Origin of the sequence: Saccharopolyspora spinosa NRRL 18395 (assembly GCF_000194155.1) — a bacterium.
Classification (GTDB): Bacteria; Actinomycetota; Actinomycetes; order Mycobacteriales; family Pseudonocardiaceae; genus Saccharopolyspora; species Saccharopolyspora spinosa.
In genome coordinates this window covers 54,572-111,948 of the sequence record NZ_GL877883.1, presented here as the reverse complement: position 1 = coordinate 111,948, position 57,377 = coordinate 54,572, and the positions used below count along the sequence as shown (strand labels likewise).

51 protein-coding genes, 4 tRNA genes and 1 pseudogene (1 of these 56 cut by a window edge) are annotated in these 57,377 nt (G+C 68.5%); 40 read left to right on the top strand and 16 right to left on the bottom strand.

Going from position 1 to position 57,377, the window contains the following annotated elements:
* From SSPN_RS0138535 to SSPN_RS0138520, 4 genes are all read left to right on the top strand, one after another.
* A protein-coding gene (locus tag SSPN_RS0138535) for an NADH-quinone oxidoreductase subunit M (RefSeq protein WP_010315545.1) crosses the window boundary here: on the top strand, positions 1-474 show its end. The gene continues 1,104 nt to the left of window position 1, outside the view; the window shows 474 of its 1,578 coding nt (coding positions 1,105-1,578); its start codon lies off the left edge, out of view; its stop codon occupies positions 472-474.
* Between the two features lie 32 nt (positions 475-506).
* Positions 507-2,057, top strand: a complete 1,551-nt coding sequence (gene nuoN, locus SSPN_RS0138530) for an NADH-quinone oxidoreductase subunit NuoN (protein WP_010315544.1) — start codon at positions 507-509, stop codon at positions 2,055-2,057.
* A gap of 46 nt (positions 2,058-2,103) precedes the next feature.
* On the top strand, positions 2,104-3,132 hold the full coding sequence (locus SSPN_RS0138525) for a polyprenyl synthetase family protein (RefSeq protein WP_010315543.1): 1,029 nt from the start codon (positions 2,104-2,106) through the stop codon (positions 3,130-3,132).
* A 431-nt stretch (positions 3,133-3,563) separates the two neighbouring features.
* Positions 3,564-4,823 carry a sunset domain-containing protein gene (locus SSPN_RS0138520; protein WP_010315542.1) on the top strand — a complete coding sequence of 420 codons (1,260 nt, stop codon included), beginning with the start codon at positions 3,564-3,566 and terminating at the stop codon, positions 4,821-4,823.
* Between the two features lie 43 nt (positions 4,824-4,866).
* Here SSPN_RS0138520 and SSPN_RS0138515 read toward each other — a convergent pair whose 3' ends face one another.
* A complete protein-coding gene (locus SSPN_RS0138515) occupies positions 4,867-5,310 on the bottom strand; it encodes an Lrp/AsnC family transcriptional regulator (protein WP_010315541.1) in 444 nt (147 codons plus the stop codon).
* A gap of 104 nt (positions 5,311-5,414) precedes the next feature.
* On the opposite strand from SSPN_RS0138515, the gene ddaH reads away from it, so the two are divergent.
* Both ddaH and htpX read left to right on the top strand, forming a co-directional pair.
* Positions 5,415-6,239 carry a dimethylargininase gene (ddaH, locus tag SSPN_RS0138510; RefSeq protein WP_010315539.1) on the top strand — a complete coding sequence of 275 codons (825 nt, stop codon included), beginning with the start codon at positions 5,415-5,417 and terminating at the stop codon, positions 6,237-6,239.
* Between the two features lie 345 nt (positions 6,240-6,584).
* Complete coding sequence (gene htpX / locus SSPN_RS0138505) at positions 6,585-7,460, top strand: zinc metalloprotease HtpX (protein ID WP_029536147.1); 876 nt, start codon at positions 6,585-6,587, stop codon at positions 7,458-7,460.
* Between the two features lie 78 nt (positions 7,461-7,538).
* Here htpX and rfbA read toward each other — a convergent pair whose 3' ends face one another.
* From rfbA to SSPN_RS0138485, 4 genes are all read right to left on the bottom strand, one after another.
* Complete coding sequence (rfbA, locus tag SSPN_RS0138500) at positions 7,539-8,420, bottom strand: glucose-1-phosphate thymidylyltransferase RfbA (RefSeq protein WP_010315535.1); 882 nt, start codon at positions 8,418-8,420, stop codon at positions 7,539-7,541.
* Positions 8,421-8,441: 21 nt separating this feature from the next.
* Positions 8,442-8,933 (bottom strand): YajQ family cyclic di-GMP-binding protein, encoded by a 492-nt coding sequence (locus SSPN_RS0138495; protein ID WP_010315534.1) that lies wholly within the window; start codon positions 8,931-8,933, stop codon positions 8,442-8,444.
* A 166-nt stretch (positions 8,934-9,099) separates the two neighbouring features.
* Positions 9,100-9,181 (bottom strand) — tRNA-Tyr (locus SSPN_RS0138490).
* A 76-nt stretch (positions 9,182-9,257) separates the two neighbouring features.
* Positions 9,258-9,566, bottom strand: a complete 309-nt coding sequence (locus SSPN_RS0138485) for a hypothetical protein (protein ID WP_101376288.1) — start codon at positions 9,564-9,566, stop codon at positions 9,258-9,260.
* Positions 9,567-9,680: 114 nt separating this feature from the next.
* On the opposite strand from SSPN_RS0138485, the gene SSPN_RS0138480 reads away from it, so the two are divergent.
* Positions 9,681-9,938: a hypothetical protein gene (locus SSPN_RS0138480; RefSeq protein WP_010315530.1), complete on the top strand. Its 258-nt coding sequence runs from the start codon at positions 9,681-9,683 to the stop codon at positions 9,936-9,938.
* A gap of 200 nt (positions 9,939-10,138) precedes the next feature.
* Here the strand turns inward: SSPN_RS0138480 and SSPN_RS0138475 are convergent, their stop codons facing one another.
* Positions 10,139-10,558 (bottom strand): TIGR03668 family PPOX class F420-dependent oxidoreductase, encoded by a 420-nt coding sequence (locus SSPN_RS0138475; protein ID WP_010315529.1) that lies wholly within the window; start codon positions 10,556-10,558, stop codon positions 10,139-10,141.
* A 28-nt stretch (positions 10,559-10,586) separates the two neighbouring features.
* Between SSPN_RS0138475 and SSPN_RS0138470 the strand changes: the two genes are divergently transcribed.
* From SSPN_RS0138470 to SSPN_RS0138440, 7 genes are all read left to right on the top strand, one after another.
* A complete protein-coding gene (locus SSPN_RS0138470) occupies positions 10,587-11,567 on the top strand; it encodes an alpha/beta hydrolase (RefSeq protein WP_044577148.1) in 981 nt (326 codons plus the stop codon).
* 310 nt (positions 11,568-11,877) lie between these two features.
* Positions 11,878-14,511: a putative bifunctional diguanylate cyclase/phosphodiesterase gene (locus SSPN_RS0138465; protein WP_010315523.1), complete on the top strand. Its 2,634-nt coding sequence runs from the start codon at positions 11,878-11,880 to the stop codon at positions 14,509-14,511.
* 132 nt (positions 14,512-14,643) lie between these two features.
* A tRNA-Thr gene (locus SSPN_RS0138460) sits at positions 14,644-14,716 on the top strand.
* Positions 14,717-14,821: 105 nt separating this feature from the next.
* Positions 14,822-14,897 (top strand) — tRNA-Met (locus tag SSPN_RS0138455).
* A gap of 66 nt (positions 14,898-14,963) precedes the next feature.
* Positions 14,964-15,128, top strand: coding sequence for a 50S ribosomal protein L33 (gene rpmG, locus SSPN_RS0138450; protein WP_010315521.1), 165 nt, complete (start codon positions 14,964-14,966; stop codon positions 15,126-15,128).
* A gap of 317 nt (positions 15,129-15,445) precedes the next feature.
* Positions 15,446-15,910 carry a MaoC family dehydratase N-terminal domain-containing protein gene (locus SSPN_RS0138445; protein ID WP_010315519.1) on the top strand — a complete coding sequence of 155 codons (465 nt, stop codon included), beginning with the start codon at positions 15,446-15,448 and terminating at the stop codon, positions 15,908-15,910.
* 136 nt (positions 15,911-16,046) lie between these two features.
* On the top strand, positions 16,047-16,472 hold the full coding sequence (locus tag SSPN_RS0138440; RefSeq protein ID WP_010315516.1) for a MaoC family dehydratase: 426 nt from the start codon (positions 16,047-16,049) through the stop codon (positions 16,470-16,472).
* Between the two features lie 125 nt (positions 16,473-16,597).
* Here SSPN_RS0138440 and SSPN_RS0138435 read toward each other — a convergent pair whose 3' ends face one another.
* Positions 16,598-17,827, bottom strand: a complete 1,230-nt coding sequence (locus SSPN_RS0138435; protein ID WP_010315513.1) for a pyridoxal phosphate-dependent aminotransferase — start codon at positions 17,825-17,827, stop codon at positions 16,598-16,600.
* Positions 17,828-18,033: 206 nt separating this feature from the next.
* Between SSPN_RS0138435 and SSPN_RS0138430 the strand changes: the two genes are divergently transcribed.
* From SSPN_RS0138430 to rplA, 5 genes are all read left to right on the top strand, one after another.
* Positions 18,034-18,106 (top strand) — tRNA-Trp (locus tag SSPN_RS0138430).
* A gap of 30 nt (positions 18,107-18,136) precedes the next feature.
* Positions 18,137-18,547, top strand: coding sequence for a preprotein translocase subunit SecE (gene secE, locus SSPN_RS0138425; RefSeq protein ID WP_010315511.1), 411 nt, complete (start codon positions 18,137-18,139; stop codon positions 18,545-18,547).
* 82 nt (positions 18,548-18,629) lie between these two features.
* The gene (nusG, locus tag SSPN_RS0138420; protein WP_010315508.1) at positions 18,630-19,466 is read left to right on the top strand and encodes a transcription termination/antitermination protein NusG; all 837 of its coding nucleotides are present in this window, start codon (positions 18,630-18,632) and stop codon (positions 19,464-19,466) included.
* A 156-nt stretch (positions 19,467-19,622) separates the two neighbouring features.
* Positions 19,623-20,057, top strand: coding sequence for a 50S ribosomal protein L11 (rplK, locus tag SSPN_RS0138415; RefSeq protein ID WP_010315507.1), 435 nt, complete (start codon positions 19,623-19,625; stop codon positions 20,055-20,057).
* An 80-nt stretch (positions 20,058-20,137) separates the two neighbouring features.
* Positions 20,138-20,848: a 50S ribosomal protein L1 gene (gene rplA / locus SSPN_RS0138410; protein ID WP_010315505.1), complete on the top strand. Its 711-nt coding sequence runs from the start codon at positions 20,138-20,140 to the stop codon at positions 20,846-20,848.
* Between the two features lie 181 nt (positions 20,849-21,029).
* Here the strand turns inward: rplA and SSPN_RS0138405 are convergent, their stop codons facing one another.
* Positions 21,030-21,920, bottom strand: coding sequence for a hypothetical protein (locus SSPN_RS0138405; protein WP_010315503.1), 891 nt, complete (start codon positions 21,918-21,920; stop codon positions 21,030-21,032).
* 337 nt (positions 21,921-22,257) lie between these two features.
* Between SSPN_RS0138405 and rplJ the strand changes: the two genes are divergently transcribed.
* From rplJ to SSPN_RS49745, 13 genes and pseudogenes are all read left to right on the top strand, one after another.
* Positions 22,258-22,773 carry a 50S ribosomal protein L10 gene (gene rplJ / locus SSPN_RS0138400; protein WP_010315501.1) on the top strand — a complete coding sequence of 172 codons (516 nt, stop codon included), beginning with the start codon at positions 22,258-22,260 and terminating at the stop codon, positions 22,771-22,773.
* An 87-nt stretch (positions 22,774-22,860) separates the two neighbouring features.
* The gene (gene rplL / locus SSPN_RS0138395) at positions 22,861-23,244 is read left to right on the top strand and encodes a 50S ribosomal protein L7/L12 (RefSeq protein ID WP_010315498.1); all 384 of its coding nucleotides are present in this window, start codon (positions 22,861-22,863) and stop codon (positions 23,242-23,244) included.
* Positions 23,245-23,501: 257 nt separating this feature from the next.
* Positions 23,502-24,713, top strand: a complete 1,212-nt coding sequence (locus SSPN_RS0138390; protein ID WP_010315496.1) for an ABC transporter ATP-binding protein — start codon at positions 23,502-23,504, stop codon at positions 24,711-24,713.
* A complete protein-coding gene (locus tag SSPN_RS0138385) occupies positions 24,710-25,501 on the top strand; it encodes an MlaE family ABC transporter permease (RefSeq protein WP_010315494.1) in 792 nt (263 codons plus the stop codon). The genes SSPN_RS0138390 and SSPN_RS0138385 overlap by 4 nt, the downstream gene beginning before the upstream one ends.
* Before the next feature lie 246 nt (positions 25,502-25,747).
* Entirely contained in the window at positions 25,748-26,587 is an 840-nt protein-coding gene (locus tag SSPN_RS0138380) for an MlaE family ABC transporter permease (RefSeq protein ID WP_010315492.1), read from the top strand.
* Positions 26,588-26,621: 34 nt separating this feature from the next.
* Positions 26,622-28,007, top strand: coding sequence for an MCE family protein (locus tag SSPN_RS0138375; RefSeq protein WP_010315490.1), 1,386 nt, complete (start codon positions 26,622-26,624; stop codon positions 28,005-28,007).
* Positions 28,004-29,029 (top strand): MCE family protein, encoded by a 1,026-nt coding sequence (locus SSPN_RS0138370; protein ID WP_010315489.1) that lies wholly within the window; start codon positions 28,004-28,006, stop codon positions 29,027-29,029. Before SSPN_RS0138375 ends, SSPN_RS0138370 begins: the two co-directional genes overlap by 4 nt.
* A pseudogene (locus SSPN_RS48015) lies at positions 29,026-30,001 on the top strand (MCE family protein). Before SSPN_RS0138370 ends, SSPN_RS48015 begins: the two are co-directional and overlap by 4 nt.
* Positions 29,998-31,188, top strand: coding sequence for an MCE family protein (locus tag SSPN_RS0138360; protein ID WP_010315485.1), 1,191 nt, complete (start codon positions 29,998-30,000; stop codon positions 31,186-31,188). Before SSPN_RS48015 ends, SSPN_RS0138360 begins: the two are co-directional and overlap by 4 nt.
* Before the next feature lie 131 nt (positions 31,189-31,319).
* Positions 31,320-32,450, top strand: coding sequence for an MCE family protein (locus SSPN_RS0138355; protein WP_010315484.1), 1,131 nt, complete (start codon positions 31,320-31,322; stop codon positions 32,448-32,450).
* Entirely contained in the window at positions 32,450-33,577 is a 1,128-nt protein-coding gene (locus tag SSPN_RS0138350) for an MlaD family protein (protein ID WP_029536144.1), read from the top strand. Before SSPN_RS0138355 ends, SSPN_RS0138350 begins: the two co-directional genes overlap by 1 nt.
* Positions 33,567-34,082: a hypothetical protein gene (locus SSPN_RS0138345; RefSeq protein ID WP_010315482.1), complete on the top strand. Its 516-nt coding sequence runs from the start codon at positions 33,567-33,569 to the stop codon at positions 34,080-34,082. Before SSPN_RS0138350 ends, SSPN_RS0138345 begins: the two co-directional genes overlap by 11 nt.
* Before the next feature lie 37 nt (positions 34,083-34,119).
* Positions 34,120-35,289, top strand: a complete 1,170-nt coding sequence (locus SSPN_RS49745; protein ID WP_010315481.1) for a hypothetical protein — start codon at positions 34,120-34,122, stop codon at positions 35,287-35,289.
* 103 nt (positions 35,290-35,392) lie between these two features.
* On the opposite strand, the gene SSPN_RS0138335 is transcribed toward SSPN_RS49745, so the two are convergent.
* Positions 35,393-38,530, bottom strand: coding sequence for a CHAT domain-containing protein (locus SSPN_RS0138335; protein ID WP_010315480.1), 3,138 nt, complete (start codon positions 38,528-38,530; stop codon positions 35,393-35,395).
* A gap of 1,045 nt (positions 38,531-39,575) precedes the next feature.
* On the opposite strand from SSPN_RS0138335, the gene rpoB reads away from it, so the two are divergent.
* Both rpoB and SSPN_RS0138320 read left to right on the top strand, forming a co-directional pair.
* Positions 39,576-43,070 (top strand): DNA-directed RNA polymerase subunit beta, encoded by a 3,495-nt coding sequence (gene rpoB, locus SSPN_RS0138325; protein WP_010315476.1) that lies wholly within the window; start codon positions 39,576-39,578, stop codon positions 43,068-43,070.
* A gap of 110 nt (positions 43,071-43,180) precedes the next feature.
* The gene (locus tag SSPN_RS0138320; protein ID WP_010315473.1) at positions 43,181-47,092 is read left to right on the top strand and encodes a DNA-directed RNA polymerase subunit beta'; all 3,912 of its coding nucleotides are present in this window, start codon (positions 43,181-43,183) and stop codon (positions 47,090-47,092) included.
* A 123-nt stretch (positions 47,093-47,215) separates the two neighbouring features.
* Here SSPN_RS0138320 and SSPN_RS0138315 read toward each other — a convergent pair whose 3' ends face one another.
* Entirely contained in the window at positions 47,216-47,416 is a 201-nt protein-coding gene (locus SSPN_RS0138315; protein WP_010315471.1) for a DUF397 domain-containing protein, read from the bottom strand.
* A gap of 24 nt (positions 47,417-47,440) precedes the next feature.
* Positions 47,441-48,325 (bottom strand): Scr1 family TA system antitoxin-like transcriptional regulator, encoded by an 885-nt coding sequence (locus tag SSPN_RS0138310; protein ID WP_010315470.1) that lies wholly within the window; start codon positions 48,323-48,325, stop codon positions 47,441-47,443.
* A 349-nt stretch (positions 48,326-48,674) separates the two neighbouring features.
* Between SSPN_RS0138310 and SSPN_RS53200 the strand changes: the two genes are divergently transcribed.
* From SSPN_RS53200 to SSPN_RS0138295, 3 genes are all read left to right on the top strand, one after another.
* Positions 48,675-48,893: an HC3 family zinc finger protein gene (locus SSPN_RS53200; protein WP_029536141.1), complete on the top strand. Its 219-nt coding sequence runs from the start codon at positions 48,675-48,677 to the stop codon at positions 48,891-48,893.
* A 31-nt stretch (positions 48,894-48,924) separates the two neighbouring features.
* A complete protein-coding gene (locus SSPN_RS0138300) occupies positions 48,925-49,266 on the top strand; it encodes a hypothetical protein (RefSeq protein ID WP_010315468.1) in 342 nt (113 codons plus the stop codon).
* Between the two features lie 244 nt (positions 49,267-49,510).
* A complete protein-coding gene (locus SSPN_RS0138295) occupies positions 49,511-50,326 on the top strand; it encodes a hypothetical protein (protein ID WP_148272119.1) in 816 nt (271 codons plus the stop codon).
* Positions 50,327-50,382: 56 nt separating this feature from the next.
* Here the strand turns inward: SSPN_RS0138295 and SSPN_RS0138290 are convergent, their stop codons facing one another.
* From SSPN_RS0138290 to pdxR, 5 genes are all read right to left on the bottom strand, one after another.
* Positions 50,383-51,612, bottom strand: coding sequence for a WXG100 family type VII secretion target (locus SSPN_RS0138290; protein WP_010315464.1), 1,230 nt, complete (start codon positions 51,610-51,612; stop codon positions 50,383-50,385).
* Positions 51,609-51,962 (bottom strand): WXG100 family type VII secretion target, encoded by a 354-nt coding sequence (locus tag SSPN_RS0138285; protein ID WP_044577140.1) that lies wholly within the window; start codon positions 51,960-51,962, stop codon positions 51,609-51,611. The genes SSPN_RS0138290 and SSPN_RS0138285 overlap by 4 nt, the downstream gene beginning before the upstream one ends.
* A 2-nt stretch (positions 51,963-51,964) precedes the next feature.
* Positions 51,965-52,405 (bottom strand): YbaB/EbfC family nucleoid-associated protein, encoded by a 441-nt coding sequence (locus SSPN_RS48005; RefSeq protein WP_010315461.1) that lies wholly within the window; start codon positions 52,403-52,405, stop codon positions 51,965-51,967.
* 425 nt (positions 52,406-52,830) lie between these two features.
* Positions 52,831-53,289 (bottom strand): DUF6319 family protein, encoded by a 459-nt coding sequence (locus SSPN_RS0138275; protein WP_010315459.1) that lies wholly within the window; start codon positions 53,287-53,289, stop codon positions 52,831-52,833.
* A 103-nt stretch (positions 53,290-53,392) separates the two neighbouring features.
* Positions 53,393-54,784 carry a MocR-like pyridoxine biosynthesis transcription factor PdxR gene (gene pdxR, locus SSPN_RS0138270; protein WP_010315456.1) on the bottom strand — a complete coding sequence of 464 codons (1,392 nt, stop codon included), beginning with the start codon at positions 54,782-54,784 and terminating at the stop codon, positions 53,393-53,395.
* A 344-nt stretch (positions 54,785-55,128) separates the two neighbouring features.
* Between pdxR and SSPN_RS0138265 the strand changes: the two genes are divergently transcribed.
* The 3 genes from SSPN_RS0138265 to SSPN_RS57330 form a co-directional block, all read left to right on the top strand.
* Positions 55,129-55,734, top strand: coding sequence for a YbaB/EbfC family nucleoid-associated protein (locus tag SSPN_RS0138265; protein WP_010315454.1), 606 nt, complete (start codon positions 55,129-55,131; stop codon positions 55,732-55,734).
* A 33-nt stretch (positions 55,735-55,767) separates the two neighbouring features.
* Entirely contained in the window at positions 55,768-56,076 is a 309-nt protein-coding gene (locus tag SSPN_RS0138260; protein WP_010315452.1) for an ESX-1 secretion-associated protein, read from the top strand.
* On the top strand, positions 56,073-57,377 hold a 1,305-nt coding region (locus SSPN_RS57330; RefSeq protein WP_010315450.1), incomplete at its 3' end, for a WXG100 family type VII secretion target. The genes SSPN_RS0138260 and SSPN_RS57330, both read left to right, overlap by 4 nt.

Sequence of the window (57,377 nt, the reverse complement as noted above, 5' to 3'; positions counted from 1 at the left end):
GGCGGCATGGCGAAGGTCGCGCCGCTGCTGGCCGGCACGCTGCTGATCGCCGGGTTGAGCACCCTGTCGCTGCCCGGCACGAACTCGTTCATCAGCGAGTTCCTGGTACTGGTCGGTGCTTTCCAGACCCAGCCGGTGTACACGGTGTTCGCCACCATCGGCATGGTGCTGGCCGCCGTCTACGTGCTCTGGCTGTACCAGCGGACGATGCAGGGCCCGGTGCGCGGTGACGCGCTGCTGGGCACCGCGGGCGGGCCGGGCACGGTGACCGACCCGAACAAGCCGGGCGCGCACCGGCTGCGGGTTGGCGACCTCGGCGCCCGCGAGATCGCGGTGCTGACCCCGCTGATCGTGCTGGTGCTCGCGTTGGGCTTCTACCCGAAGCCGGTGTTGGACGTGATCAACCCGTCGGTCGCGGCAACCATGAGCGAGGTCGGCGTCACCGACCCCGTGACCTCGCAGGGAGGTAACTGACAGTGGGCGTCTTGACGAATGGGGCGGGCGCGATGACGCAGCTCCCGGACGTGCAGATCCCGCCGATCGACTACGCGGCCATCGCCCCGATCCTGGTGATCCTCGGCGCGGCCTGCCTGGCGATCCTCGTCGAGGCGTTCCTGCCGCGGCACCAGCGCTGGTCGGTGCAGGTGGGCTTGAGCCTGGCGGCGATCGTGATCGCCGGGGTGGCGTTGGCGGTGTACGCCCGCGGCGGCGGTACCGGCGTGACCACGCTGTCCGACAGCCTCGCGGTCGACCCGCCCACGCTGTTCCTGTGGGGCACCCTGCTCGCGCTCGGCCTGGCGGCGATCCTGATGATCGCGGACCGCTCGGTGGAGCCGGGCGGCGCCTTCGTCGCCGAGTCGCGGGCCACCGACGGGCCGGGCGCGATGACCCGCGCGGCCGCCGGGGTCGCGGGGATGCGCACCGAGGTCTTCCCGCTCGCCCTGTTCTCCCTCGGCGGGATGATGGTGTTCTGCGCGGCGAACGACCTGCTGACCATGTTCATCGCGCTCGAGGTGCTGAGCCTGCCGCTGTACCTGATGTGCGGGCTGGCCAAACGGCGTCGCTTGCTGTCGCAGGAGGCGGCGGTCAAGTACTTCCTCCTCGGCGCGTTCGCCTCTGCGTTCTTCCTTTACGGCCTGGCCCTGCTCTACGGCTACGCCGGTTCGGTGAAGCTCCAGGCCATCGCGGACGCCACCGCCGGAACGGAGCGCTCGGACACGCTGCTGTTCGCCGGGCTCGGGCTGCTGCTGGTGGGCCTGCTGTTCAAGGCCTCGGTCGGCCCGTTCCACACCTGGACCCCGGACGTCTACCAGGGCGCCCCGACCGCGGTCACCGGCTTCATGGCGGCCTGCACCAAGGTCGCCGCGTTCGGCGGGATCCTGCGGGTGCTGCAGGTCGCGTTCCAGGCGTCCAGCTGGGAGTGGCGCGGTGTGCTGTGGGCCGTGGCGATCGCGTCGATGGTCATCGGCGTGGTGCTCGGCCTGACGCAGCGCGACATCAAGCGGATGATCGCCTACTCGTCCGTCGCGCACGCCGGGTTCATGCTGATCGGTGCGATCGCACTGACCGAGCGCGGGCTGGCCGGCACGCTGTTCTACCTGCTGACCTACGGGTTCACCACGATCGCCGTGTTCGGTGTGATCAGCCTCGTGCGCAGGGCCGATGGTGAGGCAACTCACCTTTCGGACTGGGCCGGGTTGGCGAAGCGTTCACCGCTGGTCGCCGGGGTGTTCACCTTCCTGCTGTTCGCCCTCGCTGGCATCCCGCTGACGAGCGGTTTCGTCGGGAAGTTCGTGGTCTTCGAGGCGGCACTGGCGGATGGCATGGCCCCGCTGGTGGTGGTGGCCCTGGTGGCCAGTGCGGTTGCCGCCTTCTTCTACCTTCGTGTCATCGTGCTGATGTACTTCAGCGAACCGGCCGCGGACGGCCCCACCGTCAGCGTGCCGGGTGCGTTCACGACAGCGGCGATCACGCTCGGTGTGGTCGTGACGCTGCTGCTGGGCGTGCTGCCGACCTTGGCTCTGGACTGGGCGAACGTCGGTGGCTTCGTGTCGTAGAGTGCTCGCCCGTAGGGCGATCCGGGGGAGCGAAGGCGACGGTGACGTGAGCAGGCCAGCGGGTGACCCGATCAGTGAGCTGACCACGGGCGGATCGGGCGGGTTCGACATCGCCGATGAGGCGTTGGCCGACTCGGTGCGGGAGGGCTTGGCGCGGGTGGAGCAGCTGCTGCGCGAATCGGTGCGCAGCGACTTCGAGTTCGCCACTCGCACCTCGCTGCACCTGGTGGATGCGGGAGGCAAGCGGTTCCGGCCGCTGTTCACGCTGCTCGCCGCGCAGTTCGGCGACCCCGATGCGGAAGCGGTGATCAAGTCCGCGGCGGTGGTCGAGATGATCCACCTCGCCACGCTCTACCACGACGACGTGATGGACGAAGCGACCATGCGGCGCGGCGCGACCAGCGCCAACGCCCGCTGGGACAACTCGGTCGCGATCCTGACCGGCGACTTCCTGTTCGCCCGGGCGTCCCGGCTGATCGCCGACCTCGGCAGCGAAGCGGTCCGGCAGATGGCGCGCACCTTCGAGGCGCTGGTCACCGGCCAGATGCGGGAGACGGTCGGGTTCGGTCGGAACGAGGAGGCCGTCGAGTTCTACCTCACGGTGATCTACGAGAAGACCGGTTCGCTGATCGCCACCGCCGGGCGGTTCGGCGCCTGGTTCTCCGGTGTGGACGAGGCGACGATCGACTCGCTGGAACGGGTCGGCCGGATCCTGGGCACCGGTTTCCAGATCTCCGACGACATCATCGACATCGCCTCGCCGGCCGACGAGTCCGGCAAGACCCCGGGCACCGACCTCCGCGAGGGGGTGCGGACGCTGCCGATGCTGTACGCGCTGGCCGACGAGGACACCTCCCCGAGACTGCGCGAACTGCTCGCCGGGCCGCTGACCGTGGACGCCGAGGTCGACGAGGCACTGGAGCTGCTGCGCGCGTCCAACGGGCTCGCGCGGACCCGCGCCACCCTGGACGAATTCGCCGACGACGCCCGCAAGGAGCTCGCCTCGCTGCCGGACGTCCCGGCCCGCGAAGCGTTGTGGATGCTGGTCGACTACGTGGTGGCGCGAACTCGCTGAGGCGGACCCGCGGCGATCATGGGCTTCCGCCGGTCCCACTGGCCGTGCGTCCTTTGCGCGGCTGTAGAGGCTGTTTCGAAAACCGTTCTGCGTAGTGGTGCGGGTAGCGGAAACGTCAGACGACGTCTGAGAATCCGCAGCGGTGCGAGCTGCGTAGGTGGGCTAAGCGGCTGGCGCCGGTTCAAAGACAAAAGCCCGGCCTGCCACATCCCGGACGACCACTTCCAAAACAGCCTCTGTGGCACCCGAAAAGACTCATAGTCGGCAGGAAAACCGATAGAGCCACAGCGTTCGCGTGCCCGGAAAGTTGTGCGAGGGCAACCCGAGCGTGTCACGAGCCGGTCAAGCTGGCCCTCGGCAGAGGTGTCCCGTGGTAGGTATCCCTCGGAGAACTGGCGACGCTGCTGGAGCCCTGAGGAGGGACATCGCTCGTGATCACCTGGCTGTTCACCCAGGTGTGGTTGTGGAGCCTCGCCGCGTTCGCGCTGGGGGCGCTGATCACCTGGCTGCTCTTCGTCCGCCCGCTGCGACGCCGCCTGGCGGAATTCACCGCACCCTACCCGGAGGACGAGTACGCGTACGACCAGCCGGGCGGCTACGAGGGCTACGACGCGGACGAGCGGACCGCCGGTGATGCCCCGTTCGACCTGCTGCGTTCGACGCCACAACGCCGGGAGCCGGACGAGCCGGAGGTCGGCGACTGGGGGCGAGCCCCGCGGCCCTGGGTGGCCCCGGAGCAGGTGAAGCCCGCGCGCAACGACAACGACAGCGAGTGGTTCCGCGAGTGGGACGAGCGCGTGAACGCGGTCGGAGCGAACCGCGACGACGCCGCGGTGACTGCGGTGCAGCCGCGCGGCCCGGTGACGCCGCCCGGGCCCGGGGAGCGCGCCGGGGCGCAGCCGCCGAGAGCTGAGGAGCCCGCCGGGACGGCGAAGCCGGAGTCGGCCGGTGGCGCGGCTACGCCGCAGGCCTCGGCGGAATCAGCTGGGACGGCACGGAAGCCTGACAAGACGCCGATATCGGCGGAATCCGTTGCGGCCACACGGAAACCTGCCTCGCGGCAGGCGTCGGCCGAGCCCGACACGGTCGTCGAACCGGTGGTGGAACCGCAGGTCGTCGGGGAGTGGGCCGAGACCCTGCGGACGCCCGCCAGGGAGCAGCCTGCAGAACCCGCGACGGTGTGGCCGGACGCGGAGCCCGAGACGACGGAGTCGTCGGCGAGATCTCCCGAGGAAGTGATCGCGGCGATCGCCGCGGAAGCCGCCGCGGAGCTCGTCGCCGGGACGCCTGCGAAGCAGGCGGAGCCCCCGGAGACCGGGAACGCGGAGCGCGGAGCGGACGACGCGACGGAGTCGCGGTTGTCCGGGCAGCTGCGGTCGCTGTTCGAGTCGGTGCGGCCGCGAAGCGGCGGGGCGTCGGAGACGCCGTACGTGCCGCCGGTCGGAGCGGATGCGACGCAGGTGATCCCGAAGGTCCCGCCGCCGCTGCCGCGGCGCACGCCCGGTGCCGGGCCGCGGCCCGGTCGGGCGGGCGGCTCGGGGCCGATGATCAAGGGACACTTCGCGTCCCGGCAGTACCACAGCCCCGAATCGCCGGCTTACGGCAAGATCGTCGCCGACGTTTGGTTCCGCACCCCGGCCGACGCCGAGATTGCCGGCTTCGAACCCTGGTACGGCCAACGCGCCACCTGAGGCCCGCTAACCGAAACGAGGTCGGCGAAGGGTTCGGGGGGCTTCACTCCGGCTGGGGTTGGCGCTCCAGGAGCCGGGAGAGGACCACTGTGGACACCGTCCGGCTCACGAACTCCACCGAGCGCAGGCGCTCCATCGCCTCTTCGAGGTGGTGTATGTTCGCCGCCCGCAGGTGCACGATCGCGTCGGCCTCCCCAGACACCGTGTAGGCCGCGACCACCTCCGGCAGCGGTTCGAGCCCGACGCGGATCCGGTGCGCCGGGACGTTGCCCTCGCAGTGCACCTCCACGAACGCCTCGGTTCCCCAGCCCAGCGCCTCCGGGTCCACGACTGCGGTGAACCCCTGCAGCACGCCCAGGTCCAGCAGCTTGTCCACCCGCCGCTTCACTGCGGGCGCGGACAGGCCCACCTCCGCGCCGATCTCCGCGTAGCTCGCCCGGGCATCGGCGACCAGTTGCGAAATGATTCGTTGGTCCAAAGCGTCCATACGCAACATTCTGCCGCAAAAAACGAACGGAGCGTTGTTGATAGCTCGTCAGGCCAACACTTAGATTTCGATTCATGACGGTCACTGCCGCTCAGGCTGTAGAAATGCTCGCGCCGCTGCAGGCCACCACGCGGCACTACGTGATGTGCACGCCCAAGTACTTCACCGTCGCGTATTCGATCAACCCGTGGATGGATCCCGGTACGCCGGTGGACGCCGACCTGGCGATGGCCCAGTGGGAGGCGCTGAAGCGCACGTACGAGCGGCTCGGGCACGTCGTCGAGGTGGTCGAACCGCAGCCCGGCCTGCCCGACATGGTGTTCGCCGCCAACTCGGCGACCGTGATCGACGACCGGGTGCTGGGCGCCCGGTTCCGGGCTCCGCAGCGGGCCGCCGAGGCCGAGCACTTCCGGCGCTGGTTCGTCACCCGCGGCTACCGGAACCTGGTGATGCCGTCCCGGATCAACGAGGCCGAGGGCGACTTCGCCTGGACCGGCCGGGTGCTGCTGGCCGGCAGCGGGTTCCGCACCGACCCCGAGGCGCACGCCGAGGCCCAGGAGGTGCTCGGAGTGCCCGTGGTGTCGCTGCGGCTGGTCGACCCGCGCTACTACCACCTGGACACCGCGCTGTTCGTGCTGGAACGCGGCGAGCGGGCGCAGATCGCATACTTCCCGGAGGCGTTCTCGGCCGGGTCGCGCCGCGTGCTGGAGCGGATGTTCCCGGACGCCGTGATCGCCGAGCAGGCCGACGCCGCCTGCCTCGGCCTGAACGGGGTCTCCGACGGTCGTCACGTGGTGCTGCCGCTGGAGGCGACCGGGCTCGCCGCGCAGCTGGCCGGCTGCGGCTACGAGCCGATTCTGCTGGACGTCTCCGAACTCCGGAAGTCCGGCGGCGGACCGAAGTGCTGCACGATGGAACTGCACGCCTGATGGGACGCACGCCTTGAGGGGGACGCGAAGGGCGTCATCGACCTGCGGCGACGCCCTTCGTCCTGCCTAGGCTACTGCTCCAGGACCCCCCGAGCTCGATGCTGATGGGGTCGAACCGGTACCGGCCCGGATTCAGCTAAAGATCGATTATGTCAAGGCGTCTCACGGGCGACCGGCACGCCGATCACCTCCGAAGACGTTGGCTTCAGCACACCCGCCCAGCGGAACTACGACCTGCGCCTGCTCGTTTTCTGGGTGACCTTCGGAATACGTGGAAGGGTGTCACGAGAGGCAATCCGGCGATCCCACGATCACCGGATGAGCCCTTGGGCGGAGGCAGGCACGGTGCACAGTCACGTCAACGGTTTGAAGACCGCGCTGCTGCTCGGCGGCATGAGCGCGCTGGTGCTGCTGGTCGGGTCGATCTTCGGCCGGGCCGGCCTGGTCATTGCGTTCTTCGTGGCGCTGGGCATGAACGGCTACGCGTACTTCAACTCGGCCAACCTGGCCCTGCGCGCGATGCGCGCCCGGCCGGTGTCGGAGGCCGAACAGCCCGCCATGTACCGGATCGTGCGGGAGCTGGCGACCTCGGCGAGACAGCCGATGCCCGCGCTCTACATCAGTCCGACGCGGGCGCCCAATGCCTTCGCCACCGGCCGGAACCCGCGCAACGCCGCAGTGTGCTGCACGGCCGGGATTCTCGAACTGCTCAACGAGCGCGAGCTGCGCGCCGTCCTCGGTCACGAGCTCTCGCACGTCTACAACCGCGACATCCTGATCTCCAGCATCGCCGGGGCGTTGGCCAGCGTGGTCACGTTCCTGGCCAACTTCGGGCTGCTCTTCGGCATGTTCGGCGGCCAGGACGAGGACCGGCCCAACCCGTTCGCGATGCTGCTGGTGGCGCTGCTGGGCCCGATCGCGGCGGCCGTGGTGCAGATGGCCGTCAGCCGGTCCCGCGAGTACCAGGCCGACGCGTCCGGGGCGCAGCTGACCGGAGATCCGCTCGCGCTGGCATCCGCGCTGCGCAAGCTGGAGCGCGGAACCCAGCAGGCGCCGCTGTCACCGGAGCCGCAGCTGGTGTCGCAGTCGCACCTGATGATCGCCAACCCGTTCCGCCCCGGCGAGCGGCTGGCCCGGCTGTTCTCCACGCACCCGCCGATGGCCGACCGCATTCGCCGCCTGGAGGGCATGGCCGGCCACCAACTACCCCCGGCCTGGTGACGCCGCCCGGAATATCGGCGCACCGGACTACGACACGCCGACGGTCCGCGATTTCAATGGAAATCGGACGAGCTCGGGTCAGCCCCGCGCGCCGGAGTTGCGGGCGACGTCCATGACGTACTCGCCGTAGCCCGACTTGGCCAGCTTCACGCCCAGCGCGAAACAGTCGTCGGCCGAGATGTAGCCCATGCGCAGGGCGATCTCCTCCAGGCAGGCGATCCGCACGCCCTGCCGGTGCTCCAGCACCTGCACGAACTGCGAGGCCTCCACTAGCGAGTCGTGGGTCCCGGTGTCCAGCCAGGCGAACCCGCGGCCGAGCTTGGTCAGGTGCGCCCGGCCCTCCTGCAGGTAGGCCAGGTTGACGTCGGTGATCTCCAGCTCGCCGCGGGCCGACGGCGTGAGCCCCTTGGCGATGCGCACCACGTCGTTGTCGTAGAAGTACAGGCCGGTGATGGCCATGTTGGACTTCGGCCGCTCCGGCTTCTCCACGATGGACAACAGCCGACCGTCGTCGTCCACCTCACCGACGCCGTAGCGCTGCGGGTCGCGGACCGGGTAGCCGAACAGCGTGCAGCCGTCGAGCTCCCGGACGCACTGCTGGAGGATCCCGGAAAAGCCCTGCCCGTAAAAGATGTTGTCGCCGAGCACCAACGCCACCGAGTCGTCGCCGACGAAGTCGGCACCGATCACGAACGCCTCGGCTAGCCCGTTGGGCTGGGACTGCTCGGCGTACTCGATCCGAATGCCGAACTGCGACCCGTTCCCGAGCAGCCGCTGGAACAACGGCATGTCGGCCGGGGTCGAGATCAGCAGCACGTCCCGGATGCCGGCCAGCATCAGCACCGACAGCGGGTAGTAGATCATCGGCTTGTCGTACACCGGAAGTAGCTGTTTGGACACGGCCTGCGTCAGCGGATGCAGCCGGGTCCCGTTGCCACCCGCCAGCACGATCCCCTTCACCCGGATACCTCCAGCGGTGGATTACCGGAAATTCTCGAACTGGAGCGCGACGTCGAAGTCGCTCGACTTCAGCAACTGGATCACGGCCTGCAGGTCGTCCTTCTTCTTGCCGGACACCCGCAGCTGCTCGCCCTGGATCTGGGCCTGAACGCCCTTCGGGCCCTCGTCGCGGATCTTCTTGGAGATCTTCTTCGCGACGTCCTGCGAGATGCCCTGCACGACCTTGCCGGTGGCCTTGTAGATCTGGCCGGAGCTGGCGGGCTCGCCCATGTCCAGCGCCTTCAGCGAGATGCCGCGCTTGATTAACTTCTCCTTGAAGACCTCGATGGCGGCCTTGCAGCGCTCCTCGGTCTCCGACTCCAGCACCACGGCTTCCTCGCCGGACCACTGGATCTTGGCGCCGGTGCCGCGGAAGTCGAACCGGTTGGCGAGCTCCTTGGCCGCCTGGTTCAGCGCGTTGTCCACCTCTTGGTGGTCCACCTTGCTCACCACGTCGAAGGACGGGTTTGCCAACTGTCTACCTCCCGTTGGGCCGCAGCAGCGGATCTGCGAATCATCTGCGGATACACGCTACCGGGCGGCGCTGTGGGCTTGGTCCCAATCGCGGTGCCCGGCGTGCCCGATGCGCAAAAAACGACCCCGCGACCAGTTCGTCTGGCCACGGGGTCGGTTTTGCGGGTGCCAGGTGGAGGATTCGAACCTCCGAAGGCAATGCCGGCTGATTTACAGTCAGCTCCCTTTGGCCGCTCGGGCAACCTGGCATGCGCGCCAGCATTGCTGGCTTGCGAAGAAAAGAATACATACCGCCTGCCACCAGTTTCACTGGGGGTTGCCCGCTCAATCCTCCTCGGGACGGAAGACCAGCGCGTCAGCCTGCGCCAGGCCCACGTCGAGCGCCGTGCGGGCCACCTCGGGCAGCCCGTCGCGGAAACCGGGGCCGGCTGCTTTGACCAGCACCATCAGCCGCTTGGCGAGGCCGCGGGCCTGGGTGAGGCGGATCTCGTCGGCCGCCAGGACCTGGCGGGAGTCGGCGATCAGCTTGCGGTAGCGGTGGTTGAGCTCGGCGTGGCCGTCGATGACGTCCAGCGCGCTCGCCAGATCCGCGAGTTCCGCCGTGCTGACCAGGACAAAGTACGGATCGGGCACGGAATCGCAGCCTAGTTGACCCACCTCCGGCGGTCGTCGGTCCGGCCGGGCAGGCGGTTGGCGCATCGTCGGCAGCGCCGGTCAGCAGCGCAGATGCCGGACTAGCCTGGATGCATGGCCATTGATCGAGCCGGTCGTGCGAAGCGGCGGCGGGAGCAGCGCGCTGCTGAGCAGCACCCCGGCGAGCGATCTGCGGAGCAGCGCCGGACGGCCTCCGCCGCGCTGGGCGTCGAGGGCCTGTTCAGCGCGGGGGCCAAGCACCAGCTCGAACAGCTCGCCTGGGTGGAGGTCGTGAAGGAGGATGACCGCGAGGCCGGCGGCCCGCTCGACCTCGACTCGGATGTCGTCCACCTGGAGCGAAAGCGCCCGTGAGCGTTTTCGGGCGCGGTAGAGGCTGTTTCCGGACTCGTCCTGCGTGGCGGCGCGGGTAGCGGAACCTCAGACGCCGCCTGGACGGGAGCTGCGAGGGTGGGCTGCACCGTTCCAAAGACAAGAGCCCGCCTACCGCAACTGGGACGATCACTCACGAAACAGCCTCTACGACCCCCGAAAGCGTTCATGGCCGCTGGCGCTCACCGCTCTGCGAAGGCCCAGCCGCTCCAGCGCGTGACCCGGACCAGGATCAACGTGCCGGTCGGCGGGTTCTCCCGGTACTGCGGGTACTTCGCCACGAGTTCGGCGAGCAAGTCCGGGTGCGCGGCGCTTTCGGCCAACTCGGCCTCGCCGTCGGCGCGGACCCACCACAGGCGGGACCAGTCGTCCTCGTAGTGGTCCACGAGCAGCGCCACCCGCGGATTCGCCGCGATGTTGCGCAGCCGCTTGAGGTTCGCGGTCCGCTTCGGCTTCCGGTCCACCGCGGTGACGATCACATCCCCGCGCGTCACGAAGACGACCGGCACCAGGTGCGGTCGTCCCAGCTCATCGACGCTGGCCAGGTGTGCCACCCGAGCCTGCGCGAACCAGTTGCGTGCCTGCTCGTGGATGATGCGCATCGTCCGGTCCGGTCCGTATGTTCGAAGTGTGCCTTCGGCTCCATCCACCCCAGGGTCCGCCACCGTCGTCGGCCCCGGCTACCGCGATCAGCAGTACTGGCGCCGCTACCAGGACTTCTTCCCCGGTGCGCTACGGATCACCGAGGAGAACGCGCCTGCCGAGCAGTGGTTGCCGTGGCGCGGCACCGTGGTGCACCTCGACCGCGTCGCCCGCCCGCACGCTCCGGCCAAGCTGATCGCGCTGCACGGAGTTGGCACCTACGGCCGCATGCTAGCCCCGTACGGGCGGCTGCCGTCGCTGGTGGACCTCGAATTCATCGCCCCCGACCTGCCCGGCTTCGGCCTGACCGCCACGCCCCGGCGGGGCATCACCTACCAGGACTGGGTGTCCTGCGTGCTGGACCTGGTCGAGCACGAGCGGTCCCGCGACGAACGGCCGATCGTGCTGCTCGGCATCAGCACCGGCGGCCGGCTCGCCTACGACGTCGCCGCCAAGGCCAGCGGCGCGGTGGCCGGTGTCATCGCCACCTGCCTCGCCGACCCGCAGCGCGACGACGTCCGGCGGCGGCTCGCGGCCCGGCCGGAAATGGCCCAGTGGGCCGGGCTGCTGGCGCTGATCCCGAAGCCGTTCTCGATGGCGCGCGTCCCGGTGCACTGGCTGTCGAACATCGCCGCGGCGTCCAACCACGGCCAGTACGCCAACCTGGTGTGGGCCGACACCATCGGCGGCGGCAGCTGGCTGACGCTCGGCTTCGCCCGCAGCTGCCTGGCCGCGCCGCCGGCCGTGGCGCCGGAGGACTACGCCGGGCCGCCGCTGCTGCTGGCGCACCCCGATGAAGACCGGTGGACGCCGCCATTGCTGTCCCGGCAGTTCTTCGACCGGATCGCCGCCCCCACCCGCTTCGCGTCGCTCAAGGGCGCCGGCCACCTCCCGGTGGAGGAATCGGGGCTGGCCGATCTGGACCGCGCGATCCGGGATTTCCTGGACGAGTTCGGGCTGCAGCAGTAACGGTCCGCTTCCGCCGATCGCGTACGGTGTTCGGGCCGGTCGGTTGCTGCGGGGATCATCACAAAGTGCTGCGCTTCGATTCGCGGAGCCCCACGAATCGTGGTGCTTGTTGAAAGTTGTCATATCTTTGCAGGTCAACTCGCGGTGCTGGGCGATCATGCCATCGCCGACCACGTGGATCAACGCCGGTGCCTGCGTTCGGCACATGCGACGGGAGCCGTTGGCCCCTGGTCATCCGTGCGGTAGTGCGTCACGATCGGCGACGGCAATCATGTGGGTGCGCCCGTGCCACCGGGTGGGAGGAGCGTGGATGATCGAGCGTCACCGCTCCCTCGGTCCGCAATCCAACCTGGAGGCTGCCCGTCCGCCGGTGCGCGCCGAGGTGGATCCGGTCCGGCGCCGGATGTTCACCGGCTTCTCCTTCCTGGTGCTAGTCGTCGGCGTGCTCGCCTCCGCGGCGACCTCTGCTTGGTTGCCCTTCCATTACCGCCCCGACCTGCTTTTCATCGGGCCGCTGCTGGCGATGGGCTTCCTGCTGGCCGAGCAGCTGACCATCGACGTCGACGTGAAGCGGGTCGGCTGGACCATCTCGTTCACCGAGATCCCGCTGATCCTCGGGCTGCTGACGGTGCCGTTCGAGGTGGTGCTCGCGGCGAACCTGCTGGCCGGGCTCGGCGCGCAGGTCGGGCGTCGCGCGGCCACCCACGTGGTCTACAACGCGGGCGTGCTGTGCCTGGAGATCGCGGTTCCGTTCGCGGTGGCCAATGCGGTCAACCTGGCGCTGACCGGGGTGGCCCCGGCCTGGTTCGGCCCGGTCCTCGGAACCCTGACCTCGCCGCTGATCAGCTGCGCTTTCGCGCTCGCCGCGCTGCACGTGCTGGGCGGCGCGATGCGGGTGTCCGCGGGGGTGCGGCTCGCGGTGAACACGCTGGCCGTGGGCCTGCTCAACACGTCGGTCGGCCTGGTCGGCTACGAGGTCTCGATCAGCACCCCGTGGGGTTGGCTGCTGGTGGCGCTGGTCGCGGTGGCCGTTATCGGCCTGTACCGCGCCTACTCCAGCCTGCTGCGCGAGCAGCGCGACCTGGAGGCGCTCAGCGACGTCAGCCTCAGCGTGGCCCGCTCCGGGCAGACCGCCCCGCACGGCCCGTCCGACTCCGTCGCCGGCGAGCCGGCGGTGTCGGTCAGCGAGTGGGAGCCGGTCGCGGAGCGGATCCGGGAGCAGCTCAACGCGACCCGCGTGGTGCTGCGGCTGCGGCTGAACCCCAGCGGGGAGGTCAGCACGCTGGTCGCGGGCGAACCGCTGCCCGAGCTGGCGGAACAGGCCGCGCACTCGGCGCTGCGCGACGACCCGCTGCTCCAGCTGCCGGGCAGCCACGTGCGTTCCTTCCGGACGCTGGAGGCGCCCGAAGAGGTGCGGCGGGCGCTGCGGCAACGCGGCGCGTACGAGGCGCTAGTCGTGCCGCTGCGCGGCGCGAGCCAGCTGCTCGGTGCCGTCGAGGTGCACGACCGGGTCAGCCGGTGGCGCGGCTTCGGCCGGGCCGACGTGCGGCTGCTGCACACCCTGGCGAGCCACCTCGCGACCGCGATGGACAACCGGCGGCTGCTGGCAAGGCTGCGCCACGACGCCTACCACGATCCGCTGACCGGACTGCTCAACCGCACCGGATTCCGCGAACTGGCGGCCGAGGAACTGCACAACGGGCGCACTGCGGTCGTGCTGCGGGTGGACCTCGACGTGCTCACCACGGTCAGCGAGGCCCTCGGCTACACCTGGGGCGACCGGATGATCGTCGCTGCCGGGCGCCGGATGCGGGAGGCGCTGGGCGAGGCGCCCCTGGCCAGGCTCGAAGCGAACTCCTTCGCGGTGCTCCTGCTGGACCACAGCGAGGCCCAGGCGCACGAGTTCGCCCAGCACCTGCGCGAGGTGATCGCCGAGCCGTACCCGCTGGACCGCATCGTGGTGGAGGCCGCAGGCGTCGCCGGGTACGCCTCGTCCGCGCCTGCGGACGGCGAGTGCGAGACCGACATCGACACCCTCCTGCAGCGCTCAGACGTCGCGGTCCGGGCGGCCCGCAACGGCGAGGACGGCGTGCGCGGCTACGCACCCGCGATGGGCCAGGTCTTCCTGCGCCGCTTCCAGCTGGTCACCCAGTTCCGGCAGGCGCTGGACACCGGCCAGGTCGAGGTGCACTACCAGCCGAAGGTCGCGCTGCCCGCCCGCCAGGTGGTGGGCGCCGAGGCGCTGGTGCGCTGGTCGCACCCCGAGTACGGGCGGCTGGACCCGGACGAGTTCGTGCCGCTGGTGGAGGCGACCGGGCTGGTCGACGCGCTCACCTCGTTCGTCATGGAGTGTGCGCTGGTCAAGATCCGGCAGTGGATGGACCGCGGGCTGCGGATGTCGGTGGCGGTGAACCTGTCGGTGCGCAACCTCGCCGACGAGACCTTCCCGGACCGGGTCGGCGAGGCGCTGCTGCGCCACGACATCCCGCCGGAACTGCTCACCTTCGAGCTGACCGAGTCCGGCGTGATGGCCGACCCGGAGCGCTCGCTGCCGTTACTGCGCCGGTTGCACGCGATGGGCGTGGTGCTGGCGGTGGACGACTTCGGCACCGGGTACTCGTCGCTGGCCTACCTGCGGCAGCTGCCGGTGGACGAGGTGAAGATCGACAAGAGCTTCGTGCTCGGCATGGGCACCGACCTCGGCGACATGGCCGTGGTCCGCTCCATCGTCGAGCTCGGGCATTCGCTGGACCTGGCGGTGGTCGCCGAGGGCGTGGAGGACGACGCCGCGCGCGACCAACTGGTGGAGATGGGCTGCGACGTCGCCCAGGGCTACCTGATCTCGCGACCGCTGTCCGAGGAGCGGTTCGAGGCGTGGCTGCAGGCCCGCACCAAGCGCGACCGCGGTGCCCGATCAGAGACCGTCCTCACACTCCTGCACTGAGGCCGGTTTTCGGTGGTCCCTGCCGCTCCTGGCGCGAAAACCGCGCTGTGACCAGTGTTTTCATGTGAGCGGACCCCCTGTTTCGAGGGGGTGCGGGTGGTGTGTAAAGTTCTAGACGTTCCGCAAGGAAACGCCCCAATAGCTCAGTCGGCAGAGCGTCTCCATGGTAAGGAGAAGGTCTACGGTTCGATTCCGTATTGGGGCTCGAAAGGCAGCTGCGGTGCTCGGTAAACTGGGTGCTGTGGCTGTTTTGCGTGGGGTATCCTGCGTCGGCTGAGACGCCAGGTGCGTGCACCTAGGTTCCCAGCATGGCGGTGTAGCTCAGTCGGTAGAGCAAGCGGCTCATAATCGCTGTGTCGCCGGTTCAAGTCCGGCCACCGCTACCAGTCACGGGTTCGCTCGGGCCTCCAGCGAACCGTTCCGGAGTACCACCGAGACAGAAAGGCACCCCCGTGGCCGCCACCGACGTTCGACCCAAGATCACGCTGGCGTGCGAGGAGTGCAAGCACCGCAACTACATCACCAACAAGAACCGGCGCAACGACCCGGACCGCTTGGAGATGAAGAAGTTCTGCCCGAACTGCGGTACGCACAAGCTGCACAAGGAAACCCGCTGACCGATCGGGTTGACCCTGCTCGTGCTTCGCGCTTCGCCGGGGCACGGTCAGGGTGTTAGTTGGGGGCCAAGCCCCCACGGTGCGGTGGTCGGCTCCTCGCGCGGGGTGCCGTCCCCGGCCTGATCTTCGATCAGCTCTTGGTCGAAGCTTCGAGCCCGTCCCCAGCAGGGGGCGGGCTTCTTGCATTCCGGCACCTGATGATCGGAATGAGCGAAGGCGCCACGTGGATCGCCGCCTGATTTGGGTTTGGTGAGGAGCACCCGTGCTCCGGTTGCTTGGGCGCGGGTGCCCCTCACCTGGTCGGGTAGCCTTCGGGCGTGCCGCTTGACCAGTCATTCATCGGACGTGAGTACCCGCCCACCGCACCCTACGAGGTGGGTCGGGAGAAGATCCGCGAGTTCGCCGCGGCGATCAAGGACGACTCCCCGCTGTACCGCGACGCCGACGCCGCCAAGGCCGCCGGATACCCGGACGTGATCGCGCCGCCGACCTTCGCGGTGATCCTCTCGATGGCCGCGCACGACGCGATCGTCGAGGACCCGCAACTCGGCCTGGACTACAGCCGCGTGGTGCACGGCCAGCAGGAGTTCACCCACCACCGGTCGATCCGGGCCGGTGACCGGCTCGTCACGGTGGTGCACGTGGACAACATCAAGACCCGCGCGGGCAACGACTTCCTCACGGTGCGGGCCGAGATCGGCAGCGTCGACGGCGAGCCGGTGTGCACCGCGAAGTCGATGCTCGTGGCCCGCGGCACCACCGAAGAGGGGGAGGGTGCATGAGTAGCCCTGTGTCAACCCGAGTCCTCCTCAACCGCACCTCAGGGGAACGTGACGCAAACCAGCCACAAGAAACCGCGAAATGCGAGATTGAGCCTGACGTAACCACAACTGTGAAACGCGGAGAGGCGGAACTGGCATGAGCGCGCGGATGTCCGAGGTCGCCGTCGGTGACCAGCTGCCGGAGCTGAGCGTGTCGCTCACCCGGGCCGACCTGGTCCGCTACGCGGGCGCCTCCGGCGACTTCAACCCGATCCACTGGAACGAGCGGTTCGCCACCGAGGTCGGCCTGCCGGACGTGATCGCCCACGGGATGCTCACGATGGCCGTCGCCGGTCGCCTGGTCAGCGGGTGGACCGGCGACCCGGGCGCGATCGTGCACTACGGAGTGCGGTTCACCCGGCCCGTCGTGGTCCCCGACGACGACGCCGGCGCGCTCGTCGAAGTGTCGGGCAAGATCGCGAAGAAGAACGAGGACGGCACGGTCAAGGTCAACATCACAGCCCGCAGCGCGGACCAGGGAGTCCTCGGCGGCGCCACGGCCACCGTCCGCCTCCCCGAGTGACCGAATGACCGGGGTGCGAGCGCGCCCACTTGACCCATGAACGGGTGGCGCGCTCGATCGAGTTAAAAGTGAAGGGCACCTCCGACCGGCGACGCTGGCTGGAGGCGCCCTCATCCGTTGAACGACTACTTGGCTTCGCCCAGGAGTTCCGCCATCCGGTTCACACCGGTGACGAGGTCCTCGTCACCGAGGGCATAGGAGAGGCGGAAGTAGCCCGGCGTGCCGAAAGCCTCGCCCGGCACCACCGCGACCTCGGCCTGCTCCAGGACCAGGCTCGCCAGCTCCACGCTCGTCTGCGGGCGGACGCCGCGGATCTCCCTGCCCAGCAGGCCCTTCACTGACGGGTACGCGTAGAACGCGCCCTGCGGCTCCGGGCAGCTGACGCCGGGGATCGCCGAGAGCAGCTCGACGATCTTGCGGCGGCGGCGGTCGAACGCCGAGCGCATCTCCAGCACCGCGTCCAGCGATCCGCTGACGGCCTCCAGCGCGGCCCGCTGCGAGACGTTGGCGACGTTCGACGACAGGTGCGACTGCAGGTTCGTGGCGGCCTTGATGACGTCCGACGGGCCGATCATCCAGCCCACCCGCCAGCCGGTCATCGCATAGGTCTTGGCTACCCCGTTGAGCACCACGCAGGTGTCGGCGAGCTCCGGCACCACGGCGGGCATCGACACGTGCCGCGCGTCGCCGTAGACCAGGTGCTCGTAGATCTCGTCGGTGACCACCCAGATGCCGTGCTCGACGGCCCAGCGGCCGATCGCCTCGACCTGATCCGGCGGGTAGATCGCGCCGGTCGGGTTGGACGGCGAGTTGAACAGCAGCACCTTGGTGCGCGGGGTCCGCGCGGCCTCCAGTTGCTCGACGGACACCAGGTAGCCGGTCGACTCGTCGGCGGGCACCACCACCGGAACACCACCCGGCAGGGTGATCGCCTCCGGGTAGGTGGTCCAGTACGGCGCTGGCAGCAGGACTTCGTCGCCCGGGTCGAGCAGCGTCTGGAACGCCTGGTAGACGGCCTGCTTGCCGCCGTTGGTCACCAACACCTGGCTGGCCTGCACGGTGTAGGCGGAGTCGCGCAGCGTCTTCGCGGCGATGGCCTCGCGCAGCTCCGGCAGGCCGGCTGCCGGGCTGTAGCGGTGGTTCTTCGGATCGGAGCAGGCGGCGATCGCGGCGTCGACGATCGGTTGCGGCGTCGGGAAGTCCGGCTCACCGGCGCCGAAGCCGATCACCGGCCGGCCGGCGGCCTTGAGCGCCTTCGCCTTGGCGTCCACGGCCAGCGTGGCGGACTCGCTGATCCCGCCGATCCGCGCGGACACCCGCGCCTTGGTCCCTTGGTCTGTCTGAGGTGCGGCCATGACAGCATCCTGACAGACCCGGCGTGTCGTCGGACACGCTCCCCACCAGCGGCGAAGTTGTTCATGGAACCGTACTGGGGGTGCCGTTGGAGCAAGGTCGTCGGCGTGCCGTACACTTTCGTACCTGGGATGCCTGAACACCCTGGAACCCCTGTTCCAGGGCCGGTGGCGGGCGTCCCGAATACGGTCGAGCTCCAGGGCCGTAAAGGGGTGTAGCTCAATTGGCAGAGCAGCGGTCTCCAAAACCGCAGGTTGCAGGTTCAAGTCCTGTCACCCCTGCGTCGATGCGACGGTGAGCGGAGGATGGGCGTGAGCGAGGACCGCGAGCAGGAGCAGGACGGAGCGCGCGAGAACGCCGCCCGCCCATCCAGCGCCGCGGCGCGGCGTGAGCGCCGCGCTTCCGCCCGCCCGGCCGGCCGCAAGGGCCGGTCCGGCGAGTCGGGTTCGGCTGAAGCGAACTCGACCCGCACAACTGAGTCGAAGGGTCGGCCAACCCCATCGCGGGATGGTCGGCAAGGTCGGGTTTCGCTGTTCCGGAAGATCGGACGCTTCCTGCGCGAGGTCGTCGCCGAACTGCGCAAGGTCATCTGGCCGACGCGCAAGGCGCTGGCGACCTACACCCTCGTGGTGCTGGTCTTCGTCAGCATCATGGTGGCGTTCGTGGCCGGCGTGGACGTGCTCTTCGCCAAGGGTGTGGGCTGGCTGTTCGGCTCCGGCTGAGCAACTCCGGCCCCACGCTAGGTGGTGCCGGCGGCGGAACGACGACCCGGCACGCAACGCACGAGAGGAAGCGAGACCGACTGTGACCTCCCACGAGGGCCAGGAATCCACCGGCCTCACCGACGAGCAGGTGCAGCCCGAGGCCGAGCAGGCCGAGGCGACTGCGGACTCGGTCGACGCAGTCGATTCCGCCGACGGCGCCGACTCCGGCGAGGACACCGGTTCGGCCGACGAGACCGAGGCGCCAGCCGAGGCCGAGGAGGCCCCGGACGCTGACGAGACCGGCGAAGCCGGCGAGGAAGCGCCCGCGGAGCCCGACCCGGTCGAGGAGCTGCGCGCAGCGCTGCGACGCGCACCCGGCGACTGGTATGTCGTGCACTCCTACGCGGGCTACGAGAACAAGGTCAAGACCAACCTCGAAACGCGAGCCCAGACGCTCGACGTCGAGGACTTCATCTTCCAGGTCGAGGTGCCGACCGAAGAGGTCACCGAGATCAAGAACGGCCAGCGCAAGCTGGTGCAGCGCAAGGTGCTGCCCGGCTACATCCTGGTTCGGATGGAGCTCAACGACGCGTCCTGGAGCGCGGTGCGCAACACGCCGGGTGTCACCGGCTTCGTCGGCGCCACCTCCAAGCCGTCGCCGCTGACCATCGACGAGGTGCTGAAGTTCCTCGCGCCGCAGGTCGAGGAGAAGAAGGCCGAGCCGGGCAAGAAGGGCGCCGCGCAGGCCGCCAAGCCCGCGGTCGAGGTCGACTTCGAGGTCGGCGAGTCCGTGACCGTCATGGACGGGCCGTTCGCGACGCTGCCCGCGACGATCAACGAGGTCAACCCGGACGCCCAGAAGCTCAAGGTGCTGGTGTCGATCTTCGGCCGCGAAACCCCGGTTGAGCTGTCGTTCAACCAGGTCTCCAAGATCTGACCGCCTCCCGCGGTGCGGGAGCGCGGCGGCTGCGCGCGGATCTGGCAGGACCCGCGCGCAGAACCGGGCGAAGCCACCGTTTCGTGGTCTCGCCAGATTCGGCCCCGCCACTAGGTGGGGCCGGGCAACCGGATAGCGAAGACACAGGAAGCAAACATGCCGCCCAAGAAGAAGAAGCTCGCAGCGATCATCAAGCTGCAGATCCAGGCCGGCCAGGCCAACCCGGCCCCGCCCGTCGGCCCGGCGCTGGGTCAGCACGGCGTCAACATCATGGAGTTCTGCAAGGCCTACAACGCCGCCACGGAGAACCAGCGTGGCAACGTCGTGCCGGTCGAGATCTCCGTGTTCGAAGACCGCTCCTTCAGCTTCGCGCTGAAGACCCCGCCGGCGGCCAAGCTGCTGCTCAAGGCGGCGGGCGTGGCCAAGGGTAGCGGCGAGCCGCACAAGACCAAGGTCGGCAAGGTCTCGATGGACCAGGTCCGCGAGATCGCGCAGACCAAGATGGCGGACCTCAACGCCAACGACATCGACCAGGCCGCCAAGATCATCGCCGGCACCGCCCGGTCGATGGGCCTGACGGTCGAGGGCTGACCTAAGCCGGAAACGGCGTGTGGGAGGGCTCCAGCGCAGCCCGACCAACCACAACTGATCCACCTGGGATAGGGACAGAAATGGCAAAGCGCAGCAAGGCATATCAGCAGGCGGCCGAGCTGATCGATCGCGCGCGGCTGTACGCGCCGACGGAAGCGGCCGACCTGGCGAAGAAGACCGCCAAGGTCAAGTACGACGCCACCGTCGAGGTGGCGCTGCGGCTGGGCGTCGACCCCCGCAAGGCAGACCAGATGGTCCGCGGCACCGTGAACCTGCCGCACGGCACTGGTAAGACTGCCCGCGTCATCGTGTTCGCCGTCGGGGACAAGGCCGCCGAGGCCGAGGCCGCCGGGGCGGACGCGGTTGGTTCCGAGGACCTGATCGAGCGCATTCAGGGCGGCTGGCTCGATTTCGACGCGGCGATCGCCACTCCGGACCAGATGGCCAAGGTCGGCAAGATCGCTCGGGTGCTCGGCCCGCGCGGCCTGATGCCGAACCCGAAGACCGGCACCGTCACCCCGAACGTCACCAAGGCGGTCGCGGACATCAAGGGCGGTAAGATCAACTTCCGCGTCGACAAGCAGGCCAACCTGCACTTCATCATCGGCAAGGTGTCCTTCGACACCGAGAAGCTGGTGGAGAACTACGCGGCGGCGCTGGACGAGATCCTGCGCGCCAAGCCGTCGGCGTCGAAGGGCCGGTACCTGAAGAAGGTCACCTTCACCACCACGATGGGCCCGGGCATCCCGGTCGACCCGAACGCGACTCGCGGCATCACGGCCTCGGCCTGATACCCGAAGTTCCGCCGAGAAGGGCGGGCCGCTCCCCGGAGCGGCCCGCCCTTCTCGCTTTCCGGGCGCTGGTCGCACTGGCTGCGACTTCCCCCCGGATTAGCTCCAACAGCCTTGACCGCCAGCGAAAACGCCGTATCGCAGGGGACGATTTCGCGCGATACTGCGCGATCCTCGTCGATCAGCCGCCGCAACTGGAGGTTTGGAGCGTGTAGGCGCTGATCGCCCAGCCGCCGTCGGGCTGCTGGGTGAGCTTGAAGCTGCCGAGCCGGGGACCGCCGTTGACCTGCATCCGGCAGCCGAGGACCTGGGCCTCCGGGCCGACGATCGTCACCGCGTTGTGGTCGAACTTCGGGTTGGCGTAGGCGTTCGGGTCGGTGATCTGGCCGTGCAGCTGGCGCGCCGCGGTGGCGCAGTCCGGGGCCTGGTGGGCGGTGGCGAAGCCGGACTTGCCGGTGGCGTCGAACAGGCTGCAGGTCCGGTCCGGGTTCGGCCCGCGCAGCCAGTTGTAGACGCCGCGCACCGCCTGCTGCGGGTTGTCCGACTTCACCGGCACCGAGTCGATCGGCACGCCGTCGCTGCCGGTGCCGGTGTTGTCGCCACCGGAGCCGCCGAAGAAGGAGGTGGTCAGGCTGTTGTACAGGTAGTTGAGCAGCAGCAGGGCCAGCAGCAAGTAGATGAGGCGGCGGACCAGCTTGTAGCGCAGCAGCCCCAGCGCTCGCTTCCACCAGGGCTTCTTCGGCGTCGCGGCCGGGGGCGCGGCGGCAGGTGGGGGAGCGACGTCGCCGCCTTGCGACTGCTGCCATTCGCGGAACTTCTGGAATTCCAGGAACTGGTGGTACTGGCGGAATTCCTCGTCGTCGGCGGGCTGCTGCGGGCGGGCAGATGCAGCGGGCGCGGGGGCATCGGCTGCCACGACGTTGCTTTCGACGACCGCGCTCTCCACGACTTCGGCGTCGACGACCTCCGCCGAGTGCGGTTTCGCCGGCAGGTTGGTGCCGGGCTCGGGGCGGTGCGACTCGTTCTGATCAGCCACGTCCCACATGATGCCCGCCCGTGGCGCCGAGGTCACCGGTGATCCGGTATCTCGCGGGCGCGCGCCGCGAACTGCGAACTTCATCGGGATGGTCTTGCGCCCGCCGGAACCGGGGTGCCTGGCGGGGGTGGAATCGGGTCGCGTATCCTGGTCAAGGTTCCACCCAAGACCGCTGGTCTTCTCCGTGCTCCGTAAGGGGTGGGGAGAACTAAGGTCCCGTGAGATGCGGGCGGCCCGCGCAGGAGGGACGAGGCTATCGTTGCGTGCTCAGCGCGCCCATGATCTTGACGCCCCGTGCTTGCTGCGCCGGGGCGTTTTGTCGTCTCAGGACCGGCTGGATGCGGATCACAGTCGGAAATAGAGAGGAGGCGACATGGCGAAGCCCGACAAGGTTGATGCGGTCGAGCGGTTCAACACCGCGACCGCTGCAGTCGTGACCGAGTACCGCGGGCTGTCCATGGCGCAGCTGTCTGAGCTGCGCCGTGCCCTCGGTGCGGGCGCGACGTACCGTGTCGCGAAGAACACGCTGGTCAAGCGTGCCGCCGAGCAGTCCGGCGTCGAGGGTCTCGACGACCTGTTCGTCGGCCCGACCGCGATCGCCTTCGTTGAGGGCGAGCCGGTCGACGCGGCCAAGGCTCTGCGTGAATTCGCCAAGGACAACAAGGCCCTGGTGATCAAGGGCGGTTACATGGACGGCCGCGCGCTGTCCGTGAACGAGGTCGAGAGCATTGCCGACCTCGACTCCCGCGAGGTCACCCTGTCCAAGTTGGCCGGTGCCATGAAGGCCAAGATGGGCCAGGCCGCCGCGCTGTTCGCCGCGCCGGCGTCCCAGGTTGCCCGGTTGGCCGCCGCCCTGCAGGAGAAGAAGGGCGGCGAAGCCGACGCCTGAGTCCTCAGTGGACTCGGTCGTCGATCGCTGGAACTCCCCACCCGGACACTTCCGGTGCCCGGGCCCTGAACCGAAAGGAACGCCGACATGGCGAAGCTGAGCAACGAAGAGCTGTTGGACGTCTTCAAGGAGATGACCCTCCTGGAGCTGTCGGGGTTCGTGAAGCAGTTCGAGGAGACCTTCGACGTCACCGCCGCCGCCCCGGCCGCGGTCGTGGCCGGCCCGGCCGCCGGTGTTGCCCCGGCCGCTGAGGAGCAGGACGAGTTCGACGTCGTCCTCGAGGGTGCCGGCGACAAGAAGATCCAGGTCATCAAGGTCGTCCGCGAGATCGTCTCGGGCCTGGGCCTGAAGGAGGCCAAGGAGCTCGTCGAGGGCGCCCCGAAGCCGATCCTGGAGAAGGTCGACAAGGAGAAGGCCAACGAGGCCAAGGACAAGCTGGAAGGGGCCGGCGCTTCGGTCTCCCTCAAGTGAGCATCTGACTCGCTGCAAGAAGGCGGGCACTCGCTGTTGCGGGTGCCCGCCTTCTTTTGCTTCGTGGAATTGCGGAATTACGTCTACCGGACAAATCTTGGGTCCGTTCGAATCCAGGTGAACTCGCGAGTAACCCGTTCGCGTCGGGCTCGTTGCACAGGTGTGACGCCGACGACCTTCGTTAAGTGCGTCACATGTGCCAGGCTGCCTTTCCGGGAACGACCGGTGGGGTGAAACCGAGGGACGCGGAGGTTCGGATGGGCGTCGAGGTGGTTGTCGACGGACTGTCGAAGTCCTTCGGCGCGCAGACCATCTGGCGGGATGTCACGCTGACGCTTCCTCCCGGTGAGATAAGCGTCCTGCTGGGTCCTTCCGGAACCGGGAAGTCGGTTTTCCTGAAATCCCTGGTTGGTCTGCTGAAGCCGGAGCACGGCAAGGTGGTCATCAACGGGGTGGACATCTGCGCGTGTCCGGAACACGACCTGTACGAGATCCGGAAGCTCTTCGGCGTGCTGTTCCAGGACGGCGCGCTGTTCGGTTCGATGAACCTGTACGACAACATCGCTTTCCCGCTTCGCGAGCACACCCGCAAGAGCGAATCCGAGATCCGCGAGGTGGCGCTCGAGAAGATGGAGATGGTCGGTCTCATCGGCGCTGAGGAGAAGCTGCCCGGCGAGATCTCCGGCGGTATGCGCAAGCGGGCCGGGCTGGCCCGGGCGCTGGTGCTGGATCCCGAGATTATCCTCGTCGACGAGCCCGACTCCGGTCTCGACCCGGTTGTGCTGCTGAACCAGCTGATCGTCGACCTGAACGCGCAGATCGACGCCACGATCCTGATCGTCACCCACGACATCAACACCGCCCGGACGGTGCCGGACAACATCGGCATGCTTTACCGCCGGAACCTGGTGATGTTCGGCCCGCGCGAGGTGCTGCTGACCTCGGCGGAGCCGGCGGTGGTGCAGTTCCTCAACGGTCGCCCGGACGGTCCGATCGGGATGAGCGAGGAGAAGGACGTCGGGGAGAGCGAACTCGCGCGGCTGAGCGAGGTCAGCGTCCCGCCGATGATGCCGCAGCTGGACGTCTCGCCCGGACTGCCGGCACGGTCCGCGGTGCGCCGCCGCAAGGACCGCGTGCTGCGCCAGCTGCGGACGCTGTCCCCGTCGGCGCAGCAGGAGATCCTGAAGACCCTCACCCCGGACGAGCTGGCGCTTCACGGCTTCTCGGTGCCCGCGACGGGATCGTGGCCGCAGCGCACCGAGCCGGTGCAGGCCCAGCCGGACCGGTTGCCGCAGGCGCAGGTCGCGGGCGTGCCGCAGCAGTCGCGTCCCACGCCGTACCCACGGCAGCCGCAGCCCGAGCCGGAACCGGAGTCGGAGGTGCCGCCGTGGGCCGCCGGGCCCCGGCCGGCGGAACCGGCCGGGACGCCGCGGCGCCGCTGGTTCGGCCGCAAGCGGGGTGAGCAGTGAGCACGCCGTTCCAGGTGCGGTTCCCGGGCGCGGGCGGACTGCGGGAGACCGGCCGGTTGTTCGCGCTCGCGCTGGACGTGGTCCGGGCGATGCCCCGCCGGCCGTTCCAGATCCGCGAGTTCATCCAGCAGTGCTGGTTCATCGCCAGCGTGACGATCCTGCCGACCGCGCTGGTGTCCATCCCGTTCGGTGCCGTGATCGCGCTCCAGCTCGGCTCTCTGACCAGGCAGATCGGTGCGCAGTCGTTCACCGGCGCGGCGAGCGTGCTGGCGATCATCCAGCAGGCCAGCCCGATCGTGACCGCGCTGCTGATCGCCGGGGCCGGTGGTTCGGCGATCTGCGCGGACCTGGGATCCCGGAAGATCCGGGACGAGATCGACGCGATGGAGGTCCTCGGCATCTCGCCGGTCCAGCGGCTGGTGGTGCCAAGGGTGCTGGCCGCGATGCTGGTCGCGCTGCTGCTCAACGGCATGGTCAGCGTGGTCGGCGTGGTTGGCGGTTACACGTTCAACGTGATCATGCAGGGCGGCACGCCCGGCGCGTACATGGCCAGCTTCAACGCGCTGGCGCAGCTGCCGGACCTGTGGATCGGCGAGTTGAAGGCGGTGATCTTCGGATTCCTGGCGGGAGTCGTGGCGGCGTACCGCGGCCTGCACCCACCGCCGGGCCCGAAGGGGGTCGGCGACGCGGTGAACCAGTCGGTGGTGATCACCTTCCTGCTGCTGTTCGCGGTCAACTTCGTCCTGACCACGCTTTACCTGCAACTCGTGCCGCCAAAGGGAATGTGACATGCGCGAACGCCTGTTTTCAGACTCGTTTTGCGTGGCGGTGCGAGTCGCGGACCCCCCGCGGGAGTTACAGACGCCGCCTCGATTCCGGAAACCCCGACTTATGCATGTCCAATACGCGGCGCTAGGGACTGGCCTCACCGGGAGTCCCTCGGGCGGGCACGGTCTGAGAACCCGCGGCGGTGCAAGCTGCGAGGGTGCACTAAGCGGCTTCGTTGCTACGAAAGCACGCCAGGCGGGCCTGACATGGTGACGGTTTCGCAGCGCGCGAAGCGCGCGGCCCGGCGGCCGCTGGAGATGCTGGACGACCTGGGCGACCAGATGTCGTTCTACCTGCGGTCGCTGGCGTGGATCCCGCGGACGATCACCCGCTACACCAAGGAGACGCTGCGGCTGCTGGCCGAGGTGAGCTTCGGCAGCGGCGCGTTGGCGGTGATCGGCGGCACCGTCGGTGTGATGATCGGGCTGACGCTGTTCACCGGCACGGTGGTGGGCCTGCAGGGCTTCGCGGCGCTGGACCAGATCGGCACCTCGGCGTTCGCCGGGTTCGTCTCCGCGTACTTCAACACCCGCGAGATCGCGCCGCTGGTGGCGGGGTTGGCGCTGTCGGCGACGGTCGGTTCCGGCTTCACCGCGCAGCTGGGCGCGATGCGGATCTCCGACGAGATCGACGCGCTGGAAGTCATGGGCGTGCCGAGCCTGCCGTACCTGGTGACCACGCGGGTGATGGCCGGGTTCATCGCGGTCATCCCGTTGTACGTGCTGGGCCTGCTGACGTCATACATCGCCGCCCGCGCCGTCACGATCTACGTCTACGGCCAGTCCGCGGGCACCTACGACCACTACTTCAACCTGTTCCTGCCGCCCGAGGACGTGCTGTGGTCCTTCGGGAAGGTGCTCGTCTTCAGCGTGGTGGTGATCATGACGCACTGCTACTACGGCTACCGCGCCAGCGGCGGCCCGGCCGGGGTCGGCGTCGCGGTGGGCCGCGCGGTGCGGACCGCGATCGTGACCACGGCGCTGCTCGACTTCTTCCTCAGCCTCGCGATCTGGGGCACCACGACGACGGTTCGGATCACCGGATGAGTACCCGACGTGCGTTGACCACAACGGAGGCGTCATGAGCGACGATCTGCGCCGCCCGCTCATGAAAGCCCACCGGATGCGGGTTTCCCGCAAAGCACTGCGGCGCCGCGCACTGGGCCTCGCGCTGCTGCTTTGCATGGTGCTGTTCGTCAGCCTGACCGTGGCGATCTACCAGAAGGCCTTCGCGTCCAGTGTGGACATCGTGCTGAAGGCATCGTCCACCGGGAACCAGCTGCTGCCCGATTCGGACGTGAAGGTGCGCGGCATGGTCGTCGGCCGGGTGGTGAGCGTGACGTCCACAGGGGACGGTGCCGAGCTGCGGCTGGCGCTGGACCCGGAGCGGGCGGAGCAGCTGCCGTCGAACGTGTCGGCGCGGCTGCTGCCGCGGACGCTGTTCGGCGAGCGGTACGTCGCGCTGGAGCTGCCGGAGCAGGCCTCAACCCGGCCGCTGGCCTCCGGCGACGTGATCGAGCCGGACCGCACGCGCGCGGGCATCGAGCTGGAGCAGGTGCTGGCCGACACGATGCCGGTGTTGCAGGCCATCCACCCGGACGACCTGGCCGTCACGCTGAACGCGCTGGACCAGGCGTTGTCCGGGCGCGGCAAGCCGCTGGGCGAGACGCTGTCGCAGCTGAACACCTACCTGGACGGGCTCAACCCGTCGGTCCCGGACCTGCGGGAGAACCTGAAGGAACTGGTCGGCGTCGCGCAGACCTATGAGCAGGCCGCGCCGGACGTGCTGGAGGCGCTGGACAACTTCAGCACCACCGCCCGAACCCTGGTGGCGCAGCGGGAGAACCTGACCGCGCTGACCGGTCAGCTGACCACCAGCTCCGGTGACCTGACCGGGTTCCTGCGGGACAACCGGCAGAACATCATCCGGCTCGGCGAGTCGCAGCGGCCGACGCTGGACGTGCTGGCCAAGTATGCGCCCGAGTACCCGTGCTTCCTGCAGGAGATGGCGGGGTTCGTGCCGCGGATGCGGCAGGCGTTCGGCGAGGGCACCGCCGAACCGGGCCTGCACGTCACCCTGGAGGTCGTCGCGACACGCGGCAAGTACGTGCCGAACCAAGACGAGCCGGAGTTCGCCGACAAGCGGGGGCCGCGCTGCTACAACTTGACGCAGCTGCCCGACCCGGTGCCGGAGTACCCGCCGGACGGGCCGTTCAAGGACGGTTCGGTGCCGCCGCCCGCGTCGCGGCCGGCTGACGGCGGCCTGAACCCGCCGTCGATGGGCCAGGGCCACCTGCCGGCGAGCACCTCGTCGCAATCCACGGCCTGGGTGAACTCCCCGGCGGAGCGGGACATGGTGTCGGTGCTGCTGGCGCCCGCGCTGGGGCGGCCCGCGAGTGAAGTGCCGGACTGGGGTTCGCTGCTGGTCGGGCCCGTGCTCCGCGGAGCGGCGGTGAGCTACCGGTGAACGGACGCAGCATCACCGCACCACTGGTTAAGTTCCTGATCTTCGTGCTGGTCACGGTGCTGGCCACCGGGTTGCTGGTGCTGACGATCGCCAACCGGGACCTGCGCGCGTCGGAGTCCTACACGGCGCGGTTCACCGACGTCACGAACCTCAACGAGGGCGACGAGGTGCGCATCTCCGGGGTGAAGGCCGGCCAGGTCGAGAGCATCGAAGTGGTCGACAAGCGGCTGGCCGAGGTGCGGTTCAACGTCGCCGACCGGCGGCTGCCGAGTTCGGTGACCGCCACCATCAAGTACCGGAACCTGGTGGGCCAGCGCTACATCGCGTTGGAGCAGGGCTCCGACAACACCGGCGGTTTCCTGCCCCCGGGTGGCCAGATCCCGCTGGAGCGCACCAAGCCCGCGCTGGACCTGACCGTGCTGCTGGGCGGGTTCAAGCCGCTGTTCCAGGCGCTTTCGCCGGAGGACGTCAACAAACTCTCCTACGAGATCATCCAGGTGCTGCAGGGCGAAGGCGGCACGGTGGAGAGCCTGCTGGCCCACACCGCCTCGCTGACGTCCACGATCGCCTCCCGGGACCAGGTGATCGGACAGGTCATCGACAACCTCAACGGCGTGCTCGACACCGTCAACGCCCGCGACCAGCAGCTGTCGGAGCTGATCGGCCAGCTGCAGCAGGTGGTGTCCGGGCTGTCCGCGGACCGTGACTCGATCGGCGACGCGATCACCGCGATGGACGGGCTGACCAACAGCACAGCGGGCCTGCTGACCGAGGCGCGGCCGGGGTTGCAGCAGGACATCGCGGGGCTCGGTGACCTGTCGAAGAACCTCAACGACCACGAGGCGCTCACCGACCAGGTCCTGCGGAACATGCCGGGCAAGCTGGAGACGGTCGGCCGCACCGCCAGCCACGGTTCCTGGTTCAACTTCTACATGTGCAAGGCGAGCGGCACGGTCGGCGTCGGCAAGCTGAGCCTGCCGCTGCCGCTGATGCCGGTGACCGAGCCGAGGTGCCAGCGATGACCGCATTCTCCCAGCGCGACCCGCTCAAGATCGGCATCGCCGGACTGCTGGTGCTGGTACTGATGTTCCTGCTCGCGCTGAACTTCGAGCGCCTGCCGCTGGTCGGCGGCACCACCTACACCGCGCAGTTCACCGAGGCCGCCGGGCTGCGCCCGGACAGCGAGGTGCGCATCGCCGGGGTGAAGGTCGGCACCGTCTCCGACGTGGAGATCGAGGACGACCACGTGCTGGTCAGCTTCCGGGTCGGCGACGCGTGGCTGGGCGACCACACCACCGCCGCCATCCGGATCAAGACGCTGCTCGGCCAGAAGTACCTGGCGCTGGATCCGCAGGGCGGTGCGGAGCTCTCACCGTCCGACCCGATTCCGCTGCAGCGCACCATGTCGCCCTACGACGTCGTCGAGGCGTTCAGCGACCTGTCGTCCACAGTGGATCAGATCGACACCGGGCAGCTCGCGGAGAGCTTCCGCACGCTGTCCGGCACTTTCAAGAGCACGCCGGAGGACGTCAGCGGTGCGCTCAACGGGCTGTCGCAGCTGTCGCAGACCATCTCCTCGCGTGACGAGCAGCTGGAGCACGAACAACACCGCGCAGGTGTCGAAGACGATCGCCGACCGCGACGGCGACTTCGAGAAGCTGCTGGCCGACGGCAACCTGCTGCTGCAGGAGATCCGGGCCAGGCGGGACTCGATCAGCGGGCTGCTGGACGGCACCCGCAAGTTGTCCGCGCAGCTCAGCGGGCTGGTCGACGACAACGCCGCGCAGATCGGCCCGACCCTGCAGCAGTTGGACCGGGTCACCAAGATGCTGCAACGCAACCAGGACAACCTGAACCGCAGCCTCGAGCTGTTCGCCCCGTTCACCAGGTTGTTCTCCAACGTGCTGGGCAACGGCCGTTGGTTCGACACCTACGTCTGCGGCCTGCTGCCGCCGGCCGTCGGCCCGATCAACGAGAAGGGCTGCCAGCCATGACCAGCGAACGCCCGTCGCTGACCCGGGTTCTGTCGATCGCCGTGGTGGTCGTGCTCGCCGCGACTGTCGCGGTGTGGTGGCTGTTCTTCGGGGCCGCCGAGCGGAAGGTCACCGCGTACTTCAGCGCCGCCGTGGGCATCTACCCGGGCGGCGACGTGCGCATCCTCGGGGTGCCGGTGGGCACCGTCGACGAAGTGGTGCCGCAGGGCCAGTTGGTGCGCGTCGTGATGAGCGTGGACCGCGACGTGAAGGTGCCCGCCGACGCCGGCGCGGTGTCGGTTTCGCCGAGCGTGGTCAGCGACCGGTACGTGCAGCTCACCCCGGCCTACAAGGGCGGGCCGGAGTTGGCCGACGGCGCGGTGATCCCGAAGGGGCGCACCGCGACGCCGGTGGAGCTGGACCAGATCTACCGCAGCCTCAACGACCTCACCACGGCCTTGGGGCCCAACGGCGCCAACGCCGACGGTGCGCTGACCGATCTGCTCAACACCAGCGCGGCGAACCTCGACGGCAACGGGAAGGCGCTGTCGGAGACCATTCGCAACCTCGGCGAGGTCGGGACCACGTTGTCCGGCAACAGCGACGAGCTGTTCACCACCGTCGACAACCTGCAGCGGTTCACCTCGATGCTGGCCGAGAACGACGACCAGGTGCGCCGGTTCAACACCCAGATGCAGCAGGTCAGCTCGCTGCTGGCCGACGAGCGCCAGAACATGAGCGCGGCGATGGCGGAGCTGGCCGTGGCGCTGGGCAAGGTCGAGTCCTTCGTGCGGGACAACCGGGAACTGCTGAAGTCCAATGTGGACCAGTTGAACGCGGTGGCGAACGTGCTGGTGGCGCAGAAGGCGGCGCTCAGCGAATCGCTGAACAACGCGCCGCTGGCGCTGAGTAACCTCAACAACGCCTACAACGGCTCGGCGGGCACGCTGGACTTCCGCGCGAACATCAACGAGCTCAACCAGCCACCGCTGGTAGCGGTGTGCAAGTTGCTGCAGCAGCACAACCCGGGAGACGTGCCGAAGGACGTCAGCGACGCGTGCGCGTCGCTGCAGCCGATCCTCGACGGCGTGGTGAAGCTGCCGACCCCGGCGGAAACCATCAACGCCCTGCAGAAGGGCAAGCTCCCGCCGCTGCCGCTTCCGCTGGCCGACGCGAGCGGCACCCAAACCGCGGGAGGTACCCGGTGAAGGGATTGTTCCTCGGTCTCCACCCGCCGCAATTTCCATTGAAATCGAACCTCCGATTTCAATGGAAATTGCGGACCTCCTCGGGGTGGGCACGGTCGTCGTTGCCTCCAGGTTTCAAGGTCGGGGCCGCCGTGCTGGCTCTGGTGCTGCTGGGCGGGTGCAGCTCGCGCGGCGTCTACGACATGCCGCTGCCCGGCGGCGCGGACATCGGCAGCCACCCGTACGAGGTGAAGGTGCGGTTCACCGACGTGCTGGACCTGGTGCCCAACTCCGGCGTCCGGGTCAACGACGTGCCGGTGGGCCGGGTCTCGACCATCGACCTCGCCCCGGATTCCTGGCAGGCAGAGGTGACCGTACTGGTCAACGGCGACGTGAACCTCCCGGCCAACGCCACCGCCCGGCTGCGGCAGTCCAGCCTGCTCGGCGAGAAGTACGTCGAGCTCGCCAACCCGCCGCAGGGTACGCCCGCGGTCGGCCGGCTCGCCGACGGCGACCTGATCGGCGTCGAGCGCACCGGCCGCAACCCCGAGGTGGAAGAGGTGCTCGGGGCGCTGTCCATGCTGCTCAACGGCGGCGGCGTCGCGCAGCTGCAGAACATCACCAAGGAGCTCAACGCCGCGCTCGAGGGTCGCGAGTCCGACGTCCGCGGCCTGCTGTCCAATTTGGACGAAATGGTCGCCGGGCTGGACGCGCAGCGCGACGACATCACCCGCGCCCTGGACGGCATCAACCGGCTCAGCGCACGGCTGGGCGACCAGCGCGGCAGCATCGACGTCGCGCTGCGCGACCTGGAGCCGGGGCTGCGGGTGCTCAACGAGCAGCGCACCCAGCTGGTCACCATGCTGCAGTCGCTCGACCAGCTCTCCGGCGTCGCCACCGACGTGGTCAACCGCTCCCGCGACGACCTGGTGCACAACCTCAACCAGCTCGCCCCGGCACTTAACCAGCTGGCCGCCGCTGGCGAGAGCCTGCCGAAGTCGCTGGAGGTGCTGGTCTCCTTCCCGTTCCCGGACAACGCGGTCGAGGGCATCGGCAACAGCGACTTCACGAACCTCTACATCAAGGCGGACCTAGACCTCACCCACGTGCTGGCGAACCTGGGCCGCAGCCGGCAGCCGCTGATGCCGCTGCCGGACGCGCTGAAGTCCATCCCGCTGCCGCTATCGCCGCGACCACCGCCGGAGCAGGCCCCGCCGCCACCGGCAGAACCGGAGCACAAGCCCGGCGGCCTGCTGGGTTCCTTGTTGGGCGGTGGTCGCTGATGCTCACCCGTCGAGTGCGCCTGCAGATCATCGCCTTCATCGCGATCGCCCTGTTCGGCGTCAGCTACGCCGGAGCCCGCTACGCGGGGCTGGACCGGCTGTTCGGCCCGCGCGGCTACGTGGTGACCCTGCAACTCGCCGATACCGGCGGTGTCTTCGACAACGCCGAGGTCACCTACCGCGGGGTCCCGGTGGGCCGGGTCGGCGACCTGCGGTTGACCAGCACCGGGGTGGAGGTGCCGCTGGACATCGAATCCAGCGCGCCGCGGATCCCCACCGACGTGCAGGCGGTGGTGACCAACCGGTCCGCGGTCGGCGAGCAGTACGTCGACCTGCGGCCGAAGCGCGACGACGGCCCGTTCCTGCAGGACGGCTCGGTGATCGCGCAGCACTCTGCGACCACCCCGCTGCCGGTGGAACAGCTGATGACGAACCTGGACTCGTTCGCGAACTCGGTGCCGGAGGACTCGCTGCGCACCGTGGTAAGCGAACTGGGCACCGCGTTCCGCGACAACGGTGGTCACCTGCAGATCATCCTGGACACCAGCCGGGAGTTCACCAACGCCGCGCAAGAGCACCTGCCGCAGACCGTGCAGCTGCTGGAGGACGGCAAGACCGTGCTGGCCACGCAGAACGAGCAGGGCTCGGCGATCAAGTCGTTCGGCAAGGACCTGCGGCTGCTGTCGGAGTCGCTGAAGAACTCCGACGGCGACCTGCGGGCCGTGATCGAGCGCGCTCCGCCGGCCGCCCGCCAGGTCAGCGATTTCCTGCGCGAGAACCCGCAGCTCGGCCCGCTGCTGGCGAACCTCACCACGACCTCGCAGGTGATGGCGACCCGCGTCGACGGCATCGAGCAGATCATGACGCTCTACCCGTCCATCATCACGGCCAGCAACACCGTGGTGCCCGGCGACGGCACGGCGCACTTCGGCCTGGCGCTCAACATGTTCGACCCGCTGCCGTGCACCAAGGGCTACGAGCAGACCGAGCGGCGCAACGGGACGGACTTCCGCCCGATGCCGCTGAACACCAACGCGCGATGTTTGGAGCCACCGGGCAGTGACACGTCGGTGCGCGGTGCGCAGAATGCGCCGGGACACCAGGAAGGAGGCGGACATGCCCGCTGAAGCAACGGGGTGGGGGCGCCTGGTCGTGGGCCTGGTGGCGCTCGCGATCAGCCTGGTGGCCTGCGTGGGCCTGGGCGTCACCTGGGCGCTGGCCGTCAACAACTCCTCGGTGTCCCGCGCCGAGATGCGCGACGCGGCGCTGCGCGACGGACAGAGCGCGATCATCAACTTCAACACCCTGGACTACCGGGACGTGGATCGCGGTCTGCAGCGCTGGGAGGACGACTCGACCGGCCCGCTGCGCGACGAGGTCCGGCAGGGGCGGCAGAACTACGCGACCCAGATCGGGCAGGCCAAGAGCAGCACGACGGCCAGGATCCTCGACGCGGGGATCGTCGAGCTCGACGAGCGCGCCGGCAAGGCCCGGATGATCGCCGTCGTGCAGGTGACCGTCAGCATCGACGGCCAGCAGCCGGCCAACAAGCAGGACCGCTACCAGGCCGAGCTCACGCACGAAGGCGAGACGTGGAAGCTCAGCGGGCTCGGCACCGTGCCGGTCGGCTGATCGGCGAGACGCGCAAGCAATTCGAGGAGTGCAGTCAGTGCCAAGCAACCGCCGCAACGACCGCCAGCCGCCAACCCGCCGCCCGAAGGTGGCGGGCCTGCGAAACCGCGCAACCCTCCACGGCGAGAACCTCCAGGAAGAGGCGCGGGAAGCCCGGCGAACCGAAAGCGACCAGCGGGCCCCCGTCGCGGAGCGCGGAAAAGCGCATGCGGAGCGGAGTTTCGCGGCGGAGCTCAACGGAGCGGATGTCGCGGAGCCCGTTTGCGCGGGGAAAACCGTTGCGGAGCGCGGCGAAACGTCCGTAGCGGAGACCGATCCGGCGGCGCGCCCCAGCGGCGAGGGCGTGCTTTCGGCTCCGGCCGAACCGGAGCAGGAGACGGCGGAGCCTGATGGTGCGCAGGCGGATGCCGAGGCTGTTCGGCCCGCCGCCGCTGCGGCGCTTGCGCAGGCCGCAGAGGGCTTGAGCACCGGAGGTGCGAAGCGCGGCGGGACGGTGCCGAAGAGCGTGGTGGCGGTGTTCGGCGCCGCCGCCGTGTTCACCGGGTTAGCCGTCGCAGTGTTCGCCGGGTTGGCCGTGTGGTTCGGCATCGAGGCGTACTCCGCGCGGTTTTCCGGGGCCGCGGCCAACGAGGCGTTGGTTTCGGCCGGGGCGACCAGCGAGGTCAACGGGCAGATCAGCGATGCCGTGGAGAAGGTGTTCTCCTACGACTTCAACGACACGGCCAAGACCGAGACGGCCGCGCGGGACTTGCTCGTCGGGTCGGCCGTGCAGCGCTACGACGAACTGTTCAAGGTGGTCCGGGAGCAGGCCCCGCAGCAGCAGCTGATCGTCACCACGACGGTGCAGACCAGCGCGGTGACGCGGCTGCAGGGCGACCGCGCCGAGCTGTTGCTGTTCGTCGACCAGCGCGCGATGCGCGCCAACACTGGCGAGAGCAATGTCGGCCCGGCCCAGATCTCGGTGAGCGCTCAGAAGCAGGGCGATCGATGGAAGATCACTCGTGCGGGTGGCGGAACCTCAGACGCCGTCCGGTCTCCAGGATCCCGATCTGGTTATGTCCAATACGCAGCTTCGGGGCTGTCCTCGCCAAGAGCCTCAATGGGGTGGCAGGGTCTGAGAACCTGCGGCGGTGCCGACTGCGAGGGTGGGCTAAGCGGCTGCGCCGCTTCAAAGACACAAGTCCGCCCTACCGGTTTTGCTTCCTGATAGGTGAGATCGTCGGAAATCGTTGCGAGCAATTCCGCTACCGGCACCGCTACGCAAGAAGAGGCCGGAAGCAATGAAATCGAAACGCCCAGGAGCTGGGTGGTCACGGTCCGATGTGGACGTGGGCGGACCAGAGGCAGTGCTCCTCCGGATAGCGGGCGCGGAGGTTCCGGGCCGCGTTGTGCAGGGCGTAGGCCGAGCGGTCCGTGTCATACTCCTCGCCGCCGAACACCGCCGCGTAGAAGTCGGCGTGCACCTGCACCCCACCGCCCTCGTCGATCTCCCACAGGGTGCCGATGACGTGCGTGAAACCCGCGAAACCCAGTGCGCCCGGCAGCGACACCGCCGCCCCGCACGGCGGATCCGCCGCCGTCGCGCACTGGCCGAGGTAGCCGAACTCCGCCTCGTCGAGCGCCACCTGGCCCAGCTCGACCAGGCCCAGCGGCCGCTGCGGGGACTCGCGGTCCAGCAGCAGGCCCGCCGCCGGCTGCGCCGGGAACTGGGAGCTCGGTTCGCACACGTGCAGCCACGGATGCTGCGGCAGCACCTGCAGCATCTCCGCCGCGCTGGTGCTCTCCACCGACAAGATCTCCGCCGAGGGCCAGTGCTGCGCCAGGACCTGGTTCTGCGGCGGCAGTTCCCGCCCGACCTGCAGCGCCGACCCGGCCGCGACCAGGGCCGTGCCGCCCGTCGGTACCGGTCGCTTGCCTGCCCGGAGCAGGCAGCCCAACGTCGGGATGTACGACGACACAACCCGGTCCAAAGTGGACTCGCCGGTTCGCGCGGTCGCCGCGTGCACCGGCAGGAACGCCATCGCGCCGAGGGCGCTCCACCACACCCTGGGCCACCGGGTGCCGGGCTCCGGCTCGCGCAGGTAGCCCATCCGATCCAGGACCGGCCGTGCGATGCGGTCCCAGGTCCAGTCGAGGGCGTCGGACAGCGTCCCGTGGTCGTCCTCCTGCGCGGCGGCCAGCAGGTCGGCCGCGCGCTCGGCCGCGGTTTCCGGATTGGCGTTCGGCAGCGGCACGGTCAGCACCCGCCCCGCGATGATCACCAGCGCGTCCGACCGGTAGCGGCTGAGGTTGACGAGCACCGCGGAACCGTCCTGCGCTGCGGTGGCCAGTTCCGCGAACGGCGTGCGCAGCAGGTGCCCAGGCTGCACGGCGCGGATCTCCGCGACCAGCTCGTCCCACGCGCGCGCCAGCCGCGTCCGGTCGTCGGACCCGGTGAGCACCGGTTCGTCCGCCGGGCGGTCCAGCAGCCTCCGCAACCGGACCACCTCGTCCGCGAGGTCCGGGTGGGAGCGGTGCAGCGCGCCTAGTTCCCCGCCGGTCGGCAGGAAGTCCGCCAGGATCGCCGTCTGCCCGTGCTCCAGCAGTTCCACGGCCCGCTCGGGCTCGCCGCTCTCCAACGCGGACGCCGCGGCGTCCGCCGCCATCGACGCCCACCGCTGCTGGGCGGTCGGCGACGCGACGACCCGCTTGCCGCGCGTGACCAGCGGCAGCAGGTCGACCGCGAGCTCGAACGACTCCAGCGCCTCCGGCCACCGGTGCGCCTGCGCGCAGATCCGGCCCGCCAGGCCCGCCGCCCGAAGCCGCTGGTCGGCAGGGGCGTTGGGCTGCTCGGCCGCCTCCATCAGCACCTTGCGCGCCCACCGGTAGTACCGGCGGCGGGAGCTGCGCTGGTAGAGCGTCTGCAGCGCGCGACCGAGGTGGATCGCCACTCCCGCGCGGGTGGGTGCGTTCTGCGGTATCGCGATGAGCGCCTGGTCGAACAGCTCGATCGCGGCCTCGATGTCCTGCGTCCTGGCGCTCGTCCGGAACCGGTGCGCCGACACGATGCCGAGCTGCGTCCAGGCAGCGGGCCGCGCGGCCGCGTCGCCCTGCAAGGCCTCGCGCGCTAGTTCGGCGGCCCGGTCCAGGTCGGCGCTGTCGCCGTGGTGCTCGAAGCGGCTGATCAGCGTGCTGATCAGCGAGTTCAACACTGCGTCGCGCTGCTCGCCGGTCGCCGCCTCCACCGCGGCCTCCGCTGCGGTGACCGCGGTGTCCAGCACCGTGGCCTCCGCGCCGTGCAGGAAGTGCCTGCGCAGCAGGGTCGCGTAACCGGTGAGGGCGACCGCGCGGCTCTGGTCGTCGGGCGACATCGCGCGCAACGCCGGTGCGATCGGCCGCAGCACGCGGCGCAGTTGGCTGGCCTCGCCGGTGGCGTCCACGTGCTCCGCGGTGGCTGCGGCGAGGTGCCACACCGCCGTGCCGAGCAGCGGATTCCCGCTGTCGAGCACCCCGAGCACGCCGATCAGCTCGCTGATCGCCGAGTTGAGGTCGGTCAGGTCCCCGTTCTGCTGGAACCGCAGCCGCAGCGCGTTCGCCAGGTGACAAAGGGCGGCGCGCCGGGGTTCGCCGTCGGCGAGGGCTCCCGCGCCGGACCCGAGGTGCTTGATGGCCTCGTCCAGGTCTTCGGATGAGGCGCCCCGCTCGAACCTGCGCAGCAGCGCTGCCCCGAGGTTGCTCAGCAGCTCGGAGGTAGTCGGGTCGTTCGCCGGGGAGATCCGGGCGGCCTCCCGGAAGACGTCGATCGACTCGCCGTCGGACTCCGGCGCGTCGGCCAGCCGGGCGTGGAGCTTCAACGCGTTGGCGAGCCGGACCAGTGCCATCGCCCGCCGCTGGTCGCGGCGCGGCGTCTGCTCGACGGTCTCCCGCGCGACCTGCGCGCTCTCCGCGGCGGCGGTGGCGCTGCCGGTCTTGCCCGCCAGGTCGGTGAGCGCCAGCGCGAGGTTGCACTGGTAGAGCACCCGGTCGTTGTCGCTGTTGTGCGCCGCAGCCGTCGCCGAACGGTAGTAGGAGATCGCCTTTTCGAGGTCGGCCAGCTCGCCGCTGCGCAGGTGCGTCAGCTGTGCCGCGCTGCCCAGGTTGTTGAGCACGCCCGCGCGCGCCGGGTCGGTTTCGTGCAGCACACCGGCGGTGTCGCGGAGCACCTCGGTGACCCAGGGCAGCTGGCCGAAGTCCAGGGTGGTGACGATCTTGTTCATCGCCGCGATGGCGTCGGCGTAGCGCTGCTCGGCGCTGCGCCGGGGTTCCGGCGCTGCCGCTTCCGGGGTTTGCGGGGGCTGCCGGGGCTGGGGCGCGACGGCGTCCTGCTCGCCGGAGAACCAGCTGGAGCTGGAGCCGCTGCGGTCCGGCCCCGCTTTCCAACGCTGCAGCCCGCGGAACCGCTCGTTCGCGCGGCTTGCATCGTCTGTCATCGGTTCGTTCTCCTGTGGCCTGCCCACCCGGGGTATGCGTTCGGGGCGCGGTGGGGCGTATCACGCTACCGGCGGACGTGGTCGTCGAGTAGCCCGCGTGCGTCACCTGAGATCGTGCCGATGGGCAGTTGTGCCCGTCGGCACCATCCGTCGCATCGTCGCGACGGGGGAAGGTGCTCGACCCGGGAGGAGCAGTGGTTGTTATCGCAACCATTAATACTCACGACTGCCGCGCAGTGGCAACGACGGCCTCGAAGTCGGCTGGCTGCGCTGCGAGTCGGCTGACGCCGTAGTCCCCGCCGCGGACGGTCACCACTGCGGCGAAAGTGGCGGAATTGGCCAGCAGCCCGGGTAACCGGTGTCGGTCGTGGCGAGAGTCGCTCTCGCTACGCCGGGTGCCCGCGTGCAAATCGATCTACTGGTCGAGATCGAGAATTCGGAGATCGAATTCTGCGGTCCCGATGACCGGCGGTGTCGATGCGAGCACAAGCCGTTAATGATCGAGAGCGGCCTTGCGGGAATGACTCCGTTCGGCCCAGTCGTCCTGGGAATAGAGACGCCGATACCGTATGTTGAGGTGTTCGTCACCCCGGGGCCGATGCCCAGGAGGACCGTCAAGGGCCTTTCGGAGGGGCGTCGCGAGTGTCGCTCCGGAGTGCCGGAAGTTACCTGTAGGTACCCTTCTGACCAGGCAAAAGCATGCCATCAGCAATCATCGCCAGTGATCGTGTTTTGCGCCACGAGGGTGATCGAAGCGTGATCTCTTGACTGGCGGCGCGCGCGGGTTCACTCTAGTCCTCAACGCGGGGCTGGGCTGCCGTCGGTGTGCCCCCTCGACAGCTGGCGTGATTCCGGCTAGACTGCTACTTTGCGCTGCCCTCTTTCCGTCTGTCCTGCACCGGACCGTAGGATGGTGGGCGCCATTGCACCCTTGACAGCTGTGTTAGCGGAGTGTGACAGCGGATACGGACCCCGTCGGTCGCATTCGCCGGGCACCTTTCGCCGACGCGGCTGTAGCCAGTTCAGAGTCCCGGAAGGACGCATCTTGGCAGTCTCCCGCGCGACCAAGGTCTCTGCAGCTTCCAACTACACGTCGGGGATCCCTGGGGCACCCAAGCGGGTCTCGTTCGCGAACATTCGCGAGCCGTTGAACGTGCCGAACCTGCTAGACCTGCAGATCCAGTCCTTCGAATGGCTTGTCGGTAACGAGGCCTGGTTCCAGCGCCGGGTCGACGCCGGCGAGGAGAATCCGGTTGGCGGTCTTGAGGAGGTCCTGAACGAGATCTCCCCGATCGAGGACTTCTCCGGATCGATGTCGCTGTCTTTCTCCGATCCACGCTTCGACGAGGTCAAGGCCTCCGTCGAGGAGTGCAAGGACAAGGACATGACGTATGCGGCCCCGCTGTTCGTCACCGCGGAGTTCACCAACCACACCACTGGCGAGATCAAGAGCCAGACGGTGTTCATGGGTGACTTCCCGATGATGAGCAACAAGGGCACCTTCATCATCAACGGCACCGAGCGGGTCGTGGTCTCCCAGCTCGTCCGTTCTCCCGGTGTCTACTTCGACCAGTCCGTGGACAAGACCACGGACAAGGACGTCTTCAGCGTCAAGATCATCCCCAGTCGCGGTGCGTGGCTGGAGTTCGACGTCGACAAGCGCGACACCGTCGGCGTCCGCATCGACCGCAAGCGCCGCCAGCCGGTCACCGTGCTGCTGAAGGCGCTGGGCTGGTCGGCCGAGGCGATCCGCGAGCGGTTCGGCTTCTCCGAGACCCTGATGGCGACCCTGGAGAAGGACCACACCGCCGGCACGGACGAAGCGCTGCTGGACATCTACCGCAAGCTGCGCCCGGGCGAACCGCCGACGAAGGAGAGCGCGCAGACGCTCCTGGAGAACTTGTTCTTCAAGGAGAAGCGCTACGACCTCGCCCGCGTCGGCCGCTACAAGGTCAACAAGAAGCTCGGTATGGGCGAGCCGTACGAAGTCGGCGTGCTCACCGAGGAAGACATCGTCACCACGATCGAGTACCTGGTCCGGCTGCACGCGGCCGAGACCGAGATGCCCGCGCGCGGTCAGGGCGAAGGCGCGACCGTGCCGGTCGAGGTCGACGACATCGACCACTTCGGCAACCGGCGCATCCGCACCGTGGGCGAGCTGATCCAGAACCAGGTCCGGGTCGGCCTGTCCCGCATGGAGCGGGTCGTCCGGGAGCGGATGACCACCCAGGACGTCGAGGCGATCACCCCGCAGACCCTGATCAACATCCGCCCGATCACGGCGGCGATCCGGGAGTTCTTCGGCACCTCGCAGCTCTCGCAGTTCATGGACCAGACCAACCCGATCGCCGGCCTGACGCACAAGCGTCGGCTGAACGCGCTCGGCCCGGGCGGTCTGTCCCGCGAGCGCGCGGGCATGGAGGTCCGCGACGTGCACCCGTCGCACTACGGCCGGATGTGCCCGATCGAGACGCCGGAAGGCCCGAACATCGGTCTGATCGGCTCGCTGGCCACCTTCGCGCGGATCAACCCGTTCGGCTTCATCGAGACGCCGTACCGCAAGGTCGTCGACGGCCGGGTCACCGACCAGATCGACTACCTGACCGCCGACGAAGAGGACCGCTACGTCAAGGCGCAGGCCAACGCGCCGATCGACGAGGACGGCAACTTCATCGACGAGCGCGTGCTGGGTCGACGCAAGGGCGGCGAGGTCGAGCTGCTCGCACCGACCGAGATCGACTACATGGACGTCTCGCCGCGGCAGATGGTTTCCGCCGCGACCGCGATGATCCCGTTCCTGGAGCACGACGACGCCAACCGCGCCCTGATGGGTGCGAACATGCAGCGCCAGGCGGTGCCGCTGCTGCGCAGCGAGTCGCCGCTGGTCGGCACCGGCATGGAGCTGCGCGCCGCGGTCGACGCCGGTGACGTGATCACCGCCGAGAAGGCCGGTGTGGTTGAGGAGCTGTGCGCCGACTACATCACGGTGATGGCCGATGACGGCACTCGCCGGTCGTACCGGATGCAGAAGTTCTCCCGGTCCAACCACGGCACCTGCATCAACCAGAGGCCGATCGTCAATGAGGGCGACCGGGTCGAGGTCGGGCAGGTCATCGCGGACGGGCCGTGCACCGAAGACGGCGAGATGGCGCTGGGCAAGAACCTGCTCGTCGCGATCATGCCGTGGGAGGGGCACAACTACGAGGACGCGATCATCCTGTCCCAGCGCCTGGTGCAGGACGACGTGCTCACCTCGATCCACATCGAGGAGCACGAGGTCGACGCGCGCGACACCAAGCTCGGTGCCGAGGAGATCACCCGGGACATCCCGAACGTCTCCGACGACGTGCTGGCCGACCTCGACGAGCGCGGCATCATCCGCATCGGTGCCGAGGTGCAGGGCGGCGACATCCTGGTCGGCAAGGTCACCCCGAAGGGCGAGACCGAGCTGACCCCGGAGGAGCGGCTGCTGCGTGCGATCTTCGGTGAGAAGGCCCGCGAGGTCCGCGACACCTCGCTGAAGGTGCCGCACGGCGAGACCGGCAAGGTCATCGGCGTCCGCGTGTTCAACCGCGAGGACGATGACGAGCTGCCCCCGGGCGTCAACCAGCTGGTGCGGGTCTACGTCGCGCAGAAGCGCAAGATCCAGGACGGCGACAAGCTCGCCGGCCGCCACGGCAACAAGGGCGTCATCGGCAAGATCCTGCCCGCCGAGGACATGCCGTTCCTGCCGGACGGCACCCCGGTCGACATCATCCTGAACACGCACGGTGTGCCGCGACGGATGAACATCGGCCAGGTGCTGGAGACGCACCTCGGCTGGATCGCCTCGCAGGGCTGGTCCATCAACGGGGACGCCGAGTGGGCCAAGCGCCTGCCCGACGACCTCTACGAGGTGGAACCGGGCACCAACACCGCCAGCCCCGTCTTCGACGGTGCGCGGGAGGAGGAGATCACCGGTCTGCTCGCCTCCACCAGGCCGAACCGCGACGGTGAGCGCATGGTGGGTGCCGACGGCAAGGCGCAGCTGTTCGACGGCCGCAGCGGGGAGCCGTACCCGTACCCGATCGCCGTCGGGTACATGTACATCCTCAAGCTGTCGCACCTGGTGGACGACAAGATCCACGCCCGGTCGACCGGCCCGTACTCGATGATCACCCAGCAGCCGCTGGGCGGTAAGGCGCAGTTCGGCGGCCAGCGCTTCGGTGAGATGGAGTGCTGGGCCATGCAGGCCTACGGCGCCGCCTACACGCTGCAAGAGCTGTTGACCATCAAGTCCGACGACGTGGTCGGCCGCGTCAAGGTCTACGAGGCGATCGTCAAGGGCGAGAACATCCCCGAGCCGGGCATCCCGGAGTCCTTCAAGGTGTTGCTGAAGGAGCTCCAGTCGCTGTGCCTGAACGTCGAGGTGCTCTCCAGCGACGGTGCGGCCATCGAGATGCGCGACAGCGAGGACGAGGACCTGGAGCGTGCCGCGGCCAACCTCGGCATCAACCTGTCCCGCAACGAGTCGGCCTCGGTCGACGACCTCGCGCACTGAACCTCGCCGCCGGTCCGCGGGAAGAGATCTCGCGGACCGGCGTCCGACCCAACCTGGCACCGCTGCCGACACACCCGGCAGAACCTTCCGATCAAGGGAGAAGACCCGACGTGCTTGACGTCAACTTCTTCGATGAACTCCGCATCGGCCTCGCCACGGCCGACGACATCCGCCAGTGGTCGTACGGCGAGGTCAAGAAGCCCGAGACCATCAACTACCGCACCCTGAAGCCGGAGAAGGACGGGCTCTTCTGCGAGAAGATCTTCGGTCCGACCCGGGACTGGGAGTGCTACTGCGGCAAGTACAAGCGGGTCCGCTTCAAGGGCATCATCTGCGAGCGCTGCGGCGTCGAGGTCACCCGAGCCAAGGTGCGTCGTGAGCGGATGGGCCACATCGAGCTCGCCGCCGCCGTGACCCACATCTGGTACTTCAAGGGCGTCCCGTCGCGGCTGGGCTACCTGCTCGACCTGGCCCCCAAGGACCTCGAGAAGATCATCTACTTCGCCGCCTACGTGATCACCTCGGTGAACACCGAGATGCGGCACAACGACCTGTCGACGCTGGAGAGCGAGATCAGCGTCGAGCGCAAACGCGTCGCCGACCAGCGCGACGCCGACCTGGAGGCCCGGGCCCAGAAGCTCGAGGCCGACCTGGCCGCGCTCGAGGCCGAAGGCGCCAAGAGCGACCAGCGCCGCAAGGTGAAGGAAGGCGCCGAGCGCGAGATGAAGCAGCTGCGCGACCGCGCGCAGCGCGAGCTCGACAAGCTCGACGAGATCTGGGAAACCTTCACCAAGCTGGAGCCCCGCCAGCTCATCCCCGACGAGATGCTGTACCGCGAGCTCTACGACCGGTACGGCGAGTACTTCACCGGCGGCATGGGTGCCGAGGCCATCCAGTCGCTGCTGTCGACCTTCGACATCGGCGCCGAGGCCGAGCTGCTGCGCGAGACCATCCGCAGCGGCAAGGGCCAGAAGAAGCTGCGCGCCCTCAAGCGGCTCAAGGTCGTGGCGGCCTTCCAGGCCACCGGCAACGACCCGAGCGGCATGGTGCTCAACTGCGTGCCGGTCATCCCGCCGGACCTGCGTCCGATGGTGCAGCTGGACGGTGGCCGCTTCGCCACCTCCGACCTCAACGATCTGTACCGCCGGGTGATCAACCGCAACAACCGCCTCAAGCGACTGATCGACCTCGGGGCCCCCGAGATCATCGTCAACAACGAGAAGCGGATGCTGCAGGAGTCCGTGGACGCGCTGTTCGACAACGGCCGTCGCGGGCGTCCGGTCACCGGCCCGGGCAACCGGCCGCTGAAGTCGCTGTCCGACCTGCTCAAGGGCAAGCAGGGCCGGTTCCGCCAGAACCTGCTCGGCAAGCGCGTCGACTACTCCGGCCGTTCGGTCATCGTGGTCGGCCCGCAGCTGAAGCTGCACCAGTGCGGTCTGCCGAAGGAAATGGCGGTCGAGCTGTTCAAGCCGTTCGTCATGAAGCGGCTGGTCGACCTCAACCACGCGCAGAACATCAAGTCCGCGAAGCGGATGGTGGAGCGCCAGCGCCCGCAGGTGTGGGACGTGCTGGAAGAGGTCATCGCCGAGCACCCGGTGCTGCTCAACCGTGCTCCCACGCTGCACCGCCTCGGCATCCAGGCCTTCGAGCCGCAGCTGGTGGAAGGCAAGGCCATCCAGCTGCACCCGCTGGTCTGCGAGGCGTTCAACGCGGACTTCGACGGTGACCAGATGGCGGTGCACCTGCCGCTGTCGGCCGAGGCCCAGGCCGAGGCCCGGATCCTGATGCTGTCCAGCAACAACATCCTGTCGCCGGCCTCCGGTCGGCCGCTGGCGATGCCGCGTCTGGACATGGTCACCGGCCTGTACCACCTGACCCGTCAGGTGGACGGTGCCAAGGGCGAGGGCCTGGCGTTCTCCTCGGTCGGCGAGGCCATCATGGCCTTCGACCGCGGGGCGTTGGACCTGCAGGCCAAGATCAAGATCCGGCTGCGCGACGTGGTGCCGAACAAGGACCAGCTGCCGGAGGGCTGGGAGCCCGGTCAGCCGTGGCTGGCCGAGACCACCCTCGGCCGGGTCTGGTTCAACGAGCTGCTGCCCGAGGACTACCCGTTCGTCGACGACCTGCTGCCGAAGAAGAAGCAGGCCGCGATCGTCAACGACCTGGCCGAGCGGTACCCGATGGTCACCGTGGCGCAGACCCTGGACAAGCTCAAGGACGCCGGTTTCCACTGGGCGACCCGTTCCGGGGTGACCGTGTCGATCACCGACGTGGTGGTGCCACCGGCCAAGACCGAGATCCTGGACAACTACGAGGCCAAGGCCGACCAGGTCGAGAAGCGGTACCGCCGCGGTGCGCTGTCCTACCAGGAGCGCAACGCCGAGCTGGTCAAGGTCTGGACGGCCGCCAAGGACGAGGTCGCCGAGGCTATGGAGGCGAACTTCCCGGAGGACAACTCGATCAGCATGATCGTGAAGTCCGGGGCCGCCGGTAACATGACCCAGGTCGTCCAGCTGGCCGGTATGCGTGGTCTGGTGTCGAACCCAAAGGGTGAGTACATCCCGCGCCCGATCAAGGCGAACTTCCGCGAGGGCCTGTCCGTGCTGGAGTACTTCATCTCCAACCACGGTGCCCGCAAGGGTCTCGCCGACACCGCGCTGCGGACCGCCGACTCGGGTTACCTGACCCGTCGTCTGGTGGACGTCTCGCAGGACGTCATCGTCCGCGAGACCGACTGCGGCACCGAGCGCGGCATCCGGATGCCGATCGCGGAGCTGCTGGACGATGGCAAGCTGCTGCGCGACGCGCACGTGGAGACCAGCGTCTACGCCCGCACCACGGCCGACGACGTCACCGACTCCGACGGCAACATCGTGCTCGCCCGCGGTTCGGACCTGGGTGACCCGGCGATCGAGAAGCTGCTCGCCGCCAACGTCACCAAGGTCAAGGTCCGCAGCGTCCTGACCTGTCAGTCCGGCGTCGGTGTCTGTGCGGTCTGCTACGGCCGTTCGATGGCCACCGGCAAGCTGGTGGACGTCGGCGAGGCCGTCGGCATCGTCGCTGCCCAGTCGATTGGTGAGCCCGGTACGCAGCTGACGATGCGTACGTTCCACCAGGGCGGTGTCGCCGGTGACGACATCACCACCGGTCTGCCGCGTGTCCAGGAGCTGTTCGAGGCCCGGGTCCCGAAGGGCAAGGCACCGATCGCCGACACCTCGGGCCGGATCCGGCTGGAGGACAACGACCGCTACTGGAAGATCACGATCATTCCGGACGACGGCGGCGAGGAGATCGTCTACGACAAGCTGTCCAAGCGGCAGCGGCTCGCGGCGATCTCGGTCGACGGCACCGAGCGACAGGTCGCCGACGGCGACCACATCGAGGTCGGCCAGCAGCTGCTGGAAGGTGCGGTCGACCCGCACGAGGTGCTGCGCGTGATGGGCCCGCGCGAGGCCCAGCTGCACCTGGTGCGCGAGGTGCAGGAGGTGTACCGGTCGCAGGGTGTGGGCATCCACGACAAGCACGTCGAGGTCATCGTCCGCCAGATGCTGCGCCGGGTCATCATCATCGACTCCGGTGCCACCGAGTTCCTGCCCGGTTCGCCGGTCGAGCGCTCGCAGTTCGAGGCGGAGAACCGCCGCGTCGTCTCCGAGGGCGGCGACCCGGCGTCCGGCCGTCCGGTGCTGATGGGTATCACCAAGGCGTCGCTGGCCACCGATTCGTGGCTGTCGGCGGCCTCCTTCCAGGAGACGACCCGCATCCTCACGAACGCCGCTATCGAGGGCGCGAGTGACAAGCTGGTCGGTCTGAAGGAGAACGTGATCATCGGTAAGTTGATCCCGGCTGGTACGGGCATCAACCGGTACCGCAACATCCAGGTGCAGCCGACGGAGGAGGCGCGGGCCGCGGCGTACGCGATCCCGTCCTACGACGACAGCTACTACACCCCGGATGTGTTCGGCACCGGCACGGGTGCGGCGGTTCCGCTGGACGACTACGACTTCGGCCGCGACTACCGCTGAAGTTAGCTGGTTGACCAAAGGGCCCCTGTCCGACTCCTCCGGACAGGGGCCCTTTCCCATGCCGCGACGAACAACGCCCCATCCCGGAGAGCCGTGCCGGAATGGGGCGTTGTTCGTCCAGTGTCAGAGGTCGAGCTGGCCTGACTTGACGGTGGTCAGGAACGTCTGGAGCTGGGCCTTGGTGAAAACCAGAGCACCCTGCTCGGGGGCCTTCGAGTCACGAACAGCAGAAACGCCGGGCAGGTTCTGCGCCAACTCGACGCACTGGCCCTGCTCGTGGCTGCGGCTCGACTTGCGCCACAGGGCGCCGTTGAGTTCGGGCATTTCGACCTTCTCCTTGCAGATGTCTCACAGGGACATCGCAAGGCTATCCATGAACTCCACAGATTCTTCCAGAGAGAGCGCCACGTTCCGTATCCGCGCGAACACCTCGGTGTAGTGCTTGATGTCGGCCGGTCGTTCCAGCCACACCGCGCCGCGCTGGTTTTCGAGGTAGACGGCATCCATGTCGTCGAAGCCTTCTGGGAACCGGATCATTGAGAACGAGCTGTTGCCACCGGGATAGGCGCCGATGCTGAACGGTACGACTTGGATGGTGATGTTGGGCCGCTCGGCTGCTTTGACGAGGTAGCGGAGCTGATCACGCATCACGTCGGGGCCGCCGACCATACGGCGCATCGCCGCCTCATCGTGAATCACGTGCAAGCGAGTCGGGTGGTTAGCGCGGTTGACGCGCTCTTGCCGTGCCTGCCGCAATTCAACGGCTCGTTGGATGCCGCGTTCTTCGCCGTCCGGTCGAACCGTGAAGAACGCCTCGGCGTATTCCGGTGTCTGCAACAGGCCATCGACTGCGGTAGCCGAGTAGTTCCACAGCTCGGCGGCGTCGGACTCCAGCCCGACGTACTTCTCGAACCAGTCTGGCATGTTGTCGGAGTACATGGCCCACCAGCCGCGTTCGTTCGACTCCTCGGCCTGGCGCACGAGGTGGTCGGACAGCGGCGCCTCGACACCGTAGAACTGGCAGAGCAGGCGAACGTTGCGCGGCAAGATGACCTGCTTGCCGCCTTCGATGCGGTTGATCGTGGTGACGGTCAGGCCGGCGTATTTGGCAGCTTCGGCAACCTTCTTCCCGACCTGTTCTCGCAACGCGCGCAGCTCGCGCCCCAGTTCCCGGCGGCGCAGGTTCGGCCCTGGCCCTTCATCGTCCAACAGGTCATCGGTCAGGTCAGCCATCAAGTACTCCCTGGTAACGCGAATTCTTCGGTTGTTCCACATCCTGCCTGACAAGTGTTCACATTGGATTCGCCTGATCAGGTAATTGATCCTATGTGTACACATTGACTACATTGATCAATGTGCCGCCGGGGTATGTGAGGACTCGAATCCGGCAGCGCCGCCCGTCCCCCCGGTCTTGCAGGGACAGCAAATGGCGGGGCGGGCCTTCAAATCGGGCCGGGGTGGTGACTTTCCCCGACCTCCACCACGCCGGTCCCCTGGTGGCCGGGCGCGTGAACGCCCCCTCCCCGTGCGCCCGGCCACCGCCCACAAACAGAGCTGTGTTTTTCAGTAATGGAGGTTGTTCATGTCCGACTATCTGACTTACGTCTGGCGTCCGGTCACGGGAGGTCGCCACGCTTTCCCCATCACGGCAACGAAAGTCCCGGCAGGCGACCAGGTGGTGGCGTTCTGCGGTGCGGAATCGAATGCGGTGGAGCTGCATGATTGGTCCGAAGTGGACTGGATTCGCGAGGGCACCTGCATGGACTGCTGGCACGTCCTTACGATTCGCCCCTGCCCTTGACGCACTCTCGCCCATCCGAAGGAGCGCCACCGTGTTCTGGATCCAGTTCAGTACGTTCGTCATGTTCAGTCTGCTGATCTTCGCCGTGCTTGCCCAGCACCTACCGGAATGGCGCATCGGGTTCGTGGCGGGTCAGCATGCCGGAGGCGGCGAAGGCGACTACACCGTCTGGCATCTCATCGCCGACATCGAAGCCGAGAATGCCGAAACCAGCGTCGCCGGACAGCGCCGCTTCGACCACGAATTCCCCGAGATACCACCGAGGTTCCCCGAATCCGACCCCGACGAATCCGCCTGTGCGGACGACCAGCACGCCGGGCGACACCATCTCCGCGAGGAGCCTCCAGACGATCCCGTTCGCAGAATCTCGTAGCGCGGCATCAATGCCCACCAGCTCGGCGCATGTGGGAGTAGGCCAGTTCCCTTCCGCACCCCTGCGGCTTTTCGAGGTGAGGGGCACCCTTGGGTGGCATAGCCGCTCAAGGGTGCCCCTCACCTACCATCTGATCGGGCAAGGTTGTCGGGTGGTTGGATCGTTGGGCGCTCGGCGGCTACGGTGTGCGGCGGTGATGGGAGGCGGGATGAACCAGCCGGGACAGCAGCCGTGGCAGCAACCGATGCAGGGGCAGCCGCATTCGCAGCCGATACAGCCTCCGATGGTGGGTGATCCGTTCCAGCAGTGGGCGGCGCAGCGTGGTTGGCGGATCGCGCGGGATGTGCCGGAGGGCGTTCTTAACCAGCTGTCCGGATCGCCGTTCCACGACTATAAGCAGCGGGCGATTCCGCTGTTGCTCGCGGGTTTCTACGAAGGCATGCCAGCGCTGGTGGTGCAGATCGCGAACTCGTACAAGTACACGGCTACTACTGGTTCGTACTTTTCGACCACTACCGACCGGCAGGTCACCACGTCGAAGTCTGGCACTGCCACGTCTATGACCAGCGTTGCGGTGCTGGAGCTGCCATCGCCGGTCCCGGAGCTCTTGGTCCACCAGCGGAGCGAGAAGCAAGGCGGGCTACTGGGGCTGCTCGGCTTCGGCCGCTCCAAGGGGAACTCCCAGGGGGAGCCGATCGCGACCGTGCAGATCGGCGATCCGAGCCGATCGACGGATGCGTTTACGTACAGCATTTCCGGAGCCAGCCCGGAATACGTGCAAGCCGTGGTAACCCCGGAACGCCTGCACTGGCTGTACCAGTCGTTCGCGACCTATGCGGGCAAAGATGTTCAGCCCAGACCGTACTTCCGCTTCTCAGGGCGCAAGGTGATGTGCTGGGTCGGCGAATGGCTGTTCAACCCGAGAGCGATCGATGATCTGCTCGGCTGGGCGAACTTACTGACCGGTTGGATTCCGCCCGCCGCTTTCCAGGACCCCGCTGGCACAGAGGCCGACCGCCAGCACATTCCCTTGCAGCAGCTGCAACTTTCGTCCAGCTGATTTGTTCGAGCGGAGGGCAGGGTAGGGGGCCTCCACTCGAAACTGGATCAGATGGTTTACCAGTTGAGGTCGCCGCTGATCGTTTCGTCCGGCGGGACGTTGGTGAAACCGCCTCCCTGGGCCTGCTTCTCCAGGGCATCAGCGGCGGAGCCGAGTCCGCTGGCCACCTGGTTGAAGCCGGACTTGGCGAAGTCCTTCGCGCCGTAGGATGGATCCTCTCGTTGATAGGTGACCGGGTTGCCGTCGGCGTCGCGAACGACTCTTCCTGCCTCGTTCCGCTGGGTGATGTTGCCGTCGTTGTCTATTTCCGTGACGTGCCCGGACTTGCCGTCGACGGTGTAGCCGCGGTCTTCGGCTTCGGATTGGTAGCCCTTCCCGAGTTGGCCGACGACTTTCCGCTCGTCGGCGGTTTCCTTCGTCACGCCGCCGAGGATTTGGCTGCCGATGTCGGCGGGGCTCTTGCCGCCGTCTCCGCCCGGTTTTCCGTCGGTGATCTGCTGGACGCTCTCGTAGATGCGGATCGCGTCGAGGATCGCCTTGATCGCCGTGATCACGTCCATGATGTGGCCGATGATCTTGGTGATCTTCTGGATCTGCTGGGCGGCTCGGGCGCAGGTGATGCCCGCTTCGGCCGTGGTGACCGCGGTGGCCGCGGCGATGGAGCCGCCGAAGGTCGGGCCCGCCGAGGCCGTTGCCGTGATCCAGGTAGTGATCGCCCAGGTCAGGAAGTCGGCGAGGATGCCCTTGATGACGCCCTCGGCGGCTTCCATCATCGTGCCGCTCATCTGGAGCAGCTGCGAGAGGTTGTTGGCCTGGCCGCCGGTGGCCTTCACGCCGTCGATGAACTTGGCCATCTTCTTGCGCAGGGCGTCGGCGGCTTCGCCGTCCCAGCCGGCGAGCTCGTCGTCCAGCTTGTTCGCCAGGTTCTCGGCGAGCTTGTCGATGTCGCCCTGCACGCCGGCGAAGGCTTCCGCGCCCTTGGCCAGGGCTTCGCTGTCGCCGGTGACGAGCTGGATCGCGTCCCGCACCGGGGCCACGAAGTTGATCACGAACTCGACGCCGGTGCCGATGAGGAAGCCCATTGGGTCCAGCGCGAAGCTGGTCGCGCTGGACAGGTAGCTCTCGATGTCGCCCTTGAGCGCCTCGACATCGCCCTTGCCGGCGTCGTCGTTGGCCTTGATGATGTCCTTGACGAACGGCAGCTTTCCGAACGCCGAGGCGTCGACCGGCGAGGCCGCCGGGTTGAGCGCGCTGTTCTCGCTGATCGCTTCCGCGTTGCTGGTCACCAGGAACCACCTCCGCCACCGCCGCCGGCGGTCTTTCCGATGTCACCGATGATCTTGCCGAGTAGCTCCGCCATCGACTGGTCGGTGGCCTGGTAGTCCTTGCCGCACTCGGTCAGGTCCTCGCCGGCTTTGGTCAGCCCTTCGGCCATCTCGTCGAGGTGCTGCTTGAACTTGTCCAGCAGCTCGCGGTAGGAGCTGTAGGTGGTGGCCAGGCCGAGCAGGCCCCAGGAGACCTCCGGGACCTCCGCCCCGGCGGCCTTGTCCTTGATGGACTTGGCGTCGGCGCTCATCCCGCCGACATTGCCGCCGCAGCGCATGATCGCGTCGGCGGGAGCGTGGTACCCGGGCATGGTCACCGCCCGCCGTCGAGGAAGGTGTCCGGCACCTCGTCGTCGTCCACCGGCGCCTGCTGCGGCTGCTCGGCGTGGCTGCCGAACAGCTCGTCCTGGGTACGCATCACGCGTTCGAGCACGTCGCTGTTCGGCACGTGCTCCTGCACGACCTCGGCCTGTTTGCGGGCGGCTTCGGCGACCGCGAGTTGCAGGGTGCTCATGACGGTGCTGGACAGCTGCGCGGGGGACAGGCGCAGGGCGTCCTGGGTGAACTGGATGTCGGTGACGCCGCCGGGGCTGGCGGTGACGGTGACCGACCGGTCCGCGGACGTGGCAGCAGCCTGGAGCTCGCTGATCTGCTCGCGCATTCGGCTGAAGTCGCCCATCTGCTCTTCGGCTCGGCGTCCAGCTTCCTTCAGCGCGTCAAGTTTGCGTTGCAGATCGTCCAGATCCGCCGCCATGATTCGCCTCCTCGGCCCAGTGGTGATTGGTTCTGATCGGCTATCTTGGTCGATCAGTGGGCTAGGCGGGGCGAGTATCCGAAAAAACCCCGGAGTTGGCTCGATTTGTGAAAACTACTCACTAACGTTGCGGCTGCAGTAATCCGAACTGCTGCGCGCAGTTCTCGGCCAACGTCACCGCATTTCGGTGCGACGGCCCGCAGGCGTGCGTTCGTGACCGGGAGGCACCGGTCGCGCGGCGTAGCATTGTGGCCTGATCGACCGGTCGGAGCCGGAGTTGCGGCCCTTCTGCCGCGTCTGCGAGTCTCCACCGCGCGGGTTGCCCGTGGTAGTTCGGTCGGCGACAGAGCCGACCAGGTCAGGACTGCAGCGGGGCATGCCGTGTCGTCGAGGGGCCGGCACGGCATGCCCTGCTTTTGCAGCTATCAGGATTCGAGCTCGGCGAGGGCCTTGCGGACCCGCTCAACCTCGGCCTCGAGCTCGGCGAGCTTCGCCTCGTGCTGCTGGCGCGCTTCGTTCAGCACGCTCTCGATCGTGTTGGAGATGTCCTGGTGCAGCTCGGCGGCCGCCTTGGACACCGCGGCCGCCGCGACCGGCAGGGCCTGCACGATGCGCTTGCCCGCGTGCATCAGGTCGGCCTGCCACTCGCCATCGGCCGTGCCGGTGACCGTCAGCGTGAGCTCGATCGTGCGGGTCTTCTTGGCGGTGCTCTGCTTGCGGGCGCGCGGCTTCTTCGGCGCCTCAGCGGGCACGGCCTCGGGCTGGGCCGATTCGGGCTGCGACTGGGCCTCCGGCTGGGCCGACTCGGGCTGCGTCGACTCGGCCGGGGCCTGCTCGGGCTGGACCGGCGCGGTCTGCTCGGTGCTGGTCTGCTCTTCGGTCAACTCTGTCTCCTGTGTGTCGCGGCGGGGGAAACCAGAATAGAACAGGTGTTCCCCTTCGGGTGTGCGGACATGTCGGGCGACGCGGCGGTGGCGCCCGATCGGATCACCGTTGCAGAACGGCGACCAATGCTTGCAGCGCGGGGCGGAAGGCGTGCTCCGCGGGGGCGGCGTAGCCGATGACCGCGCCCGGTGGGTGCTCACCGGGCGCGACCCAGTGCGGCCCGAGTACTTCGAGGTCCACCGAATGCTTCCGCGCCCGAGTCAGGACTTCTCGCTCCGTCGGTCCCTCCGGGTCAAGCTGCAAGGTGATGTGCAGTCCGGCCGAGATCCCGGCCGGGTAAGGCCGGTGGTTCGCGCGCATACCGCTCAGCGCATCGAGGAGCTGCTCCCGTCGTCTCCGATAGACGGCGCGCGATCGGCGGACATGCTGATCGTAGGCTCCCGACCGGATCAGCTCCGCCGTGGCCAGCTGTTCGAACAGCGGGGCGTGCAGCCCGCTGTGCTCCTTGAGCGCGCGCACCGGTTTCACCAGCTGCGGCGGCAGCGCCAACCACGCGAGCCGCAGTGCGGGGGCGAGGGTCTTGCTGGCCGTGCCCGCGTAGGCGACGTGGTTGGGTGCCATGCCCTGTAGCGATCCGATCGGCTGGCGGTCGAAGCGGAACTCGCCGTCGTAGTCGTCCTCGATGATCAGCCGGTCATCGGCCTTGGCGAGTTGCACGAGCTCCGTCCGCCGGGCCGAGCTCATGGCGGTGCCGAGCGGGAACTGGTGCGCCGGGGTGACCACAACGGCTCGGCTGAGCTGCTGCCCGACGTCGATGCCGTCGCCGTCGACCGGCACGCCGCGTACCGTCATGCCGAGGCTGGCCGGGATCGCGCGCAGCTGCGGCAGGGACGGGTCCTCGAAGTCGATCGAGACCAGCCCCTGGTCGTTGAGGGCCTTGCTGAGCAGCGACAACGCCTGGGAATAGCCGTTGCAGATGATGATCCGGTCCGGCGTGGTGGCCACCGCGCGCACCCGGGCGAGGTAGTCGGTGAGGGCCTCGCGCAGCGCCGGATGGCCCTGCGGGTCGCCGTAGTCGAGGTCACCGGCGGGGGTCATCTGCAGGGCGCGGCGGCTGGCGGCCAGCCAGTCCCGACGCGGGAAGGAGCTGAGGTTCGGTCGGCCGGGGCGGAAGTCCCAGTGCGGCGCGGGGGTTTCCGGGTGGGTCGGGGCGGCGACCGGGTCCGGGCTCGCCAACCGTTCGGCGACGGTGGTGGGCGCGCCCTGGCGGGACAGCAGGAAGCCCTCGGTGACCAACTGGTCGTAGGCGCGGGTGACGGTGCCGCGGGCGACGCCTAGATCGGTGGCCAGGGCGCGGGTGGAGGGGACGCGGCTGCCGGCCGGGAGGCGGCCGTCGCGGATCGCGGTGCGCAGCGCCTCGGCCAGTTTGCGGCTGTCGGGGCGGCCCACCCGATCCAGGTGCAGATCCAGCGACGTGGACCATCCGGCTGTCACAGCACCCGACCCTACCGAAGCGCGCGATTTGCGGACGCCGACCTTCGGGCGGTCGGGGGCGGGTGCAATGCGCGGCAACACGGGGAACTGGCGCGGCGTGTGCCAGGTTCTGAGCGCCAGCCTAGTGCTTTCCGGACACGTGCGACCCATGCTTCCCGGTCGTGATCGTTGCGACACGGGAATTCCGGTAGATCCGGACCGACGTCGCGCTCCCGGTTGGTACGGTTCCCGCCGCAGGACGAGATCGAAAAGGAAAGCTGTGCCAGAGCTGGGGATCGCGCGCAGTCGCCGGATGGTGTCGCAACATTCCCGCCGGTGCGCGGCGGAGCGGGTCGGGGGACGGGTTGCCTGAGGACTTCGGACGCGACATCGGCGCGGCTGAGCGGATGGTTCGCGAGTGGCAGGAGCGGGCCAACGAGAAAGCCGAGAAGTTCGGCCGGATGCAGCAGGAGATCGAGCAGATCTCGGTCACGGAGACCGCCCGGGACGGCGCGATCGAGGTGACGATCAACTCCGCCGGCATCCTGCAGAACCTCCAGCTCTCCGAGAGCGCCAGCAACCGTCCGATGGCGAAGCTGGCCAACGAGATCATGCGCGCCGTGCAGACCGCGCAGGCCAAGGTTCCCGAGCTGATGCAGCAGGCGGTCGCCGGCACCGTCGGCCTCGAGGATTCCGCCGCGCAGCACGTATTGGGGCAGGCCCGGAAGTACTTCCCGGAGCCGCCGGATGACGACGACGAGCCGCAGCAGCGCGGGTCCGGCCTGCAGGAGATGCGGTACGAGATCGAGGACGACTACGAGGAACCGCAGCAGCGGCGCCAGCCTCCGGCGCCCCCGCAGCCCTCGACTCCGCCGCAGCGGCCCGCCGCTCCACAGCAGCGACCGCCGTCGCGGCGCGGCCCGGACGACTTCGACGACGAAGACTTCGGCAACGGTTCCTTCCTGCGCTGACCGTGCCGTGCCTGACCTGAGGGGCCCTTTGCGATGCCGGACGAGATGAACGTCGTCATTGAGAACCTGCGCACCCATGCGTCCAAAGTGGACGGTGTGGTGGACCAGCTGAACGTCGCCGTGGACGCCTCGCAACAGGTCTCGCTGGACAACGACGCGTACGGCATCCTGTGCCGCCCCTTCGCCTGGATGCTCGACCCGGTGGAGCAGCACGGCGTCGAGACCCTGCAGAAGGCCGTTGAGGCCATGCGGGAGGTCGCCGAGAACGTGCGCGGTGCCGCCGAGGACTACCAGGCGGCCGACGACTCGGGCAGCGACGTGATCGGCGGGATCGAGGTATGAGCAACCCGCTCGTCGCGCAGCAGAAGGAGAACCCGGACGGGCCCGGCCCGCTCACCGCGGGCACCGGTGATGCCGGGTGGGGCACCGGTATCGGCATCGCCGAGTCCATCAACGACGTCGCGTCGCTGAACGACGGTTCGAGCTGGGTCGAGTCCGGCCTGGCCTACGGCGGCCTGGTGATGGAAGCGGTCAGCATCGCCACCGACCCCATCGGCACCCTGCTGTCCTACGGCCTGTCGTGGCTGATCGAGCACGTCGAGCCGCTGAAGGAGGCGCTGGACTGGTTCGCCGGCGACCCGGACGGCGTCAAGGCGTACGGGGAGACCTGGGCGAACGTCTCCAAGGCGGTGAGCGAGGCCGCCACCCAGTACAACGACGCGGTCCAGGCGGACACGGCCCAGTGGACCGGCGCGGCAGGCGACGCCTACCGGCAGCACGCCGCGGAGAAGGGCGAAGCCCTCGCTGGCGCATCGGAGCTCGCCAACACCATCAGCACCGTGGTGACGGTGATGGGCGAGGTCGTCTCGTTCGTCCGCGAGTTCGTCCGCGACCTGGTCGCCGACTGCATCTCGCGGCTGATCACCTACGCACTGGAAGCGCTGGCCCCGCCGGGGGTTTCGCTGGCCTGGGTGGTGCCGCAGGCGGTGTCGTTCATCGCCAAGACGGTCTCCAAGATCACCAAGATCGTCACCAAGCTGATCAAGACGATCAGCAACGTGGCACCGAAGCTGGCGAAGCTGGTCGAGGTCTTCGGCGACATCATGAAGGCCCTCGGCAAGATGGGGAAGCGAGCTGCCGAAGGCGTCGGCAAGGTCGCGGACAAGCTGGATGTCGCGGGCAAACTGGGCGACAAGCTGGCGGAGAAGACCTGGAAGAAGGTCGACGACGTCTTCGGCACCGACGTGGTCGGCAAGCACAACGCCAAGTTCGGCGGCCCGGACGCGCCCGGAGGCGGCTCGGACGGCGACGGCGGCTCGGGGAGCGGGACCGGTAGTGGTTCCGGCTCCTCCGGCGACGGTGCGGGTTCTGGTTCTTCCGGGACCGGCTCGGGTTCGGGATCGTCCGGCGACGGGGGGGACCAGAGGCCGGCCCGTCGGGTGACGGTGCGGGCTCGTCGGGCAGCGGCTCGAACCCGGGTTCTGCGGGCAGCGGCTCGACTGGCTCGGGTTCCACGTCGAGCAGCGGCACCGGTTCTGGCGGCTCTGGAGACTCGGGCCCCGGCGGTTCGGGTTCGCACAGCGACACTGTTTCCGGTGGTGCTGGTTCGCAAAGTGGCTCGGGTTCGCACGGTGGCTCTGACG

Excerpts from the sequence above, each read along its gene's own strand:
- SSPN_RS0138435 (WP_010315513.1), bottom strand. The coding sequence starts at position 17,827 with ATGGCCGCACCTCAGACAGACCAAGGGACCAAGGCGCGGGTGTCCGCG.
- SSPN_RS0138360 (WP_010315485.1), top strand. The coding sequence starts at position 29,998 with ATGACCAGCGAACGCCCGTCGCTGACCCGGGTTCTGTCGATCGCCGTG.
- SSPN_RS0138310 (WP_010315470.1), bottom strand. The coding sequence starts at position 48,325 with ATGGCTGACCTGACCGATGACCTGTTGGACGATGAAGGGCCAGGGCCG.
- SSPN_RS0138285 (WP_044577140.1), bottom strand. The coding sequence starts at position 51,962 with ATGCCCGGGTACCACGCTCCCGCCGACGCGATCATGCGCTGCGGCGGC.
- SSPN_RS0138465 (WP_010315523.1), top strand. The coding sequence starts at position 11,878 with ATGATCGAGCGTCACCGCTCCCTCGGTCCGCAATCCAACCTGGAGGCT.
- rplJ (WP_010315501.1), top strand. The coding sequence starts at position 22,258 with ATGGCGAAGCCCGACAAGGTTGATGCGGTCGAGCGGTTCAACACCGCG.
- SSPN_RS0138440 (WP_010315516.1), top strand. The coding sequence starts at position 16,047 with ATGAGCGCGCGGATGTCCGAGGTCGCCGTCGGTGACCAGCTGCCGGAG.
- SSPN_RS0138260 (WP_010315452.1), top strand. The coding sequence starts at position 55,768 with ATGCCGGACGAGATGAACGTCGTCATTGAGAACCTGCGCACCCATGCG.
- SSPN_RS0138375 (WP_010315490.1), top strand. The coding sequence starts at position 26,622 with ATGAGCGACGATCTGCGCCGCCCGCTCATGAAAGCCCACCGGATGCGG.
- SSPN_RS0138380 (WP_010315492.1), top strand. The coding sequence starts at position 25,748 with ATGGTGACGGTTTCGCAGCGCGCGAAGCGCGCGGCCCGGCGGCCGCTG.
- rplK (WP_010315507.1), top strand. The coding sequence starts at position 19,623 with ATGCCGCCCAAGAAGAAGAAGCTCGCAGCGATCATCAAGCTGCAGATC.
- SSPN_RS53200 (WP_029536141.1), top strand. The coding sequence starts at position 48,675 with ATGTCCGACTATCTGACTTACGTCTGGCGTCCGGTCACGGGAGGTCGC.
- SSPN_RS0138350 (WP_029536144.1), top strand. The coding sequence starts at position 32,450 with ATGCTCACCCGTCGAGTGCGCCTGCAGATCATCGCCTTCATCGCGATC.
- rplA (WP_010315505.1), top strand. The coding sequence starts at position 20,138 with ATGGCAAAGCGCAGCAAGGCATATCAGCAGGCGGCCGAGCTGATCGAT.
- rplL (WP_010315498.1), top strand. The coding sequence starts at position 22,861 with ATGGCGAAGCTGAGCAACGAAGAGCTGTTGGACGTCTTCAAGGAGATG.
- SSPN_RS0138390 (WP_010315496.1), top strand. The coding sequence starts at position 23,502 with ATGGGCGTCGAGGTGGTTGTCGACGGACTGTCGAAGTCCTTCGGCGCG.
- nuoN (WP_010315544.1), top strand. The coding sequence starts at position 507 with ATGACGCAGCTCCCGGACGTGCAGATCCCGCCGATCGACTACGCGGCC.
- SSPN_RS0138315 (WP_010315471.1), bottom strand. The coding sequence starts at position 47,416 with ATGCCCGAACTCAACGGCGCCCTGTGGCGCAAGTCGAGCCGCAGCCAC.
- SSPN_RS0138345 (WP_010315482.1), top strand. The coding sequence starts at position 33,567 with ATGCCCGCTGAAGCAACGGGGTGGGGGCGCCTGGTCGTGGGCCTGGTG.
- SSPN_RS0138480 (WP_010315530.1), top strand. The coding sequence starts at position 9,681 with ATGGCCATTGATCGAGCCGGTCGTGCGAAGCGGCGGCGGGAGCAGCGC.
- SSPN_RS0138515 (WP_010315541.1), bottom strand. The coding sequence starts at position 5,310 with ATGGACGCTTTGGACCAACGAATCATTTCGCAACTGGTCGCCGATGCC.
- SSPN_RS0138335 (WP_010315480.1), bottom strand. The coding sequence starts at position 38,530 with ATGACAGACGATGCAAGCCGCGCGAACGAGCGGTTCCGCGGGCTGCAG.
- SSPN_RS0138475 (WP_010315529.1), bottom strand. The coding sequence starts at position 10,558 with ATGCGCATCATCCACGAGCAGGCACGCAACTGGTTCGCGCAGGCTCGG.
- ddaH (WP_010315539.1), top strand. The coding sequence starts at position 5,415 with ATGCTCGCGCCGCTGCAGGCCACCACGCGGCACTACGTGATGTGCACG.
- SSPN_RS0138295 (WP_148272119.1), top strand. The coding sequence starts at position 49,511 with ATGCAGGGGCAGCCGCATTCGCAGCCGATACAGCCTCCGATGGTGGGT.
- SSPN_RS48005 (WP_010315461.1), bottom strand. The coding sequence starts at position 52,405 with ATGGCGGCGGATCTGGACGATCTGCAACGCAAACTTGACGCGCTGAAG.